At 36.7% G+C, this 55,921-nt stretch carries 68 protein-coding genes and 1 other annotated feature (2 of these 69 only partly in view); of the genes, 14 read left to right on the top strand and 54 right to left on the bottom strand.

Features of this window, described 5'->3' with window-relative positions; translation table 11 throughout:
- From IHV12_RS17525 to IHV12_RS17515, 3 genes are all read left to right on the top strand, one after another.
- Positions 1–559: the 3' portion of a helix-turn-helix transcriptional regulator gene (locus IHV12_RS17525; RefSeq protein ID WP_197191630.1), read on the top strand. Its footprint begins 398 nt before the window's first position; the window shows 559 of its 957 coding nt (coding positions 399–957); its start codon lies off the left edge, out of view; its stop codon occupies positions 557–559.
- Positions 560–887: 328 nt separating this feature from the next.
- Complete coding sequence (gene fabF, locus IHV12_RS17520) at positions 888–2,159, top strand: beta-ketoacyl-ACP synthase II (RefSeq protein WP_231620784.1); 1,272 nt, start codon at positions 888–890, stop codon at positions 2,157–2,159.
- Between the two features lie 119 nt (positions 2,160–2,278).
- Complete coding sequence (locus IHV12_RS17515; RefSeq protein ID WP_370568831.1) at positions 2,279–2,956, top strand: CPBP family intramembrane glutamic endopeptidase; 678 nt, start codon at positions 2,279–2,281, stop codon at positions 2,954–2,956.
- 829 nt (positions 2,957–3,785) lie between these two features.
- On the opposite strand, the gene IHV12_RS17510 is transcribed toward IHV12_RS17515, so the two are convergent.
- The 10 genes from IHV12_RS17510 to IHV12_RS17465 all read right to left on the bottom strand — a co-directional run bounded on the left by IHV12_RS17510 (position 3,786) and on the right by IHV12_RS17465 (position 11,349).
- Positions 3,786–4,427 carry a CPBP family intramembrane glutamic endopeptidase gene (locus tag IHV12_RS17510; protein ID WP_197191629.1) on the bottom strand — a complete coding sequence of 214 codons (642 nt, stop codon included), beginning with the start codon at positions 4,425–4,427 and terminating at the stop codon, positions 3,786–3,788.
- Positions 4,428–4,709: 282 nt separating this feature from the next.
- Positions 4,710–5,618 carry an alpha/beta fold hydrolase gene (locus IHV12_RS17505; protein ID WP_197191628.1) on the bottom strand — a complete coding sequence of 303 codons (909 nt, stop codon included), beginning with the start codon at positions 5,616–5,618 and terminating at the stop codon, positions 4,710–4,712.
- Positions 5,619–6,034: 416 nt separating this feature from the next.
- Positions 6,035–6,883 carry a tryptophan 2,3-dioxygenase gene (kynA, locus tag IHV12_RS17500; RefSeq protein WP_197130361.1) on the bottom strand — a complete coding sequence of 283 codons (849 nt, stop codon included), beginning with the start codon at positions 6,881–6,883 and terminating at the stop codon, positions 6,035–6,037.
- Between the two features lie 120 nt (positions 6,884–7,003).
- Complete coding sequence (locus IHV12_RS17495; RefSeq protein ID WP_197191627.1) at positions 7,004–7,444, bottom strand: SRPBCC family protein; 441 nt, start codon at positions 7,442–7,444, stop codon at positions 7,004–7,006.
- Between the two features lie 9 nt (positions 7,445–7,453).
- On the bottom strand, positions 7,454–8,236 hold the full coding sequence (locus IHV12_RS17490; protein WP_231620783.1) for a metalloregulator ArsR/SmtB family transcription factor: 783 nt from the start codon (positions 8,234–8,236) through the stop codon (positions 7,454–7,456).
- Between the two features lie 157 nt (positions 8,237–8,393).
- Positions 8,394–8,582, bottom strand: coding sequence for an alpha/beta-type small acid-soluble spore protein (locus IHV12_RS17485; RefSeq protein ID WP_066395381.1), 189 nt, complete (start codon positions 8,580–8,582; stop codon positions 8,394–8,396).
- A gap of 127 nt (positions 8,583–8,709) precedes the next feature.
- Entirely contained in the window at positions 8,710–8,898 is a 189-nt protein-coding gene (locus IHV12_RS17480; protein ID WP_197130365.1) for a hypothetical protein, read from the bottom strand.
- A 65-nt stretch (positions 8,899–8,963) separates the two neighbouring features.
- The gene (locus IHV12_RS17475) at positions 8,964–9,590 is read right to left on the bottom strand and encodes a phosphatase PAP2 family protein (RefSeq protein ID WP_197191626.1); all 627 of its coding nucleotides are present in this window, start codon (positions 9,588–9,590) and stop codon (positions 8,964–8,966) included.
- Between the two features lie 256 nt (positions 9,591–9,846).
- Positions 9,847–10,770, bottom strand: coding sequence for a rhodanese-related sulfurtransferase (locus tag IHV12_RS17470; protein WP_197191814.1), 924 nt, complete (start codon positions 10,768–10,770; stop codon positions 9,847–9,849).
- Between the two features lie 90 nt (positions 10,771–10,860).
- A complete protein-coding gene (locus IHV12_RS17465) occupies positions 10,861–11,349 on the bottom strand; it encodes an ankyrin repeat domain-containing protein (RefSeq protein WP_197191625.1) in 489 nt (162 codons plus the stop codon).
- 177 nt (positions 11,350–11,526) lie between these two features.
- On the opposite strand from IHV12_RS17465, the gene IHV12_RS17460 reads away from it, so the two are divergent.
- The gene (locus IHV12_RS17460; protein ID WP_231620782.1) at positions 11,527–12,306 is read left to right on the top strand and encodes a LysM peptidoglycan-binding domain-containing protein; all 780 of its coding nucleotides are present in this window, start codon (positions 11,527–11,529) and stop codon (positions 12,304–12,306) included.
- Between the two features lie 61 nt (positions 12,307–12,367).
- Here the strand turns inward: IHV12_RS17460 and IHV12_RS17455 are convergent, their stop codons facing one another.
- From IHV12_RS17455 to IHV12_RS17445, 3 genes are all read right to left on the bottom strand, one after another.
- Positions 12,368–12,904 carry an AAA family ATPase gene (locus tag IHV12_RS17455; protein ID WP_197191624.1) on the bottom strand — a complete coding sequence of 179 codons (537 nt, stop codon included), beginning with the start codon at positions 12,902–12,904 and terminating at the stop codon, positions 12,368–12,370.
- 16 nt (positions 12,905–12,920) lie between these two features.
- A complete protein-coding gene (locus IHV12_RS17450) occupies positions 12,921–13,193 on the bottom strand; it encodes an AbrB/MazE/SpoVT family DNA-binding domain-containing protein (RefSeq protein WP_197130379.1) in 273 nt (90 codons plus the stop codon).
- Positions 13,194–13,525: 332 nt separating this feature from the next.
- Positions 13,526–14,068: a TetR/AcrR family transcriptional regulator gene (locus IHV12_RS17445; protein WP_197191623.1), complete on the bottom strand. Its 543-nt coding sequence runs from the start codon at positions 14,066–14,068 to the stop codon at positions 13,526–13,528.
- 89 nt (positions 14,069–14,157) lie between these two features.
- Here IHV12_RS17445 and IHV12_RS17440 point away from each other — a divergent pair, with 89 nt between their 5' ends.
- On the top strand, positions 14,158–14,604 hold the full coding sequence (locus IHV12_RS17440) for a hypothetical protein (protein ID WP_197130385.1): 447 nt from the start codon (positions 14,158–14,160) through the stop codon (positions 14,602–14,604).
- Positions 14,605–14,652: 48 nt separating this feature from the next.
- Here IHV12_RS17440 and IHV12_RS17435 read toward each other — a convergent pair whose 3' ends face one another.
- The 5 genes from IHV12_RS17435 to IHV12_RS17415 form a co-directional block, all read right to left on the bottom strand.
- Positions 14,653–15,336, bottom strand: a complete 684-nt coding sequence (locus tag IHV12_RS17435) for an N-acetylmuramoyl-L-alanine amidase family protein (RefSeq protein WP_197191622.1) — start codon at positions 15,334–15,336, stop codon at positions 14,653–14,655.
- 449 nt (positions 15,337–15,785) lie between these two features.
- The gene (locus IHV12_RS17430) at positions 15,786–16,472 is read right to left on the bottom strand and encodes a DUF5694 domain-containing protein (RefSeq protein ID WP_197191621.1); all 687 of its coding nucleotides are present in this window, start codon (positions 16,470–16,472) and stop codon (positions 15,786–15,788) included.
- A gap of 11 nt (positions 16,473–16,483) precedes the next feature.
- The gene (locus IHV12_RS17425) at positions 16,484–17,212 is read right to left on the bottom strand and encodes an alpha/beta fold hydrolase (RefSeq protein ID WP_197191620.1); all 729 of its coding nucleotides are present in this window, start codon (positions 17,210–17,212) and stop codon (positions 16,484–16,486) included.
- Between the two features lie 160 nt (positions 17,213–17,372).
- On the bottom strand, positions 17,373–18,245 hold the full coding sequence (locus tag IHV12_RS17420; RefSeq protein WP_197191619.1) for a helix-turn-helix transcriptional regulator: 873 nt from the start codon (positions 18,243–18,245) through the stop codon (positions 17,373–17,375).
- A gap of 196 nt (positions 18,246–18,441) precedes the next feature.
- Complete coding sequence (locus IHV12_RS17415; RefSeq protein ID WP_197191618.1) at positions 18,442–18,915, bottom strand: YjdJ family protein; 474 nt, start codon at positions 18,913–18,915, stop codon at positions 18,442–18,444.
- A 187-nt stretch (positions 18,916–19,102) separates the two neighbouring features.
- Between IHV12_RS17415 and IHV12_RS17410 the strand changes: the two genes are divergently transcribed.
- Positions 19,103–19,360 (top strand): hypothetical protein, encoded by a 258-nt coding sequence (locus IHV12_RS17410; RefSeq protein WP_197191617.1) that lies wholly within the window; start codon positions 19,103–19,105, stop codon positions 19,358–19,360.
- Positions 19,361–19,404: 44 nt separating this feature from the next.
- Here IHV12_RS17410 and IHV12_RS17405 read toward each other — a convergent pair whose 3' ends face one another.
- Complete coding sequence (locus IHV12_RS17405) at positions 19,405–19,842, bottom strand: VOC family protein (RefSeq protein WP_197191616.1); 438 nt, start codon at positions 19,840–19,842, stop codon at positions 19,405–19,407.
- A gap of 292 nt (positions 19,843–20,134) precedes the next feature.
- On the opposite strand from IHV12_RS17405, the gene IHV12_RS17400 reads away from it, so the two are divergent.
- Entirely contained in the window at positions 20,135–20,788 is a 654-nt protein-coding gene (locus tag IHV12_RS17400; protein ID WP_197130411.1) for a M23 family metallopeptidase, read from the top strand.
- Positions 20,789–20,842: 54 nt separating this feature from the next.
- Here the strand turns inward: IHV12_RS17400 and IHV12_RS17395 are convergent, their stop codons facing one another.
- The 19 genes from IHV12_RS17395 to IHV12_RS17305 all read right to left on the bottom strand — a co-directional run bounded on the left by IHV12_RS17395 (position 20,843) and on the right by IHV12_RS17305 (position 37,658).
- Positions 20,843–21,592, bottom strand: coding sequence for an ABC transporter permease (locus IHV12_RS17395; protein WP_197191615.1), 750 nt, complete (start codon positions 21,590–21,592; stop codon positions 20,843–20,845).
- Positions 21,593–22,354 carry an ABC transporter ATP-binding protein gene (locus IHV12_RS17390; protein WP_197191614.1) on the bottom strand — a complete coding sequence of 254 codons (762 nt, stop codon included), beginning with the start codon at positions 22,352–22,354 and terminating at the stop codon, positions 21,593–21,595. It lies immediately after the preceding gene.
- Positions 22,355–22,473: 119 nt separating this feature from the next.
- On the bottom strand, positions 22,474–22,815 hold the full coding sequence (locus IHV12_RS17385; RefSeq protein WP_197191613.1) for a DUF1048 domain-containing protein: 342 nt from the start codon (positions 22,813–22,815) through the stop codon (positions 22,474–22,476).
- A gap of 58 nt (positions 22,816–22,873) precedes the next feature.
- The gene (locus IHV12_RS17380; RefSeq protein WP_197191812.1) at positions 22,874–23,194 is read right to left on the bottom strand and encodes a PadR family transcriptional regulator; all 321 of its coding nucleotides are present in this window, start codon (positions 23,192–23,194) and stop codon (positions 22,874–22,876) included.
- A gap of 376 nt (positions 23,195–23,570) precedes the next feature.
- Positions 23,571–24,278, bottom strand: coding sequence for an ABC transporter ATP-binding protein (locus IHV12_RS17375; RefSeq protein WP_370568830.1), 708 nt, complete (start codon positions 24,276–24,278; stop codon positions 23,571–23,573).
- The gene (locus IHV12_RS17370; RefSeq protein WP_197191612.1) at positions 24,259–24,801 is read right to left on the bottom strand and encodes a hypothetical protein; all 543 of its coding nucleotides are present in this window, start codon (positions 24,799–24,801) and stop codon (positions 24,259–24,261) included. Before IHV12_RS17370 ends, IHV12_RS17375 begins: the two co-directional genes overlap by 20 nt.
- Before the next feature lie 14 nt (positions 24,802–24,815).
- Positions 24,816–26,072: an ABC transporter permease gene (locus tag IHV12_RS17365; protein WP_197191611.1), complete on the bottom strand. Its 1,257-nt coding sequence runs from the start codon at positions 26,070–26,072 to the stop codon at positions 24,816–24,818.
- Complete coding sequence (locus IHV12_RS17360; RefSeq protein ID WP_197191610.1) at positions 26,069–27,217, bottom strand: efflux RND transporter periplasmic adaptor subunit; 1,149 nt, start codon at positions 27,215–27,217, stop codon at positions 26,069–26,071. Before IHV12_RS17360 ends, IHV12_RS17365 begins: the two co-directional genes overlap by 4 nt.
- Before the next feature lie 133 nt (positions 27,218–27,350).
- On the bottom strand, positions 27,351–28,820 hold the full coding sequence (locus IHV12_RS22740) for a sensor histidine kinase (protein ID WP_197191609.1): 1,470 nt from the start codon (positions 28,818–28,820) through the stop codon (positions 27,351–27,353).
- Entirely contained in the window at positions 28,817–29,497 is a 681-nt protein-coding gene (locus tag IHV12_RS17350; RefSeq protein WP_197191608.1) for a response regulator transcription factor, read from the bottom strand. The genes IHV12_RS22740 and IHV12_RS17350 overlap by 4 nt, the downstream gene beginning before the upstream one ends.
- Before the next feature lie 215 nt (positions 29,498–29,712).
- Positions 29,713–31,896: a type IA DNA topoisomerase gene (locus tag IHV12_RS17345; RefSeq protein ID WP_197191607.1), complete on the bottom strand. Its 2,184-nt coding sequence runs from the start codon at positions 31,894–31,896 to the stop codon at positions 29,713–29,715.
- Positions 31,897–31,964: 68 nt separating this feature from the next.
- Entirely contained in the window at positions 31,965–32,609 is a 645-nt protein-coding gene (locus IHV12_RS17340) for a nucleotidyltransferase domain-containing protein (protein ID WP_197191606.1), read from the bottom strand.
- A gap of 548 nt (positions 32,610–33,157) precedes the next feature.
- A complete protein-coding gene (locus tag IHV12_RS17335) occupies positions 33,158–33,448 on the bottom strand; it encodes a hypothetical protein (protein WP_197191605.1) in 291 nt (96 codons plus the stop codon).
- 124 nt (positions 33,449–33,572) lie between these two features.
- Positions 33,573–34,037: a GNAT family N-acetyltransferase gene (locus tag IHV12_RS17330; protein WP_370568843.1), complete on the bottom strand. Its 465-nt coding sequence runs from the start codon at positions 34,035–34,037 to the stop codon at positions 33,573–33,575.
- A 119-nt stretch (positions 34,038–34,156) separates the two neighbouring features.
- Positions 34,157–34,684: an AAA family ATPase gene (locus tag IHV12_RS17325; RefSeq protein WP_197191603.1), complete on the bottom strand. Its 528-nt coding sequence runs from the start codon at positions 34,682–34,684 to the stop codon at positions 34,157–34,159.
- A 524-nt stretch (positions 34,685–35,208) separates the two neighbouring features.
- Positions 35,209–35,595, bottom strand: coding sequence for a hypothetical protein (locus IHV12_RS17320; RefSeq protein WP_197191602.1), 387 nt, complete (start codon positions 35,593–35,595; stop codon positions 35,209–35,211).
- Positions 35,596–35,827: 232 nt separating this feature from the next.
- The gene (locus tag IHV12_RS17315; RefSeq protein WP_197191601.1) at positions 35,828–36,253 is read right to left on the bottom strand and encodes a hypothetical protein; all 426 of its coding nucleotides are present in this window, start codon (positions 36,251–36,253) and stop codon (positions 35,828–35,830) included.
- A 39-nt stretch (positions 36,254–36,292) separates the two neighbouring features.
- Positions 36,293–36,925 carry a hydrolase gene (locus IHV12_RS17310; protein ID WP_197191600.1) on the bottom strand — a complete coding sequence of 211 codons (633 nt, stop codon included), beginning with the start codon at positions 36,923–36,925 and terminating at the stop codon, positions 36,293–36,295.
- Between the two features lie 16 nt (positions 36,926–36,941).
- The gene (locus tag IHV12_RS17305; protein WP_197191599.1) at positions 36,942–37,658 is read right to left on the bottom strand and encodes an HAD family hydrolase; all 717 of its coding nucleotides are present in this window, start codon (positions 37,656–37,658) and stop codon (positions 36,942–36,944) included.
- Positions 37,659–38,035: 377 nt separating this feature from the next.
- Positions 38,036–38,292, top strand: a binding site (T-box leader).
- 66 nt (positions 38,293–38,358) lie between these two features.
- Between IHV12_RS17305 and IHV12_RS17300 the strand changes: the two genes are divergently transcribed.
- Positions 38,359–39,612, top strand: coding sequence for an MFS transporter (locus tag IHV12_RS17300; RefSeq protein WP_197191598.1), 1,254 nt, complete (start codon positions 38,359–38,361; stop codon positions 39,610–39,612).
- 261 nt (positions 39,613–39,873) lie between these two features.
- On the opposite strand, the gene IHV12_RS17295 is transcribed toward IHV12_RS17300, so the two are convergent.
- Together IHV12_RS17295 and IHV12_RS17290 are read right to left on the bottom strand one after the other, a co-directional pair.
- A complete protein-coding gene (locus tag IHV12_RS17295; RefSeq protein ID WP_197191597.1) occupies positions 39,874–40,323 on the bottom strand; it encodes a GNAT family N-acetyltransferase in 450 nt (149 codons plus the stop codon).
- A gap of 129 nt (positions 40,324–40,452) precedes the next feature.
- Entirely contained in the window at positions 40,453–40,917 is a 465-nt protein-coding gene (locus tag IHV12_RS17290) for a GNAT family N-acetyltransferase (RefSeq protein ID WP_231620780.1), read from the bottom strand.
- 139 nt (positions 40,918–41,056) lie between these two features.
- On the opposite strand from IHV12_RS17290, the gene IHV12_RS17285 reads away from it, so the two are divergent.
- The gene (locus tag IHV12_RS17285; RefSeq protein WP_197191596.1) at positions 41,057–41,686 is read left to right on the top strand and encodes a class I SAM-dependent methyltransferase; all 630 of its coding nucleotides are present in this window, start codon (positions 41,057–41,059) and stop codon (positions 41,684–41,686) included.
- Between the two features lie 76 nt (positions 41,687–41,762).
- Here the strand turns inward: IHV12_RS17285 and IHV12_RS17280 are convergent, their stop codons facing one another.
- Complete coding sequence (locus IHV12_RS17280; RefSeq protein WP_197191595.1) at positions 41,763–42,323, bottom strand: undecaprenyl-diphosphatase; 561 nt, start codon at positions 42,321–42,323, stop codon at positions 41,763–41,765.
- Between the two features lie 374 nt (positions 42,324–42,697).
- Positions 42,698–42,889: a DUF1272 domain-containing protein gene (locus tag IHV12_RS17275; protein WP_197191809.1), complete on the bottom strand. Its 192-nt coding sequence runs from the start codon at positions 42,887–42,889 to the stop codon at positions 42,698–42,700.
- A 167-nt stretch (positions 42,890–43,056) separates the two neighbouring features.
- Here IHV12_RS17275 and IHV12_RS17270 point away from each other — a divergent pair, with 167 nt between their 5' ends.
- Entirely contained in the window at positions 43,057–43,479 is a 423-nt protein-coding gene (locus tag IHV12_RS17270; protein WP_197191594.1) for an Lrp/AsnC family transcriptional regulator, read from the top strand.
- Between the two features lie 134 nt (positions 43,480–43,613).
- Here IHV12_RS17270 and IHV12_RS17265 read toward each other — a convergent pair whose 3' ends face one another.
- Together IHV12_RS17265 and IHV12_RS17260 are read right to left on the bottom strand one after the other, a co-directional pair.
- On the bottom strand, positions 43,614–44,234 hold the full coding sequence (locus IHV12_RS17265; protein ID WP_197191593.1) for a chloramphenicol phosphotransferase CPT family protein: 621 nt from the start codon (positions 44,232–44,234) through the stop codon (positions 43,614–43,616).
- 56 nt (positions 44,235–44,290) lie between these two features.
- Positions 44,291–44,965 (bottom strand): GntR family transcriptional regulator, encoded by a 675-nt coding sequence (locus tag IHV12_RS17260; protein ID WP_197191592.1) that lies wholly within the window; start codon positions 44,963–44,965, stop codon positions 44,291–44,293.
- A gap of 142 nt (positions 44,966–45,107) precedes the next feature.
- On the opposite strand from IHV12_RS17260, the gene IHV12_RS17255 reads away from it, so the two are divergent.
- Together IHV12_RS17255 and IHV12_RS17250 are read left to right on the top strand one after the other, a co-directional pair.
- Positions 45,108–45,941, top strand: coding sequence for a YitT family protein (locus IHV12_RS17255; protein WP_197191591.1), 834 nt, complete (start codon positions 45,108–45,110; stop codon positions 45,939–45,941).
- A 253-nt stretch (positions 45,942–46,194) separates the two neighbouring features.
- Entirely contained in the window at positions 46,195–46,848 is a 654-nt protein-coding gene (locus IHV12_RS17250; protein WP_197191590.1) for a YdcF family protein, read from the top strand.
- A gap of 101 nt (positions 46,849–46,949) precedes the next feature.
- Here IHV12_RS17250 and IHV12_RS17245 read toward each other — a convergent pair whose 3' ends face one another.
- The 5 genes from IHV12_RS17245 to IHV12_RS17225 form a co-directional block, all read right to left on the bottom strand.
- Positions 46,950–47,729, bottom strand: a complete 780-nt coding sequence (locus IHV12_RS17245; protein WP_197191589.1) for a TVP38/TMEM64 family protein — start codon at positions 47,727–47,729, stop codon at positions 46,950–46,952.
- A gap of 135 nt (positions 47,730–47,864) precedes the next feature.
- A complete protein-coding gene (locus IHV12_RS17240) occupies positions 47,865–48,947 on the bottom strand; it encodes a sensor histidine kinase (protein WP_197191588.1) in 1,083 nt (360 codons plus the stop codon).
- Positions 48,944–49,630, bottom strand: coding sequence for a response regulator transcription factor (locus tag IHV12_RS17235; RefSeq protein ID WP_197191587.1), 687 nt, complete (start codon positions 49,628–49,630; stop codon positions 48,944–48,946). Before IHV12_RS17235 ends, IHV12_RS17240 begins: the two co-directional genes overlap by 4 nt.
- Entirely contained in the window at positions 49,620–50,210 is a 591-nt protein-coding gene (locus tag IHV12_RS17230) for a class I SAM-dependent methyltransferase (RefSeq protein WP_197191586.1), read from the bottom strand. The genes IHV12_RS17235 and IHV12_RS17230 overlap by 11 nt, the downstream gene beginning before the upstream one ends.
- 150 nt (positions 50,211–50,360) lie before the next feature.
- The gene (locus IHV12_RS17225) at positions 50,361–50,855 is read right to left on the bottom strand and encodes a DinB family protein (RefSeq protein WP_197191585.1); all 495 of its coding nucleotides are present in this window, start codon (positions 50,853–50,855) and stop codon (positions 50,361–50,363) included.
- A 169-nt stretch (positions 50,856–51,024) separates the two neighbouring features.
- On the opposite strand from IHV12_RS17225, the gene IHV12_RS17220 reads away from it, so the two are divergent.
- A complete protein-coding gene (locus tag IHV12_RS17220) occupies positions 51,025–51,354 on the top strand; it encodes a hypothetical protein (RefSeq protein ID WP_231620779.1) in 330 nt (109 codons plus the stop codon).
- 55 nt (positions 51,355–51,409) lie between these two features.
- Here IHV12_RS17220 and IHV12_RS17215 read toward each other — a convergent pair whose 3' ends face one another.
- Positions 51,410–52,165, bottom strand: a complete 756-nt coding sequence (locus IHV12_RS17215; RefSeq protein ID WP_197191583.1) for an alpha/beta hydrolase — start codon at positions 52,163–52,165, stop codon at positions 51,410–51,412.
- Positions 52,166–52,559: 394 nt separating this feature from the next.
- Between IHV12_RS17215 and IHV12_RS17210 the strand changes: the two genes are divergently transcribed.
- On the top strand, positions 52,560–53,366 hold the full coding sequence (locus IHV12_RS17210) for a YwqG family protein (protein WP_197191582.1): 807 nt from the start codon (positions 52,560–52,562) through the stop codon (positions 53,364–53,366).
- A gap of 43 nt (positions 53,367–53,409) precedes the next feature.
- Here IHV12_RS17210 and IHV12_RS17205 read toward each other — a convergent pair whose 3' ends face one another.
- The 4 genes from IHV12_RS17205 to IHV12_RS17190 form a co-directional block, all read right to left on the bottom strand.
- Entirely contained in the window at positions 53,410–53,877 is a 468-nt protein-coding gene (locus IHV12_RS17205) for a hypothetical protein (RefSeq protein WP_197191581.1), read from the bottom strand.
- Between the two features lie 31 nt (positions 53,878–53,908).
- Entirely contained in the window at positions 53,909–54,532 is a 624-nt protein-coding gene (locus IHV12_RS17200; protein ID WP_197130484.1) for a permease prefix domain 1-containing protein, read from the bottom strand.
- A complete protein-coding gene (locus tag IHV12_RS17195; RefSeq protein ID WP_197191580.1) occupies positions 54,529–54,855 on the bottom strand; it encodes a PadR family transcriptional regulator in 327 nt (108 codons plus the stop codon). The genes IHV12_RS17200 and IHV12_RS17195 overlap by 4 nt, the downstream gene beginning before the upstream one ends.
- 125 nt (positions 54,856–54,980) lie before the next feature.
- Positions 54,981–55,921, bottom strand: the 3' portion of a protein-coding gene (locus tag IHV12_RS17190; RefSeq protein WP_197191579.1) for an MATE family efflux transporter. It continues 397 nt past the right edge of the window; the window shows 941 of its 1,338 coding nt (coding positions 398–1,338); its start codon lies off the right edge, out of view; its stop codon occupies positions 54,981–54,983.

The following is a 55,921-nucleotide window of genomic DNA, read 5'->3' as shown; positions in this document are numbered from 1 at the left end:
ATCCCAACACGAAACGATTGCCCTTAATCTGCTACAGCAAGCTCTATGGGAAGATCGAAAAATACGTATTGCCTATGAAAAAGCAAACAAGGAATCATCAGACAGAGTCGTAGAACCATTAGGGCTCGTCGCAAAAGGGCGCACATGGTACTTGGTTGCGGTATCTGATAAAGATATTAAGAATTTTAGAGTGTCCCGAATCAAGTCTGTAGAATTAACGTACGAATCCTTTGTCCGGCCAGGTAACTTTCAACTAGCTGATTATTGGAACGAATCAAAACAAAATTTTGTTAAGAATCTACCTATATTTGAAGTAGAGGTGGAAGCTTCTCCAGCGATTATTCAACGGATATCTTATAGCGGACGCTTTGCACAAGTAGTGAGCAAAGGCTCACCGAATGGCAACGGATGGATTCCTGTAAAACTTACGTTTGATACAGAGCAAGAAGCTGCGTCGTACATGATCGGGTTTGGTGATCAAATGAAAATCGTTTCTCCTCACTCAATGATTGAATCTGTTAAGAAAATTGGAGAATCTGCATTATCACTATATAATTAAGGACTAAACTCTGTAAGTTAACGAGTTTACTTAAAGCAAAAACGTTATTAAACAAGAGAATCTCAAATTAAATAGTAATCTAAAAAGCACTGCAAATGAACTCACCCCTAAATAGGGATTCAGTTTAAGCAGTGCTTTTTACAGCATTTTGAAAACCCCGTTAATGGGGATAGGTACGATGCACATATTCATTTCTTCTAAAAAATGAATATTAACTGTAATAACAATATTATTACCATTTTAGTTCAACTACTATTTATCAGTTTATCCTATTTATTGTTAAATATAGGAAGGTGAATTGTAAAAATATGTAGAAATATATAGATAAATGGAAAATTTAGTAGGTGATAATAATATGCGAAGAGTTGTAGTGACAGGTATAGGAGCTATCACTCCCCTTGGTAATTCGGTCGAGGAGACTTGGAATAAACTAATTCACGGAGAGTCCGGAATCGGAAAACTTACTCGTTTTGACTCAACCACTTTTTCCGCAAAAACGGCAGCAGAAGTTAAAGATTTTAGCCTTTCCAACTATATTCAGGTTAACGAAAGACATCGTATGGATCGGTTCACTGAATACGCCGTCGCTTCTTCTATAATGGCCATTCAAGATGCAAACGTGATACCTGGCAAGACTGTCCATGAAGAACGCATTGGCGTATCTTTCGGAACAGCAATTGGGGGTATTGAAAGTTTTGAAAATACATATAGAGACCTGCAGAACGGGGGTTATCAAAACCTATACCCCTTTTCTACAACAACGGTTATTTCAAATATGGCAGCAAGCCAAGTCGCCATTGCAATTGGAGCTAAAGGGATTAACACGTGTGTCGTACTATCTTGTGCTTCTGGTTCAAATGCGATAGGAGATGCCTTTCGAGCGATTCAGCGAGGCGATGCAGAAGTGATAGTGGCTGGAGGTTCTGAAGCCTCACTCACTCCCCTTGGAATCGGAGCGTTCTGTGCAATGGGAGCTATATCCACTAATCCTGACCCTGAACATGCTTGCAGACCTTTTGATAAGAACAGAGATGGCTTAGTGATGGGAGAAGGTGCAGGAGCAATCGTGTTGGAATCCCTTGATACAGCATTGAGTCGGCAAGCAAAGATTTATGGTGAGATCGTAGGTTACTCAACTGTTTCAGATGCTTATCATATTACGAGCCCCGCTCCAGGCGGTGAAGGTGCAGTTCGAGCTATGAATGGTGCATTATCAGAATCCTGCTTGGCGCTTGAAGAAATTGAGTACATTAACGCACATGGAACGAGTACAACTTATAATGATAGATTTGAAACAGAAGCCATTAAAAGCTTCTTAAGGAAAAGGGCTTACGATGTTCCGATTAGTTCCACTAAATCTATGACAGGTCACATGATGGGTGCTGCAGGTGCAGTTGAAGCCATCTTTACTCTTCTTGCTATTGAAACGGGAATAATTCCGCCGACTGTTAATCTACATACTCCTGATGAAGCATGCGATTTGGATTATGTACCAAACGAAGCCCGGGAAACCACAATAAAAGCAGCAATTAGTAACGCACTTGGCTTTGGTGGACACAACACCGCTCTACTTTTCAAAAAGTTTGAAGATCGACTATAAAGGAGAGATCAGTAATTCAACTCGTTAGAAATTATGGCATAGTATTCGTTTACTCAAGTTTGTTTTTTCTTAGTATTATCTTATTTTCAAACAGGTGGTACACCTGGGGAGCGTTTTCTGTGTTATCGTTGTTCCTACTTTATACAACAAACTCTAAATATCGTTCCACCCTATCCCTATTCATCTTCTTTTCGTTAGGGTTGACTTTGTATATTTTAGGAATGGATTTAATTGCCCAGCTGGGACTTTCCATAGAAACAAACATTATCTTAAATAGAAGTTTACTATTATTTATAGTCATAGGAGCAGGCATCTCTTTAAAACTTACTAAACAAAAAGTGAATCTTTTTACAGTGATGCCGAACTGGAATGGTCGGATCGTATTTCCTCATCATACGATTAAAACTCTAACCTTTTTAGTGTTTGGAATGCTTGGGTCAACGACAATCTTTTTACCTCTTTTATTTGTAGAGAACACAAGCTTAACGCGATCACTTCTTATATTTGCTCTGTTCTTTTCACTGATCAATGCTGTTCTAAAGGAAATACTTTGGAGAGGAATATTGTTGTCTTCTCTAAAAGAATACGTCTCTACCTTTTATGCTGTCCTCATTACTAGTATCGGATTCGGTCTGTTACATCTATCTATCGGAATTCCACTTGTCATGAGTCTGCTGTTTTCGTTTGGAGGACTTTTTTATGCTTTTATTGTCTTAAAGACAAATAGTATATATCCTGCTATCGTGTTTCATTTTGTCATAAACATAGGTATGGTTCTTAACGGTTGGATTTTATAAATTTTAAAAGGAATGTTTCCTGCCTCAAACTCTAAAACAGAAGTCTAAAAATAAACAAATAAAAAGAGTACCCGACTTGCGGTACTCTTCTATTCATTATCTACCAGTTTCCTTAAATGCGTACTTATAAAGGGTTCTGAAGTAAACAAAAAGAAAAATAAAAACGACCAATGAGGAAAATATGAATTCATCATTTGAATGAATCCGTAGATATTTCTCTCGTGAAACCAAAAACATAAAACCAATCGTGTAGAGAAGGTCAAATACAAAGAAAACTTTCCAAAAGCTCTTTCGAAAGATTACTTTTCTGTAAACATATCCATAGATACCTAAAAGACCTATCACTATTATGATAAGATCAATCAACTCACGGAAATTGCTCATATCAATCCACAGAACGTTGTATGTGGAAATCAACAAGAAAAACCAAAAGTATATCTTCAAATATGCACCTCTTTCTTCAAGTTCTAGAGAGATTATCCATCATATACCTTTGGTAGCGTTTTGGTTCATGTGTTTAAATAATTTGTTATTTATCTAAAGAAGAGTAAACGTTTATTGAAAGTAACGATTCGTATGTAATTGTATTAAGAGAGACCGATAAAGCAATCGGCGGTATCGGGCACGTTGACAGAACAACGAATGCTGAACCCAGATTTTTTGAAAAGATTTGTTCTCCAAACTGTAAAAAAGCATAATAAAGTTTAGCTTTATAAGTTTGTACTTTCCGATAATTCCAAACTTAAAGGGATTTCCGTGATTGGAAATCCCTTTAAATAAGCATCTATATATCACATAATATAACCAGGTCCATCAAGTAATGATTTCTTCAAAAAATAAAAACAGATATGAAAATAATACTAAACACATTAGCAATAAAATGTGAGATCGTACTTATCCAAGCATTGTTTGTCTTATAAAAAATAACACCATAAATCACACTGTTAATGAAAATAAAGACAATATCGTAACTGACGATAACAGCACTACCAACGGCGAAATGGCCGAGCGAGAATATGATTGAAGTCAAAATGATCGTGGGAATGATAGGTATATACTTACTTAATTGCCTTTGGAAGAAAGCACGCCATGCAATTTCTTCCCCTAATGCTAAAATAGCAAGCTGTAGGACGAGTACCACTAGTTTATCAAATGATATTACAAACTCTGTTCTACTATGAATATGGTCAATGAATTCTGGGAGAAAAAGAGCTGCTAAAGTAAAGCAAATAATGTTCATCACTAAAGGTAAAGCAATCCAAAGCCATATTGTTTTCTGTTTTACATATGTACGTATAACTTTTATGTCTAAACCATCAGAATCTCTCTTATCAAATTTTCTATGGATAAAGAAAAACGTAATTCCCACAATCACAGATAACCCTGCAATATTAACCCCAACAAGATTAGAAAATGAAACAATCGTCATAACGATCAATGCCACAAGACTTATACTCTTGTTTGAATTCAAATCTTTGATCTCCTATCCTTACACCCTTTATGTACAAACTATCTTTTGAAGCAGACTACATAAATGGAAAAATTTATAATAAGAGCGTAACATAGTTAATATTCATTGTGAACGATTAACCTTCAATATCACTTACATGGACGATTTTAAAGATAACTTCAATATCGGTATCTACGTTAACCTAACCAGTTATTATTGTAAGCAATGACTCCTAGAATGGCACCCTATACATCCTCCAAAAATACCCGCTACTATCTGCTTTTACAAGATGTTTCTCCCAATCTACTCATGTCTATCGATAAAGCCACTTTGGACTGATTCTTTAAAGTTAGTTAAAATGGATCTCCACACCTCTTCACTTTCAGTTAAAAAATGTCCAGTGTCTTCTAGATAATGAGTTTCTACATGAGGAATCTTGTTAGCAATGTTTCTAACCTCAATGATAGATGAAAATGTATCTTTCTCTCCATGCCAAACGATTACAGGTCTTGTTAACTTCTCTATTTTAAAACCCCAATATTCCGTTAATAATTTGCTCTCATCAAGTACTCCATCTACTCCTTGTCGGTACGCTTCTTTAGAGTGCAAAACTCCAATTTCAAGAACATCTTCCCTTTGAAGCATTTTGTTGTCCCAATCTGAGAGATAAGAACCACCTTTTTTTATGTTTTCTATGTACAACTCGGGCTTTTGATCAATTATTTTTATCTTCGATTTTTCTAATTGCTTAAGTAACCATGGAAAGTACTTCGTCATATAAAAACCGATACGATTCTCTTTTGACATCGTTGTTGGAGGTTTTCCATTTTCAAATGGTGTTGCCGTACCAATCAACATACATAAGTCAATTTGGTTGGGAAGAGCATACGTTACAGCTGCAGCAAATGCACCACCTCCCGATACGCCTAGCACCGAGAACTTTCCTAACTGTAAATGGTTCACAAGTTCTTCCATATCTTGAGCATAGTCAAGTAGTTTAAGATTAGGTTTCGTATCAGAAAGACCGTAACCGGGACGATCAGTAGCAATCAAACAAATTCCTAATTCTTTTGCGATCGGATCATCTTCTGTAAACCACACCCTTGACCCTGGTGTTCCGTGAAACAAAAATAATGGAATTCCTTCTAGGTCTCCATATAGGGAATAACCTAATTGCCTTCCGTCAGATAAAACCATGATGTTTTCATTCATAGAGAATCTCCCTTATCATGAGCTATTTTAGAAGTTTGAAAATAAGAGAAAGTAGCCCTTCTATGTCTTTATTTTATCATTGTAATTTGTAAGTTTAATCCATTTACGTGTCTTTTTATGTAATTTTATTTTGTTTAATTGCCCTCATCTATTTTTACAATTTATGTTAGAATTTTAACAAAAAGGATCAGGGAGGAATTGTTATTCATTTAGTGATGCATTCATTACTCACTTTTGTAATTGTATTCCTAATAAATTGGTTCTGGACTGAGCAAAGTTTCATCTTGAAACCTCTTGTTATAGGCGTGGTTTGTGGTGGGGTTTTTTATGTTATTGAAAAGATGTTTAAAAGGAAAAATACTAGTAAAGAAAAGAAGCGTACTGTTTAAACAGCACGCTTCTTTCAACAAAAATATTTAAATACTCGTACGCAGATCCCAAAGCTCTGGGAAGAAGCGTTGATCTAACACTTTCTTCAGATAGTTCACGCCTGATGAACCGCCTGTTCCGACTTTAAAACCGATGATGCGTTCTACGGTCTTCATATGGCGGAAACGCCACTGCTGCAGCCAGTCTTCAATATCTACAAGCTTTTCTGCTAATTCATACAGATCCCAATACTTTTCTACGTTTCGGTACACTTCTAACCAAGCTGCCTCTACTGATGCGTTGTATTCATAGCGCTTCGTCACATCACGGTTCAAAACTTCCTCGTCAATATGAAGTCCCGCTTTTGCGAGTGCCTGAATGGAAACGTCGTACAAACTCGGTGTATGAAGAGCAGTCGTTAATTGTTCGTGAAGGTCTGCGTCTTTTTTGTAGATTTCTAAAATATGCGGTGTCTTGTAGCCGAGCGCAAATTCGATCATGCGATATTGATACGATTGAAACCCTGATGCTTGTCCAAGCTTATCGCGAAACTCCATGTATTCTGCTGGCGTCAAGGTTGAGAGTACATCCCATGATTCAATGATCTGAGATTGAATCTTAGACACACGTGCTAACATCTTGAACGCCGAATGAAGGTTTCCGCTCTCAATAGAAGAAATCGCAGAACGCGTTTCGTGCAGAATGAGTTTCATCCACAGTTCTGACACTTGGTGGATAACGATAAACAACATTTCATCGTGATGACCGGAAAGCCTGTTCTGACCGGATAAAATTTTATCAAGGTTCAGATATTCTCCATATGTCATCTGGTTAATAAAATCCGTGTGAATTCCTTTTTCTGTTTCTTTGCTGTCCAATTTGTTCTGTTCTGTCATTCTAATCCACTCCCCCGGACAAGTAACTTGATTGTTATCGCTTTCATTATACATGATTTTACGTAGGACTTTTTATAATTCTGCAGAAAAAAAGACTGTGCACCTACACAGCCTTTCATCTTATTTGTTCTGTTCGAGTATCTGCTTTATCTTTAGTAAATCTTTTTTGTTTGCTTTTTTCATCATAAATGACATAAAAGGAGTGACCATTTTTGAAAATCCAGTTGGAACCCCTTTGTTCTGGAGCGTCATTTTGGTTACTCCAACATTTTCCGTGTTCCACGTATAAGTGGTCTCCATCGGGAAAGGACCATTTGCTGTTGTCATCACTAACTTTTTACCGGGAACATAATCTGTGACTTCATATACGTATTCAAGTTTTCGTCCTAAGAAATAAGCGATAAACGCCATTTTCGAACCTAATTGCAGAGGTTTCATCGTAACCCATTCAATTTCTTTAATGTTTTCGTACCAATGTGGTGCATAATCTGGATCGGCAGCATAGTGAGCGACTATGTCGATCGGACGATTAATGGATATCTCTGTTCTTACATCAACCATGAGAATCTCCTATTTTTGTTCAACGAACTTTTTCAAATTTTCTGCAAGCAGCTCGTTCCAACCGTGGCGATGTGCTTCTTCCCAATGTGGTTCAAGAATCCCAACAGCTTGGTGAGAAAGCTGTAAAACAGTTCGTTCACCGTCTTCAATCAGCTTGTAAGAATAAGAACTATTTACGGAGCCACTCATCCCTAGTAAACCATTCAATCGAATCTCTTCGTTTCTTTTGTAATACGTAACATTTCCCCATAAAGCTCCCTCACCATTTCCCCAATCTTCATAAAAACGGCCTGCGAGTTTAGGCTCCAAGATCAACTTCGAATCCTTATCTCCCACTCTAAAGTGCCACCAGCTACTAATGTCTTCTGTTAATGCTTTGAATACTGTTTCTTTTTTCGCTTGAATCACAACTTCTTGCTCGATATGAAAAGAGTCGACCTTGATTTCTTTTGTTTGTTCCATTTTATTATCTTCCCTTTCTTCTACTAAATTTTTGATCGCAAGCAATGAACTCGCATGCGGTGCTTCATATTTACTTACCCACCTGTTATACAGCTCTTGAAGTGGAATAACGTTCAAATAATTTACTCGTAGTCTACCTTTGCGACGGATCGTAACAAGCTTTGCGTCAACAAGTACGGCTAAATGCTTCATGATGGCATACCTAGAGACATCGTATTTCTCACTTAATTCACCTGTCGTGAGTGGCTGACTTTTTAAGTGATCTAGAATATCAATCCGGATGGGATTAGATAATGCTTTAAATACGTCAACTAACTCTTCATTTATCATGGGGTTGATGCCTCACCTGCTTTCCATCTCTTAATAAGTGACTTAAAGGTAACATATATAATATGTGACTTAAAGGTAACATTTAATAAAAATAATGTCTACAAAAAAAATAAAACCCGGAACGAATTCCGGGTTTTTCTTACAAGGAGGTTACTGATTAACGAAGTCCGCCTAGCGCTTGTGCTACAAGACGCTTAGTGATTTCGCCACCTACAGATCCGTTTGCACGAGAAGTTGTGTCTGGTCCAAGATGTACTCCGAACTCAGCAGCGATCTCTTGTTTCATTGCGTCAAGAGCTCCTTGTGCTCCAGGAACCACGATTTGGTTGCTGTTATTACGTGCCATGCGATTTCCCTCCTTTGGGATAATATGTACGAAAAACTTTTTTGTTTTCCGTTAAATGTAGTATGGGTTAATTCTGAAAACCTATTCATAGAAATATAAATTTTTTTCAAAAAAAAACAAGAACTCGTCACAAGTCCTTGTTTTTCAGCTCTTTGCTTAACAAATCTTCTTCTATTAATTGTGCTCTCTTTAACTCTTTCGCAGAATGTTTCTTAAAAAAGACTACCGTTCTCCACGCAAAAATCGTAAAGAGGGCAAGCGTAATTAAAGCCGGTATGTACTCAAGTTTGTTCTCTGGAAATACGATTGGCAACATATCTTTGCACCCTTTCGGTAAACAATTACGCTTTATTATACCAAAAACGAACAATAATTGATATGTTACACAGCTCTATTTGTGTTGTTTCTGTTAACGCTTTCTACTTGTTTGCGACGTTTATCTGTGAGTTTGGTAAGAATGATGACAAGAACGATGCCTAGTGCAAATCCTGCCAAAATATCAGATGGATAGTGAACACCAACATAGACACGGCTTAAACCGAGTAAGAACGGAAGGATGGCACCTGTCACTAAGATCCACCTTTTTTGATACCGTTGATACAAAAGAACAGCTGCAAACAAATAAAACGATGTGCCCACCATGGCGTTACCACTCGGAAAACTGTATCCGTCCTCTTCTAACAAGCGGTAGTCTTGTGGTCGTTCCCGCTGAAACATGGACTTCACTAGTAAGTTCAGACCATAAGAAACCAGAATACTTCCAATCAGCAATAAACTGTTTCTTATTTGTTTCATTATGATAAGTACGATTGCACCGATTAAGCAGAGTCCAGCTAGCACTTTTGCGTCCCCTAAATGCGTGATAGCTAGCACCATTTCATTTAACCATTCTGTTCTGAGAGCCAAAACCTGTTCTCTTAAACTCGAATCAAAAGTGGTTATGAAACTTGAGCTGTAAAACGAAAGACTGACAAAGATTAAAATAAACAAACTCAACATAAATTTCATTGTAATTCCCCCTACTTATTATATTACTTCAGGGCATCCAATATTAGGAATAGCATTTGGGGGGGTAACGGATAAAAATTGATTTACTACGTAATTAATTGAAATTACCTCGTATAAAAATCCGATTACTACGTAATTAATTGAGATTACTACGTATTTATTTACCGATGTCTCTTTCAAACAGACAACGCTCACATTTTCCACCATGAGTGGACGCTGTATTCATCAACTCTCTCACAAAAAAGAAAAAGCCCTCCTACAAAGGAGAACTTTCGCTTTCTGCTTCACATTCTTTTATATAACGGTTCCACGGATGTTCTCTGCATTCTGTGCTGCACGAGCGTTTATGCTCATGCTCACACTCTTCACACATCAACAGATGCGCGTTGCATTCTGGATTTCCGCATTTTACGTAACGTTCTTCAGGGTTTCCGCAGTGATAACATTTGCCGACGACAACTTCTTCCCCTGTTCGGTTAACAGGTACAGAGATCCGCTCATCGAACACATAACACTTTCCGTCCCAAAGCTTTCCTTTGGCTTCTTCATCATATCCGTAGGAGATGATTCCACCTTCGAGCTGTGAAACGTCATTGAAGCCCTCTTTTACTAAGAATCCTGAAAACTTCTCACAACGAATGCCGCCCGTGCAATACGTAAGAACTTTTTTATCCTTGAACTGACTGAAGTTCTCACGTACCCATTGTGGCAGTTCACGGAACGTTTCCACATCCGGTCTAATCGCATTCTTGAAATGTCCGAGGTCGTATTCATATGTGTTACGCGCATCTAAGATCACGACATCTTCTGATTCCATCGCTTCAAGCCATTCTTTTGGAGAAAGGTGCTTACCCGTCAGTTCATTTGGATTCACATCATCTTCCAAACTTAAGTGAACGAGCTCTGGACGCACACGAACTTTCATCTTTTTGAAGGCGTGTTCGTTCGATTCCTCTATTTTAAAAACGGTATCTGCAAAACGAGTATCATTCTTCATCATCTTCATGTATGCTTCAGTCTGCTCCACCGTTCCAGATACGGTTCCGTTGATCCCTTCGTTCGCAACAAGAATTCTGCCTTTGAGTCCGATCTCTTTACAAAGAGCGAGATGTTCTTCTTTAAACGCTTCAGGGTCTTCGATCGTTACGTATTTATAATACAATAATATTTGAAAGTCCATCATTACCACCTACTTATGCATCTTAAAAAACTACCTTTCCTATAATAACAAATTATGAGAAAAAGAAAAATACAGGACGCATCCTGTATTTTAGATTTTATTTAGTGTGCAGTTTCTTAAGATGTCCGCTGCCTCATGTGCTTCTTCATCTTCCGCCAGTTCAAGGGCTGTTTTTCCGTCCTCTTTGGCAAGATATGGATCGGCTCCTTTTTCAACAAAGTAAGCGATCATTTCAGGATCGTTATGCTGAGCGGCTTGATGTAGAATGGTCCAGCCTCCGCTTTGCTTTTCGTTAATGTCGGCTCCGTGTGATAATAGGAGACTGATCATCTCTTGGCGATTCTTCATATTCGCTGCAGCGGCATGAAGCGGCGTGTTCGCCATGTTGTTTCCTGACTTCACATGAACATTAGCTCCATGTTCAAGTAGTAACTTCACGATATCCATATGTCCAAAGTGTGCGGCTAGATGAAGAGGTGACCACCCTTCACTTAGTCCGTTTATATTTGTATCTTCGTTTTCTAAAAGTTCCTCAACCTCAGTTAATTTCCCATCCATTGCTGCTTGGTGCAGATTCATAGTATCCACCCTTTCTGATCGTTGTTGTAAGACTACTTCGACTTCCCGACACGAAAACCCTTTTACATACATTTATTTACAAAATTTTTCTCTCATTCCCAGTTGTTTCGCGGTCTAAATTATGTGAACATTTAAATTGTGAAAGTCGTTGGGGGAACTGGATATTCGGGGGATATTATGCGTTTAAAAATATTATCTTTATCATTGGCTGCTTTTCTTGCTATGACAACTGCAGCACATGCTTCAACACCATATACGGTTCAGCAAAATGACACACTGTGGAAGATCGCACAGCATCAAAATGTAAGCGTATCACATTTAATCGGAATGAATCGTTTGACGAGCCATAACATCTATCCTGGTCAAACGTTATACATTCCATCGTCTTCAAATCTACACAAAGTAGTAAATGGAGAGACGCTTAACAAAATCGCTTCGGCGTCAAATGTTAGTTTATGGGCAATTCAACAGGCAAACCCACAGATCAAAGAGATCAATTGGGTTTATCCTGGACAAGTGATCGAGCTGCCAGCGTCTGTTGCCAAACAACAGCCAGCACCAAAATCCGCAGCTCCTGCACAACCTTCTGTCGGCTCAACTGCTACACAAGTTTCACAGCTTGTGAATGCAGAGCGTCAAAAAGCCGGCCTTGCCCCATTAACACTTGATGCTGAACTCAGCAATGTTGCTTTGGCAAAAGCTAAAGACATGATTCAGAATAACTATTTTGATCATAACTCACCGACTTACGGCTCTCCGTTTGACATGATGCGCAGCTTTGGAATCGATTACACAGCTGCGGGTGAGAACATTGCAAAAGGACAAACTTCACCTCAAGCTGTTATGACAGATTGGATGAACAGTCCTGGGCACCGCCAAAATATTTTAAGCTCTAACTATGACTCCATTGGAGTTGGCTATTTTGAAGGAGCTTGGGTACAACTATTCAAAAAATAAGGATCTTCCGCACGACTTTCCACTAAAAAAGCATGCAGCGCTTAAAGCCGCATGTTTTTTATTATTGAATGAATCTGTTTTCAAGCATTATTTCTTGAACGACTTGTTGCAAGTCCTTTGGAGTAAGTAAACTTGTATGAAGCAGATGCTTAGAGTCTAATCTTGAGTTCAAGAACTCATGAAAAAGGATTAAACACCTTTCACCCATTTGCTCTTCTGCATCCCGTAAAGCATCTCTTTTTACTAACGTCTTTTCATCTGCCCAAAGGACAACATACTTGATGATTACGTTGGATTTATCTAATAGAAGTTTTAGCCACTCTGCATCCTTTGGAAAGGTTATGTAATCGATCACAACGTCACAGCCATGATCAATGAAGTTCCTAGTAAGTTGAAGAATGTTATTCCAGATCAAATCATGCTCCTGTTCACTTTGCCAAGGTTTCTTTCTGCCGTTAATATGCATATGACTTATATCATCACCAGATAGATAAGCGCTATTGGATAGACTTTTTACAAGCTCGTTCGCAGTTGTTGATTTCCCGACTCCTGCTGGTCCTGATAGGAGATAAACGGTTCTTGCATGTTCTGTTGTCACTGGTGTTCCTCCATACTTAGAACTTTAATTCTAATTCTTCTAAAAGCGCTTTTGCACCATTCGGACTGAGTACGAACTTCCCGCCTGCACACATGGCATTTTGATCTGTCACTTCTCCCGTAATCACGCACGAGTTATTCGGTATGTATTTCTTTAAAATAATGCGGTCATTCTCTACAAAAATCTCGATCCCATCTTTAATGTCTAGATTCATCATTCTTCGCAATTCAATCGGAATGACGATTCTTCCTAACTCATCTACTTTTCTTACAATCCCCGTGCTTTTCATATGCTTTACCTTCCTTTTCTTTCTTCCAAACGAAGTAGTAAATTCTGTAATACATGTCACCTTACTCCAACACTTGGTAAATAATGTTTTTTCATTGAATTAATCATCTCAAAAACTTCAATAAATAGGAAGAGGATATGAGTTGGGTTAATTTAATGGGCAGATAGGACTAATTTATGTGTGAAAGATGCGAGAAAATGATATTACTAATTTGTCATGAGTCAAAAAACCTATAACATTTTCCCAAAATAAAAAACCTACAGTCAGATAACTGTAAGCTTCAAGCAAGTTTTTTCTAATAACATGTTATGGCCACACTAACTTTTCTAAAACTATTTTTTAAAGTCAGATAAGGCATTCAACGCTTTTTCAATATTAGACTCAAAATCAATTGCATCTAGCATAGCTAATCCCTCTATAATGATGAATGTTAAAGGCGCTAATTTCTCTTTTTCTTTATCGTCAGCTTGAATGAGCTCAGAGCAGTAATGAATAAAACTGTCCCCAATCTGTTTTGCAATTGATAGATAAGGCTCTTCTTTTTTTGAAGCTCTTGCAATTAACTCGAGCCAAAGTTGAATGTAGGGTTTCACGACAGGGTTTTTAATCAATTTGTACAGGTGGGGTACTAATTGATTAAAAGGAATAGAAACTGTTCGCGCCTGTTCAAGAATAGTAATTAGGTTATCGGATATTTGAGTTAACACTTCTTTCATGAGCTCTTCTTTGTCCTGATAATAATGAAGCAACATTCTGTCACTCGTCCCTGCCGCTTGTGCTAAATTTCTCAAACTTCCCGCTTGTAAACCATTTTCAAGAATGTGTTTTGCCATTTTATCTTGTAGTTCTTGTTTACGTAATTCGCCTTTTTTCATCACATTTCCCTCGTTGCATTTTTTATGTAGTATATGCTACATTTTATTTATGTAGCAAGTGCTACATTTTAAAAATGGGAGGGAGTCATATGATGAAGAACACTGAAGTTGCAGAAGTTATTGAGTCAGAGAAACCACGTTTATTTAGTATGAAACAAACAGGAATTCTAATTGCATTTGGAATTGTCTTTTGGTTTAGTGGAGCAATGGCTGTTAAATTCGGATATTCCGTTGGTTTATTTGGCAGAGAAGGAAGTCTGATTTCCTTCGCACTCGCTATACCAGTATCTTGGCTTTCCGTTTTACTCATCATTAAAGGTGCAGATCTTAAGCCGCTCCAGATTGTTCCTGGCATTGGGCTAGGTCTTGCAACAGCTACTTTCTTTGATGGAATCGTTTTGACTTGGGGAACTTGGGTTTACGGTACAAATTCAGATCAGATCAGCTTTGGTGCAGCATGGATCTTATGGGGAGCTTTTACGTTTTTAGCTTTCGCATTTTTTGAAGCTTATCGAAAAGGAATAAAGTTGGCGTAGTTGTCAAAAAAAAATACCAAATACACTTTAACTGCAGTGTATTTGGTATTACTTCACTCTCAAAATCTGACCTGGATAGATGAAGTAGTTATTATCAAGATTGTTCCAACTTTTAATCTGCTGAATTGTGCTGCCATATTGCTGACTAAGAGCATAGACCGTATCTCCACTTACCACTGTGTGATAGATTGCTTTTTTAGGAAGGTTGAAGCTCTTCACAATTCCATTTACATGTCCACGCGCAATATTTTCAATAAAGGACGCCGTTTTTAGTTTATTGGCGTCATTTACGTTATCAATAAACCCATTCTCCGTTAATAGAGCAGGCATGTTCGATTCACGTAATACATGAAAGTTTGCTGTCTTCTGTCCACGATCACTGAAATTTACGATTTTCAAAATTTCGGCATGCACATTATCCTGATACGTCGTCGTTGGTGCTGTTGAACCCGGATAGATATAATCTTCGTACCCTGTTCCCCCACCCGCATTCGTATGAATCGATAGAAAAAAATCCGCTCCCCAAGCGTTTGCAGCATTGGTTCGGTCTGTTAAAGACTTCGTTACATCCGAAGTACGGCTCATTAAAATTGAAATATTGCTATATTCAGCAAGTAAAATATCTCTGATTCGAATGCCTATTTGAAGAGTAAGTGTTTTTTCTGTGAGGTTGTTCCCCACACCTCCAGGATCAGAACCACCATGACCCGGATCAATAAAAATTTTCACCATTTTCATCACCCCTATTATTCATCATATGTGGCATCTATGAAAAAGGTTTGTACTTTACTAGAGTCTTCTAAAATAATGCTTATAAAAAGGTAACGTACAAACGCCTTTTGTTTGATCGTGTCCAATCAAATAGATTTCTTCCCTCATAATCTATTACATAGAGAGTAATACTTCTCTATATCATGCATTACAAGGATATGGGGTGTCTTTTATGCGTAATTTCTTAAGTCTATTAGACGGATTATTTGCTGATAAAAAAATCCGTAAGACTCCACAAGACAAAAAAAGAATTGGCTAAAAATCTATAGTCTAGCTTCATTTGAAGTTAGGCTAGAAGTACATAATTTCTAAACTTAAAGTTGAAGGAATATAAGAGTTCAGTAAAGTCAATGCATCAATACTAATAGAAAAAGACTCGTCTAGTGCGAGTCTTTCAACGTATACGTTAATTAAACTAGATCAGCAAAAGGATTAATAACTTTCCAACCCCTACCTTCAAACAAATTCTTTAACAGCCAAATGTGATCACTTCCGATTAATAAGAATATACGTTCATAATCATGTACCGCAACAATATTAACTACATTCTTAAAAATCATGAGTTCTCTTTCAAACCATTTATTTATGAAGTTAAAACCAACCTTTTCTTCTTTTTCATCTTCAACTGATACAAAAGATAAATACATGTTTTCTATTTCTGCGATATAGTCTGCATGGTTTAATTCTTGATATGAACGAATTAAATTTGTATCAGATTTAACATCCGGTGTTTTTTCAGTTAAAATATTCATCGACCTGTAAATTTTCGGATATCGTTGCACGGAAAAATTGAGTTTGTCCAAATCCTCTTGAGTAAGATTACCTGTCCAATCTACAGCATATACATTTTCGTGTTGCAATTTTTGTGCTAATTTAAATCCTATTTGCTGAATTTCGTTTAAGGAGTAGTTCCCTTTTGAATCCTTATATTCCTTATTTAACTCATCATTAAATTCCATTTCCCACTCTAATGCTATTTTAGTAGGGTTAAAATCCAATAAGTATTCAACCAATCTTTCAATTTCGTATTCTTTATCTTTTATTACCTCTGCATGTTGTTCAAAATGATACGTTCCTACAAGTATGATTTCTTTCATTTGGGATGACCTCATACTAAGATTAGATTACTATGATGTTGTATGAATGTAGATAAAGTTCTTATATATAAATCTGGTTGATCTCTATGTACCAAGTGTCCAGCAAATGGGATGACAGCTATTTGCGTGTTAGTATGTAATTTCTTATACGTAATCGCGGCTTCCACTTCGAGTTCTTCTCTTTCTCCTACCATACACAAGATGGGAGCTGTCACATCTGAAAGGTCACCCGTTTCGTGAAAAGGATAAAATTCATCTGAGTTAAATGATTTGAGCAATTCTCTCCAATCATTGTTTCCATGCATTTGATTAAGGGCTTCTACAATCTCTGGATTTCCGAATAGATTCTTATGATGTTCTGCTTCTTGTCTACTAAGTTCTTCCCAGTTGTCAGGTTGTTTTGGAAATACACCAGAAAATGTTAGCGTCTTAACTTTAGACGGATATCTTTTGGCAAACATTAATGCGACAACTCCACCAATTGACACACCTGCAATATGAAATTCACCTATGTTTAACGAATCGAGTGTATCCTTTAAATCTATAACACATTGATTAAAGTAATCTTCCAGAGTTCCTTCAGATTTCCCATGGCCTCTCAAGTCAGGTCTAATCACTTTAAAATGATTTTCTGCAAAGTAATCCTTTTGCTCCTCATACTCTGTTAAACCCGTCATACCTCCTGAATGAATGAAAACAATAGGTTCTCCATCTCCTGCTGTGTGTGTATGTAAAATCATTTACTACAGCTCCAGTCGTTAAAGTATTTGTCACTCTACTAATTTACCATAATTTTCAATATCCAGTATGTACGTCAATAAAATTTAGAAATTAATAATAGACTCGCTAATAGAAGCCGAGTCTATAGATTTTTCTTGATAAGATAATAGTAAGCAATGGTTATTCATCAAAACCCAGATTTATCGGTCGATCAGGTAAATTCTCTGATCCCATCATATTGGTAGTAGGCTCTGTTTCGTCAACTTCCTCAAACTGAAAACCATCTGCCCAAACTTTCCCTTGACCTGCCAACAGCACTCCAAAATGTATCGAAGCACTTTCCGCAGGAACATCAAGCACCACTTTATAATAATTCCAATCGGAAGTTCCTGTAATCGAGCGGTTATCCATATTGTCGAATTGAACAACATCGCCTGATTGGTTGTCTACGCGGAACCATGCTCCACACTTTGTTACATCCTCTGTCTTCAAGTAGCACGACATCTTTATTCTCTTTCCTCTAAAACGATCCGCTGAAATACTTTGCATCATCGTTCCAAACTGTCCTTCACCCATATCCCCTGTTGCATACAAACACCCTGATTTGGTTCCAGTATGAAATACCTTATCATCTGTTTCCATGCGATAATCACTTGGATGCGAACCGCTTAACATCCACCCTTTTACTTCCGTTGTTTGATTCATTTCATCTTCCTCCATCCCACTAATGGTTCTCATCAGTTTTCGATACTTTCCCGGTGGCATGTTGTATAGTTCTTTAAATGAACGTGTGAACGCTTCTTGTGATTGAAACTGTAATGAAAATGCGATAGCTAATATGGACTCATCCGAATAGAGAAGATACATGGCTGCTACCGCTAAACGTCGCTTACGAATATACTCACTTATCGTTTGGCCCGTTTCTTTCTTAAAGATCCGCGATAGATGAAATTTTGAATAACCTATTTCATACGCATAATGTTCTAGGAACCAGTCATCTTGCAAATGTTCTTCAATGTAACGAATGGTCTCCTTTGTGACTTCACTATACATCCTGCTCACCTCACTATTATCATAATAGAAGGAGAAAATGAATTTTTGATATTATTTGCTATTCTTTCTATATTTTCCATACTTATTTTATGAACATCGCACGAAATAACACAGCCGAATTTAATTCGTTCTTTTTTTATAAAAAAATGCACTTCCTCTTCTCGAAGAAATGCAATCATTTAGTAATTATATATGCTTAATATACCTCTTGATTATTCGTTGTGAATTTTATCCTCAACATTACTGCAGCGATGCTACTCGACATTCCAGCTAACAGAAACAGCCAAGTAAACCATTCCAGACCCATAGTCGGAGATCTAAACGTTAATGAACTGGCTAGAAATAATGTAAGACCGAGCAAGCTAAAAAATACGCTCAGTTTGTTCGTGTGATTTCTTAAAAGCCATGTAGCAAGTAACACAAGAATATACAGCAAACTGATTATCATGAGTATTGGAAACAGTGGTTTAAATTTTGCGGCGTAAATGAAATGATCGAATCCAGATATCTCAGAGACATTTGTTACTGTTCCATGCTTCCAGTTTGAAAACATAGCCGAGTACTTCCATTCCCACCACGTATCTCTTAATTCACTTCCTTCATACCATGCTGAAAACGTTGAAAAAAGAAACACAATAACTGCTAAAACAAATTGAATCACATATGACATAAGTTGATTTCCTCTCGCTTGATTATGTACCTTATTTTACCATGCGATTCCTTTCGTTGCTTACTACTTTTTGACTAACTTTTACTTTAAGGCAAATTTAGCCTTGAAACACATTAGATTTCTCACCACTAACATACAAAATATGGTAAATTAATAACATATATCTTAAACTGAGGTGCAGCCCCTTATGAAAAAATACATGGGATTATTTGCAATAATCATTTTTATCGTGGGTTTGATTCCAACTTGGCTTGGAAAGTACATTGGATTCTTTGCAGCTTCTTATGCATGGTTTGCGCTATGGGGCTATATTGTAGCCTGGATCTTAACACTTTTCTCTCGTAAAGGGAAATGGAAAACGGCAAGTATCTTGACACTAACTCTATCTGGATTAATCGTGATCATTATTGTTTTTTTCTTGATCGTAACTTGGAATAAGCCCTAATCTATCCAACTGCAATAGACCAGATTATAGTCTGGTCTTTTTCATTAGCCGATTTTCTCCGCTAACTCTAAAATAATTCCCTCGGGACCACGAACGTAGCATAGTTTATAACTTTCTTCATATTGCTCGATCTCACTAAAGGTCTCCATACCCTTCTTTTTCAAAATAGCAACGATCGCTTCAAGATCCTCAACAGCAAAGCAGATATGTCGAATGCCTAGTGTATTTGGTGAGGGTTGTTGCGTATCTGAATCATCTGACGGCGTATAATATTTGACGAGTTCTATCCAGGTTTGACCTTCAGGCATTCCTAAAGCTACACAGCTCGTTCTAACATTTTTTAGTCCAACGATCCTGTCCAACTGATCTCCTTGCATTTCCCATTCCGCTTTCACTTCAAGCCCTATATCTTGGAAAAATGCTTTTGCTTTTGAAAGATTGTTTACGTTTATACTCACATGATCCATTCTATTAACCTTCATAATCAATTCCTCCGATGTTCATTATGGCTCATAAGATATATTCGATTGCACTACTCTTAAACCTTTTTGGAAGTGAGAGTTCCCTTTTTGAAGTTTACTACACTCAAAGTTTCCATCCTATTCTAAAATACTTATCTAGTTAAATAGATACGCACAAAAACTACTAGAAATAGGTCATGTAAATAGACTTCTGTAGTAAGACCTTATCATCTTTTCTCGATGTTCCCGAAACTCGTATACATATTTCCTTTTCTGCATTATATTGGAACACATTAAGAGGAGGAGAGTTATTATGAAAAAGTTTATCAGTCTATTTACTGTGCTTGTTTTTTCACTCGTGCTCGTTGTTCCATCATTTGCGTCGGCAGCCCAAAAGTTGATTCAACCGATCAACAACGCTTATATCACGGCCGGGTACTTGAATGCTAACTATCAGAAGAAGTTTGGTTTCAAACATTATGGATGGGACTTAACATCCTCTAACAGCAGCAGAGCGGTTTGGGCGAGTGGAACGGGTAAAGTCTTAGCAACAGGCTACGATAACGTTTTAGGAAACACCGTCATTGTGAAATATCCTGCAGCATACATCCATTCAACGAAAGCAACGAAAGATCTTGTGTTCCGTTATAATCACTTAGCTTCAATTGCTGTATCTAAAGGGCAGAGTGTTACAAAAGATACACGATTAGGGAACTATGGTAATACAGGATTGTATTCAACTGGGCCACACCTTCACTTTGAAATTGATACAGATACGACTTATTATCAATATTCTCCAACGTTAGGATCAAGTTCTAATATTATAAAAGCAGGTACAGCTAGCACGGTGTTATCTCCTAGAAATGTTCTATATACCAAAGTTTCTAGTCCAGATAACCAAAGCATTTACATCATTGGAGATGGCTATCAATCTTCCTCTGAAGATGACCTTCCTTTTAAAAACTAATAGCAAAAGAGACAAAGCAACTCTCGCTTTGTCTCTATTTATTGTTCACTTTATTTATCCCAACTGTCGTTTGAACTTTTTACTAGCAAAGAAGTAAGCAACCACCATAATTCCGATACACCAAGTAAGCGCAATCCAGATATCATTTCCCACTGGTCCCTCATATAATAGAGCACGAATCGCGTTCACAATGGATGTTACGGGTTGGTTTTCAGCAAAGATCCGCACGACCTTAGGCATCGTTTCTGTTGGTACGAATGCTGAACTGATAAAGGGTAAGAAAACGAGCGGGTACGAATAAGCTGTTGCTCCTTCCATTGAGCTTGCTGTTAAACCCGGAATAACGGCGAGCCAAGTTAGCGCTAATGTAAATAGTCCAAGTATTCCGGCTACAGAAAGCCAATCTAAAAGTCCTGCGTTAGAACGAAAACCCATCAGCAAGGCGACTAAGATTACAATCAAAATCGTAAGGGCATTAGAAACCAGTGAGGTTAAAACATGTGCCCACAATACGGACGATCTTTTGATTGGCATGGTAATGAAACGTGCCATTAACCCGCTCTTCACATCTGTAAACAGCCGAACAGAAGTATAAGCCACACCTGATGCGATCGCCATTAGCAATATGCCTGGTAATAAGTAATTCACATAGTTGTCTGTCCCTGCCTCAATCGCCCCTCCGAATACATAAACAAATAATAGCATCATCATAATCGGGGTAATAGCCACCGTGATAATCGTATCCGGACTTCGCATAATATTACGCATTAATCGTCCTAATAAAGTACCTGTTATGCTTTTCATTTACACACTCTCCTTTTTACCGATGATGTTGAGGAAAATATCCTCTAGTGATGGCTGCTTCTCAACGTACTCCACTTTCGCTTTCGGGAACATTTTTTTTAGTTCTTGCAGCGTGCCGGTCTTGATGATTTTCCCACCATGTAATATCGCAATACGATCTGCGAGCTGCTCGGCTTCTTCCAAGTATTGTGTGGTCAGTAATATTGTCGTTCCACCATTGGCAAGTTCTTTTACAGTATTCCAAACTTCAATACGCGCTTCAGGATCAAGTCCTGTTGTTGGTTCGTCGAGAAAAATAACGTCCGGTGTTCCAATCAGACTCATGGCAATATCCAGCCTTCGTTTCATACCCCCAGAATATTGATCACTGCGTTTGTTCGCAGCTTCTGTTAAGCTGAATCTTTCAAGTAAATGATCTGCGACTTCACCTGGATTGTTAACACCTCTTAATTTAGCAATCATCTTAAGGTTTTCACGACCAGTAAGCATTCCGTCTATGGCTGCAAACTGTCCTGTTAAACTAATGCTCTGACGAACTTCATCGGTTTGACGATCGATATCATATCCACAGATTATCGCTTCCCCTTCATCCGCTTTCATCAATGTGGAAAGAATGTTGACGATCGTCGTCTTCCCCGCTCCATTTGATCCTAACAAAGCGAAGATTTCTCCCCTGTTCACCTCTAAATTTACTCCTTTTAAAACTTCCTTATCTTTGAAAGACTTTTTTAAGCTTTTTATAGAAATCGCTTTTACACTCATGTTTTTCCTCCTAATGAATTATGATTTCACTATTTAGTATCACTGATAATAAGTGTTACTTAGTACCGAGTAAAAAAATAACTGAATAGTTCACAGTACATTCTATTCAGCCATAAATGTTACTCTTTTCCTAATTCCTTCTGAATACTTTGGTTCAGATCTTCACGATATTTAGCAAAATAGGTTTTGGCGTTAGCTACAAGTTCATCTGCGAAAGATGCCACGTCTTCCCCTGTAATGTCTAGCACTGGTCTCCCTTGTGCTGCTCCTGCTTCAAACAGATCAATCAACTCATACTGGATGTGTAGCATATCCATTCCGTTTCCGGATGAAAAGTTCCACATATACGTTTGAATCTTTTTAAACACAAACTGATAATCCTCTGGAAGAGCTTCAACTCGCGCCATCATCATTTTGTATTCTTTCTTATCACCGATCATCTTTTTAATCCATTCCAACATATTTCTTTCCTCCTTTTTATCCCTTTCATTCATCATGCTACCGAAACACTTTATGAGCTTATTGTGATTTCAATACATTAATCTTTGAAGATACGAAATCCCATTTTCGCCAAAAGGATTCAAGTTCTCGTCTGCCAGCTTCATTAAGTGTGTAAAACTTTCGAGGCGGACCCATATCTGAGGGCTTCTTGACGATGTCTACTAATTTCTTCTTTTCCAATCGGACGAGGATCGTGTATACCGTACCCTCCACCACTTCTGTAAATCCTAGATCGTTTAAGCGGCGTGTAATTTCATAGCCATAGGTTTCATGACGGCTGATGATTTCCAATACGCAACCTTCAAGTGAACCTTTTAGCATTTCTGTTAAATGTTCGATGTCAAAAGCCTCCTTTATTTCATCTGACCTATAATAAGTATGACTTAGTACCGTTGTAAAAAAATTTGAAATCACGACCACTATTTAGTATTACTTATTACCTCTACATTGTATGACTGAGTACCGGAAATGTCAACTGTTTTCCAAATATAAATTTTAGCTAAAAGACTCGCCTAAGATAACGAGTCTTCGAATTATTTACCGATTTCATATTGTTTAAAAGAATCTTGAGGGTAAATCCATTGCAATTACTTTTGCAAAAGGAGAGTGAGATCATATTGCAAGGTTAAATCTCTGTTTTCAAAATATTCATACTCAATAGTACAGGGGAATGACTTTCGCTCGTGATGAATGTTTTAATCTAATACCTTAAGTGTTACTTTAATAGTACATTACTCAATTGCCTGTTCTCCTCACAGATTAACCCATCCTCTACCAGGATAACTCTTTTAGCTTTTTCAGCAATTTTCACGTCGTGTGTAATCATGACGATGGTCTTGCCTTCTGCATTTAACTCCTGGAAGAACGCCAGGACTTCACTCCCCGTTTTTTGATCCAGAGCACCGGTTGGTTCATCTGCAAGAATAAGGGGACAATCTCCAACCAAGGCACGCGCGATGGCTACACGTTGCTGCTGACCTCCTGAAAGCTGATTTGGCCGATGGTGCATTCGTTCTTCCAAACCTACTCTTTCAAGTGTCTTTGCTGCTTTAAGTCGCGCATCCTTATAACTTTCTCCTCTAAGTAGGAGAGGAAGTGCAACATTATACAATGCGGTATATTTTGAAATTAGATTAAATTTTTGAAAGATAAAGCCTATTTTTTCATTCCTAATTGTAGCGTAGCTTTTCTCAGACTGGTCTTGAATATTTAACCCATCTATAAAATAGTATCCACTATCTATCGTATCAATTAATCCGATCAGATTCATTAGTGTGGTCTTTCCAGATCCGGATGGTCCCAAAATGGCAACAAATTCACCCTGTTCTACTGTAATGGAAACTCCTTTTAGTACATTAACTTGATGCTCTCCTATGCCGTATGACTTATGAACATCCTTCATATCAATTACTGCCTTTTCCACCTTGACCACCTCCTGTTCTCGGTTTTTGCACCTTAACTTTTTCGATTATCTTTCCATCATCACCATAATAGATTGATAAGATGCTGCTAGGAGTGATTTCATTCATGCTTACCTCATTTTCTTCCATACCATTCTCTCCACGTGTAACGGTCACAATTGAAACTCCTACAGGGATTACAACGGTTTCCACTTCACCTGTATATTCCCTTTCTCTCACACCACCACTACTGGCACCATCGCCACCGCGGCCACCACCTCCGCGACCTCCCCCATTTTCATTCTCCTCTTGATTCCCTGCTGGTTTTTCAGGTTTCTTTATTACTTTCAATGACACTTCATTTCCGATTATTTCAGAAACTTCACCAAATAAACCTATTTCATCCGTGTTACTTTCAGTTACTGAGTTGTTTTCGGTTTTCCCACTTGAAGCTGTGTTAGAATTACCTTCCCCAGGACTCGAACAAGCTATTAAAGAAATAAGAAGCAAATTTATAATAAAGGATCTTAAATATGTTTTCTTCATGCCAATTACTCCTATCAATCGTAGTTTAATGCTTCAATTGGTTTTAGTTTAGATGCCTTTGCCGCTGGATAATAACCAAAGAACATACCTGTTATTACAGAGAACCCAAGACCAATGAACAGACCTTCTATTGTGGCCAAGTACTTAATATCCGTAAAAGAGAGGATCCAAGGAGCGAATATACTGAGTAGAACTCCTAATATTCCACCACAAAGACTTATGAATGTAGCTTCAAGCAAAAATTCCATTAAAATGACTCTTCTTGCTGCACCAATACTCTTAAGGATACCTATTTCACGCGTGCGTTCCTTAACAGCTACCATTAATACGTTCATAATCCCAATTCCGCTTACGATCATAACAATAGCTGCAACAGCGATTAAAAGAGCAGACATCGTTTTTGATGTTTCCTGCGCAGATGAAAGTGTGCTCCCAGCATCTACAACTGTATAAGACTCTGAATCCCCAGTGACTTCTCCAATATATTGTTTGATTTCATCGATTGCGGGTTTAACGCTGTCTATATTGTTTGCCTGCGCGATAAAGGTTACAGACGCACCTCCTCCGCCTCCTCTTGTGCTACTGCCGGATGTATATTTCACAGCGACATCATAAGGAATGAACACCATATCATCAGCAGAGGTTGAATTGGCCAAGCCTCCTCCGGTACTCATTCCTCCAGAGCCCCCGATCCGATCCAATACACCTGTAACGGTATAGGATGTTCCTTTTAAAAGAACTTTTTGGCCGATTGCTACATTCACATCTCCTTCAAATAAAAGATCCGCCATGTTATACCCTAAAACGACCACCTTATTTCGCATCAAACCATCTTCGTCTGTAAACAGTTCTCCAGATACTGGTGTAAGATTCGTAATGCTGGCGTATGCTTCATTGATACCTTGTATGTTTACGGTCTCAGCAGTTGTGCCATAGGCAATATCAGAAGAAGTTCTTGTGCTTATTCCTACATTGCTCACATTTGTCAAGAGTTCAGACATTTGAAGAGCGTCTTCTTTTGTAAGAGTTTTGGAAGTTGATCCTCCTCCCCTTCCTCCTCCAGTCCCACCACGTGCTTTTGAAATCGTAATACTTTCAACCGAAAGTCTTTTGTATTGGTCTTCCACTGCTTTTTCACTTGCATTTCCAATCCCGACTACCATTATGATAGTGAACGTACCAATGATGATTCCAAGTGATGTTAAAAAAACACGTAACTTATTGTGAGCCACGCTGAGCATAATCGAACGTAACTGCTCAACTAACTTCATTTTTTCACACCACCTATAATGATGGTTTCTCCTTGCTTCAGACCATCAGCTACCTCTGTTTGGACTCCATTGGTCAAACCGGCTGTAACTGCTCTTTTTTTAGTTTCTCCTTCTTCAGTCTTTACATTGACATATTGCTTGCCATCTTCAACGAAGATTGCTTTATTTGGAATAAGCAGGACATCTTTCTTTTCTTTTTTTAGGAATGTGACAAAAGCTGTCATCCCTTCCTTGATCGCAGGGTTCAGTTCGGACAATTTCCCTGTAACCTCATAAGTAACAATTCCTGAACTATCAATATTTGGTGTGTTATTGACAGAAACCACTTCACCCTGAAGATTCTCTAGTGATAAAGAATCAACAGATAACCTCATTTGCTGATCTTTTTCAATTCCTGAGATATCACTCTCGGTCACACTTGCCTTTACATAAATGACAGAAGGGTCAACAATGGTCATAAATGCTGTTCCAGAAGTTGCTGAGTTCGTGTCCGTACCTGATTTAACACCAGAGACAACTTCTCCCACTTTATAATTAATACTTGTCAGTTCTCCATTAATCGGTGCCTTAAGATAAATTTTATTCAAGTTATTTTTAGCTTCTTGTAATTTATTTTTTGCATCCTCTATCTCAAGACCTGCACTTTGTATAGAACCATTGCTGTTGAGTAAAGTCTGATATTTTTTATTCTCTACTTCGTAGGCTGCCTTTAGAGTAGAATCATCCGGTCTTGCATCCAATTTGGCTTTTATATCGTCGACCTTATATTTAAATTCCAACTTATCAATCTCATATTTATTGACCGCTTCATTGTAAATGGCATTCGCTTTGTTTAATGCGTTTTCTGCTTGGGTAACTGCAAGTTTTGAGTCCGCATCATCAAGTACTGCTAAAACATCTCCCTTTTTTACTTGTTGTCCTACTTGTGCTTTTATTTCTTTGACCGTTCCATTTATTTCAAAATCCAAATTGACTAGAGGTAAACTGATTCGACCATCCGAACCCAATCCGACCTCCAAATTACCTTTCTTCACCTTTTGTTCTGTGGTTTTTATCGGCGCGGTTGCTGTTTCCTCCGTACACCCCGCTAATACACCTGCCCCTAATGAACAGGTAAGAATGAACGCTAATGTTTTTCTCTTCATGAGTACCAGTCCTTTCATTTTAAAGTACAAGGTTCATAGTATCGGGTCATTGTGATGTTCTTGTGAGAAACATTAACTTATTTATAGACATAAAAAGACAGTCCTCAAGTTGAGAAACTGTCTTTTGAAAAGATCATATTCTATTGAGCAAAAACCAAAATTCTACACCATCATCAATATTTCTTAACCCACAATCCCCTTCATGATAGGATATTATGGATTTTACGATAGAGAGTCCTAGTCCTGAACCTCCAAACTCTCTTGTACGAGCTTTGTCGACCTTATAAAAGCTGTCCCATAACCGATCTTGCTGATGGGATTGAATTTCTTTACCAGTATTATAGATTCCTACCCTTACTTTATTCTTTGTCTCCTGGACAGAAACGGCGATTATCCGATTATCATCAACGTGATCCAGTGCATTATTAAGATAATTGGTAACTACTTGCTCTATTCGTTCTGGGTCACCTAACACTAAAGTCCTGCCTTGTGATTTGTGATGCAACTTAATCCGTTTTTCGGCAAAAACTAATTTATATTTATCAATGATATCCGACACTAGTCTAGTGATGTCAACCTTGACCATATTCATTTTTTTAGAACCTGATTCGAGATTAGCGAGGTCTAACAAACTATAGACAAGTTTATCCATTTTCTTTGTTTCATCAATAATGACGTCACAATAAAAATCTTTCTCATCCTTATTGATATTCAACTTTAATCCCTCGGCATATCCTCCAATAAGCGAAATAGGTGTTTTCAGTTCATGAGAAACATTCGAAAGCAATTCCTTGCGCGATTGTTCCACTTTCTCCTTCAACAAGATATCTTTTTTCAACTGTTTATTCGCAATATCCAGTTCGTTGATCTTCAGATCTAATTGCTTAGAGAGAAAATTGATGTTCTTACCCAATTCCCCGATCTCATCGGATGAACTCACTAAAATTCTTTCAGAAAAATCCAATTTTGCCATTTTCGATGTTACTCTATTTATTCTCACAATGGGTGCTGAAATGCTGTTTGATACATAAAACACAGCAACTATACCAATTAAACCAACGAATATCGAGGTGTATAGAATAAATTCACTCGCAGCCTTAGCACTGTCTTTCATAGCATCAATGGACGTACTGATTAAAGCATATCCCTTGTTACCATCTGGTAGTGTGATGCTAGAATAGAGGCTCAAAAATTCTGTTTTTGTCCTTCTGTCCTTTCTTGTTACAATAAACGGTTTGTCGTTAAAATTATCCAGGTTGCCTTTAATCAGTTCTTCATCAGGCATGGCTGATCGTGAGGATTGATTTTGATATTTGGATGGACGCTTCAATAACGCTAAGCGATAAACTGGCTCGAACTCTTTGTCAAAAATTAAAATCGTAACATTCTTGTTATCTTGTAAAGCGGATAACTTTTCTTCATAGTTCTTTTCTGTGGTTATGATTTGTTCGATTTGGTTATAGCTTTCTTCCAACATGTTTTTCTTGTTGAACAGATAAAAATCTTCTAAAAACAATGCGTTTAATAGTTGGATAACCGCTATAAAAAGCAGAATGATGGTTAGTAGGATTCCATATAGCTTTCTTCTTATTGAAAATCTCACTTTTGTTCCCTCAATCTGTAGCCTACACCCCTTATCGTCTCAATAAAATGACCATAATCTCCTAGCTTGCCCCTCAACTGTTTGATGTGGGTATCCACTGTTCTTAAATCGCCATGATAGTCATAGCTCCAGACCCCGTTAAGAATCTTGTCTCGTGAAAGTGCCAAATTTTTGTTTTTAAATAAATACAAAAGAAGATCGAACTCCTTTGGGGTGAGACCGATACTGTTTTCATCAACATAAACGGCATGCTGATGAATATCTACTTCAATGCCTCCAATATTTAGCTTGTCTTGCTTCATTTTTTTCATTTGCTTTAAAAGGTTTTCCACCCTTGCGACCAAAACGCTTGGAGAGAATGGCTTACAGACGTAATCATTTGCGCCAAGCCGAAATCCAGTAAGTTGGTCGCTTTCCTCCCCTTTAGCTGTCAACATAATGACGGGTACTGTTGATATATTTTTTATTTCACTCAATACTTCCCAACCATCCATCAGTGGCATCATCACATCGAGAATGATGAGATCAATAGATTCACTCTTTTTCAAAAAAAAATCAAAGGCTTCCTTACCATTTTCAGCACATATTACTTCAAAACCTGCGCTTACTAGAAAATCAGATACAAGCTTTCTAAGCCTTACTTCATCATCTGCAAGCAAGACAAGTGGTTTATTCATATTTTTCACTTCCAATAAAGACTTTTAATTAGTTTTATCATGTTGTTGTGATGATTGTGTGATGGTAGCCCTGCTCATTTAGTGTGTTTAATCACGATCTTATTTACATTGAGTAAACCACAAACAATACTTATGTATTAATTTATATGATGAAAGTCAAAAAAATCACTAATGTGCCTACCATCCACTTCCTTCCTATCCATAACCAAATTCAATTACTTCTTCACAAACTGATTATTAGCAAACTCAAACCCAATCGTTAAATCATCCTTTAAAACGAGCATCGCACTGAATTTTTTCTTTTCTTTTGCTTTTGGCTTAAAGCCCTTTATAAGACTTGTTTTCCCTTTCGTACACAGATCCTTCACTTGTTTTTCTGTAATCGTCTTACCGAGTAATTTCCCTGGAAAAGTTTGTTTGCAACCATTAGCTTGTTCCGAGCATCTATAATAGGAACGACTTACGCTGATCTTTCCTTTTTTACATCTAGGACAAGTAGCAATCGGTTTCTGACTTACATTCTTTACTCCATCAATACTCTGCTGAATGGGTGCAGCATTCAATTGGCCAGGTACTTCTTCGATCAATTTATTAAGAAACTTCGCGATACTACCTAAAAAAGCTTGAGGTGTCCCATTTCCGTTTCCTATTTTCTTTAAATAGGTTTCCCATTTAGCGGTCATGGAAGGGCTGGAAAGCAGATTGCCTTCTATGGACTGACATAGAATTTTTCCTTTTTCAGTAATATGGACAATGTTCTTTTTCACTTCAATGTATTGGTGTTTTTTAATGGTTTCAATGATTCCGCTTCGTGTTGCTTCTGTACCTAAGCCTTCTACTTCTTTCAAGATTTCCATTTCTTCTTCATTCTCGACCGACTTACCACACGTTTTCATCATCGAGATGAGTTGACCTTCTGTATAAGGTTTTGGAGGGGTAGTCATCCCTTCCTTCATTTTGACAATACTTTTCACTTCTTCCCCTTTTTCAAGTTTCGGAAGAGCTTGTGGTGCGTTTTCATCTTTCTTAGCATTTGTGTTTTCTTTGTCTTTTGATCCGTAGTTAAATAGTTCTTTCCACCCTTTGCTGATCTCTGTTTTTCCTACAGAATCGAAGTCTAAACCATTCACGCTCGTTGTTACTTTTGTCTCTTCGTATACATAGTCTTGATGAAACATGGCAAGCGTCGTGTTTAACACTTCAAAGTAAATGTTCTTTTCTTCGATGGATAACCCTTGAATCTTGGCACGTGTTGGAATCTGTTTTGTTGGAATAATCGCATAGTGCTCCTGTACCTTGGATCCGTCTACATATCTTTTGCTAGGTCGTTTAGAAGCTGCAGCAAAACGATTCTCTATGAGACCTTGATAGGACTCAAGGTTTGCCGATAGATACGCAAACTCATTTTCGGTAATGTATTGAGTGTCTGTCCTTGGATACGATAAGATTTTCTTATCGTACAATTTTTGAACCGTATCCAATACCTTCTTTGGACTGTATTTCCATCTTCTGTTCGCTGTTGCCTGTAACGTCGAGAGCGAGTGCAACTTAGGTGATTTGATTCTCATTTCCTTTTTCGAAACGGCTTTAATGATACCCGTATCTTTTCCTGTAATTTTGTGCTTATCTAGCAGCTGTTGAACTTCTTCTTGTTTCTCACTTTTAATTTTGGCTTTGCCCCGATACTTTCCGTTTGCGGCCGTAAAGTTCCCTTCAATCTCATAGAAAGGTTTAGCTACGAAATTCTCGATCTCAAGGTGTCTTTGGTAGATCAAGTACGTTGTTGGCGACTGCACCCTACCAATGCTCAAGCTATCCGTAAGTCCCTTTTGCTGCAACAGTAACGTATAAAGGCGACTTCCGTTCATGCCAACGAGCCAATCAGAGATCTGCCGTGTTTTAGCTTCAGCATAAAGCAACAGATCTTTCTCGTTATCATGAAGATTCGAAAATCCTTTACGAACCTCATCGACTTCTAGAGAATTGATCCATAAGCGTTTAATCGTTTTGCCTCTCACACCTGTCATATGGTAGATGGAATAAAAGATGTTCGAACCTTCACGATCCACATCACATCCGTTAATGATGATGTCCGCTTCTTTAAATAACCGTTTTACCGCGTTAAACTGTTCATACTTTCCCGTTGCTACCTTGAATTCATAGCGTTCAGGCAAGATTGGTAGAGAAGACAAACGCCACGTTCCCCATTCAGACTTATATTCTTTAGGTTGCTTCAGCTCAACCAAATGACCAATTCCCCATGTAATTGTCGCGCCACTTGGAAAGATACTGCATGGATTTAATTCAATAAACGTTTTATCTTTTTTCTTTACCGTAAAGGCGTCTGCATAGGCCTTCGCTTGTGATGGTTTTTCTGCTAAAATAACGATTTTACTCATAGAACTTCACCTTTTTACTGAAATTTTTACTTGCAGAAAAAGAAAATAAGGGAAGCGATACACCACCCTTACTCTCGTTTCATATTTTGCGAGCTTTCTATGTACACATTTATTCGTTCAATCCATGGATGACCGTTCGGATACTGAATAGTCAAGGAATCTCTTAGCCATTCTCTACTTACATCATCCAACGTTGCCAAGACATTCTCTAAATCTAGTTGATCTTTTTCCCTAATCAACGAACTTCCACCCTTATATAGAAGCTGAATTTCTGGTTTTAAATAAGGAACTTCAGCAGAAGTTGTCAAACCAATATCAGATCGTTTCCTTCTTATTGTACCATTTCGTTTGTAAATCCAATAATCATCCTCACAATCTATGATCATCACTTGAAAAGCCCATGTGGATTCTTCCTTTTTCTTAAACCATAAATTATCAAATTGGTTATCTAGCTTTTCGTTCATGTTCCATGGTATTAACTTTCCTTTAAATGCTTTGTATCCTTCCCAGTCAGCGGACAGATACTTCTGTAGAAGTAGGTGTTCGGATCTCAGAATTAGGACATCAATATCATCATGTTCTCGTGTAATTCTATTTAGATGCAAATCCAACGCCCATCCACCAGCAATCCACCAGTGTAGTGACATCTGATCAAAAATACATTGTATCTCTTTCACAGAAAGTGGTTTCCAGATTTCTTTGATCTCGCTCATTTTCACCTCAAGATTTTTAAGGATTTTTATAAACCGATTTAATTCTAGTATATAACCATAGTAACAAAACTGTAATTAGCGCACTTTCGCAAGCTTTTACGATTAATACAAAAATGATGCGACCAAAGTCTTCAAGTTCATCAAAGCCAAATTATTGGAGTTCGAATCCAAAAATAACTTCATTTAATATCATTAAAATCATCACAATTGGAAATAAACGTCCAAAATTTCCTTTAACATACTTTGACATTCTTAACTCTATGATATTCCCCCCCATTCTGTATATCAATGGAACTTCTTCTTATTAGAAGATATATGGCATCCCAAAATAAACCCACGTAATACAAATTGAAAAAAGTAATGAAAAAACGAAACTATTTTTTAATGAGTTCTTAGTAAAAAAACTAAGAAAAACACTTATTACTAGAGACACTATAAAAAAGAAAAGGAAATACATTAATGGTATGCCCCACATAGATTTATCATCCTTATTTTCTAAATAATCTGCAACATTCAAGTTATTTGTTTATACGTGCTATTGGGGACCCCTACACTTTCTCAACAGAACTACTTGTGTCAAAGATTCCAGCTAGCAATGTAATTAAACCGATGATAAAAAATGCTGGTAATAACAACATCATCATACCTACGGCAGCAAACCCGTCTCCCACCGCTAAACCAACTGGGATAGAAATAAGGAATGTTAAAAACGGATTAAACCCTACCATAATAAATATCCCCCACACTATGCATTTCCTTTTTGTTGTTTTTCCTTTTGTGAGCTTGATCGCCAAGAATGCTAATAGCAACAATGCACCTATAGCTATAACAAATGCCATTGTCATTACCCCACTTTTTATTTATGGTCAAAATGAATTTACTCTTACTATATGCTCGCATGTAACTCTGTTGCTTATGTTAAATTCTTTACTCTCTTAAAGGATGTAGACAATATAAAATGTTTTAAATAAACAAAGCCACCATAATCAAATCTTGATATCGACCTTCCATTTTAACAGCTTTCGCTTTTCTACCTTCTTCTACAAAGTTCAAAGATTTATATAATTGTATTGCTCCATGGTTGTCTTCCATGACTTCCAGACAAATCTTTTCGACCGTTTCGTTGTTCCTAGCCCAGGTGATCAGTGATTCTACCAGTGCTCTTCCAACGCCATGATTTCGATATTGAGGTAAGACGGTCATTGCAAAAGAACCTTGATGCGCTATTTTTTCCTTGTTTCCATTTCTAAAATCAATGGCACCCACAAGCTCGTTTTCATATTCAGCCACTAGTTTTATACAATTCTGGTTTGTGGAGTAATGTTCTAGTTCCCTTTGCATATCTTCAAGACTTAACTTCTTGAGATCTTCAGCAGTACTTAACATGTAAGGAGCATCGACCAATGCTTTTGATGCAGCCATTAACATCACTTCCGCATCGTGTACATTAGCCTCCCTTACTGTTACGTTTTTTCCACTTTTGGTTTTATAAACGTTACCATGAGTTGATAACATACGAACGCTCCCTTTCAAATGCAATGTTTGATTTAATTTACGACTACAATTTCCCCTTCATCACTAGGGACTTCAAAACCATTAACGTAAGAGTTCAAAAGCTCATCTGAAATCGGGAAAGAATTCGCATCAAAGCGCTGGTTACGTAATTTTAACCGCTTCCGTAACTCATCCGGATGAACTTTTAAATAAACAAGCTTCCATTTACCGCCAGACTCCTTAATAAGCTTCTTATATTCGTTCCTTCTTAATCGATCCCAGAAACTGAAGTCAATAACTACTTGTTGTTTATCGTGAATTAACTGAATTAATCGTTTGCGTAATTTACTTTCTGCGTCTTTTCTGTATTCCTCGAACTTGTCCATTGGGAAGTCAATTCCCCATCGACCATTGGTAGACCAAATTTCCTCGTCAATCGAAAGACGTACAAATCCTTTTTTCTCTAACCGTTGTGAGAAGGTAGTTTTTCCTGATCCAGCCACACCACACATCATCACCACTAAAGGAGTTTCAGTACTTTGTTCATGATAGATTAGATCAAAGTTAAATTCATTAAACATCTGCTAAGCCCCCATTCCACATAATATAGCTGATGTTTCATGCTAGATATACAAGAGTTAGTCTTTAACGATTGCGGCATTTAGTTAATATTGCTATAATTTTTTCTTATATTTATATATCTAATTAACTCATCCGTTAAAAAGAATAAAACTGAAATTGTTAAAGAAAAAAAGGTAAAAAACCACAACATTAAGAAAGGCAATAGACCAAAAAAATGTGTAAAGATAAAGCAAAAAAGACCCTCGCATCTTTAAAGTTCTTTGTAATAATATCTATAAGTAAAGATATTGGCATCCCATATATTAGAACACCAGCTAGAACATAAGTACTTATTATTAGAATGTCTGCGAAAGTAGTATTCGGATGATCACTACCTAGCGATAAGAACGTATTAAGCGGAAAAAATGTATATATTAATATTATTGATATTAAGGATGTTATAACTGCCGCGATGAATTTTCTTTTTACCCAAGTATTCTTTAAAATGTCCCTTCCCCCTCCTAAACCTTAAAAGTAAGCGCGTTCAATTTGGACGATTAGCTAGAGTTAATTGATTTATCTTTACGTTGAAAAGAGTAGATACTAATGCAGTGAAAAAGCCAATGAACCTTATAAAATCAAGCATTTGCTCCCGTTCATATTTTAATGAATCTACTAAACAAACAATCCAAAACACAGTAAATAAAAAAGAGTAAAAACCAATAAAATTCATTGTTTTAGTTTTACCAAAAAATCTCGTTGCTAGAGATAAGAAAACCATTAATATAGATAGCCCTAAAAACACATAAACTTCATTAGTTGTTGGGGTTTCCTCTCCGAATAAAATTTGCAAAAAGAAAGCGATAGGACACAACAAAATAATCACTAGCGTTACAAATGAATTTAAAAGGTTTTTAAATAGTTGCACCATAACCCTCCATCTTTTCTGAAGTGTCGCACATTAGAATGAGAACTTCTCTTCTCTTTGTTGAAGAAAGGTAGCCGATTGTAAGGATCCCTTCTCTTTTTTTGTGATACTTTTTCTCTTATAATTTCCATTCACAATGTTTAATTTCCTCTTAATCTATAAGTTAGATAATAAGTGCATTCCCCCCTAATTGAAGAAATGCACCCCCATGTGGAATATCGTTTCCAAGTTAATATTAGCTTTGTTCAGTTAGAATATTATATAACATTTTTGATTCTTGTTCCCTTAACTCAACGTATTTCCCACTGTCTGTAACTATCTCGATTCTCTTTCCATTAGAATTTACCCAAAGTGAATATGAAGCTATTTTTTCTTCACTACCTCTACTATCTTTAAAAGGAAACTGAAACATATAATCTGGGGAACGAGACATCTTTACTTTAACATTCGCCCAGTTTGCATTTTTCACTATTTTAATTGCCTTTTGAACCTGGCTATCATTAGTGATTTCGTTAAAGTCATCATAATTTTCACTATTACCGATTTGCTTTTGAACAGTTATCTTTTGGTCTGTTGATTTAATCAAGTTATTAAAATTACTATTGGAGCAGCTTATCATTAATAAACAGAAACATACTAATATCATTTTATTTACATTCAATGTATCTCCCCTTTTTTATTGAGGCGTAACATGGAGTTCCTATTCTTCTTTAATCATTGGGAGAACTTCCTTTAAATTCAATAACGCCTTATCAACTGATGTTTCTATATAACCAACGATCTGATCAAACGTAAACACATTAAGGTTTTCATTTATAACTTCATTATCGTACTCCATATCGCTTATTACATAAGGAATAAATTCTTCAACATTATGGGATTTAACTTCTTGCAGATCAATGATCTCTGGAATATTACTAAGTGCCCTTCTTAATTCATCTGTAAAACCATAGTGTTCTAATAACTTCCCATTTAGTAATCGGAAGTCATTATGATATAGCTTATATAGTCCTTCATCAGCATCCATTCTGTTCTTTAACCAAGATAGATAAAAACCTTTCAACCAGATATCATCAGCGATTAAATGTGAAAAATATCCCCGTATATAATGACTTTCTACAACCGAACTATATTTTCTCAAAAACCCTTTATAATCAATGCTTCTTGAATAATCTTGTACATTACCTACAAAGAAATGTGATAAGTTTTTATCTTCATGTGAAAAAACAACATCTGGAGCAATGCTTCCAAGCAAAAATGATGTTTTATCTTCTATTGATATAGCGTCTGCAATTTTAAAACCAATAATCGAGTGCATAATTCTTGATCCCATATTCCCCTCACCCCGGCTATATTTTTTTACTTAGTAGAACCTCTCTTATCTCTGAGATATCTGAGACAACTGCGAATGGCTTATGTAAAGTTGGCGGTAATACATTGTTTAAATTTACCCATATGGCTTCCATACCGATTTCCAACGGAGCAATTACGTCATGTGTCCAAGAATCACCTATAAATAACGTCTCACTAGTTTTTTTATCAAAGTGATCTAGCGCTTTGTAATAGATTCTAGAATCAGGCTTTCTATAACCTAGTTGTTCTGCATGAAAAACTTTTTCTTTACTAAATATTTCTCCTAATCCCATGTTGATTAATTTTTGTTGTGGATCGTAAAGCCCATTTGTAACAATTCCAAGTTCAAAATGTTCACCAAGATCTTTTACTAAACTTTTTATTTGCTCATTAACTGTTATGCATTTCATACTTGTTTTGTAAAAAAGATTGTCCAACTCATCTAATCTTTCTATATCAATTAATAAGTCAAACTTTCTCAGTGCAAATTCCCATCTTGCTCTCTTAAATTCTGATGCACTGTATTCACCTGATATTAATTTTTCAATCAAGTATCTTGGTGGTTGTTTTAATATGTCTAAAAACTTAGCAGCATTCAACTTATTTGTAAGTGGATGTACCGCTAAGCAACGTGTTAATCCATCAAGAAACCACGAAGAGTTTTTTAACAAAGTATCATCTAAATCAAATAACAACAAATTGAATTTTTTCATCTCTTTTACCTCCTTTTCAATGCAATTACTAAGAAACAATTGTGAGAGCTCTCCTAGTATTAAAAACAGCTTATTAAACTGAACATATATGGTTTTAGTTGTAGCTAAGAACACAAATAATAAATGTTGCTACAATCAATTTTTTAACTTTCTTCCAATTATTGTACTGTTAATACCATTTTAATTTAATTCCATTAATTTACAATGATAAACTAATAGTTTTCTCATGATATAACTGTTTTAAAGCTTGCCTTCATTTCAATACTTTGTTCAGTAAAAATGATAAATATATGAAAAGGGAAGGAATCTGTTTAAATCCTAACTTAAAAAGACCTTTACTTTCCACCGGGATATTTGGTAAGATTATCCACAATTAAATAAATGCTATGAAGAGAAGAGTATAATCGGCAATTCTTCAAAGAGAGCTCCAGTTGGTGAAAAGGAGTAAGAATTAATGGTTGGAAGCAAGCCTCTGAGCAGCACATTGGATCCATATAGGTGATAGTGTGACAGGTGCTCCTGTTATAGAGCTAGGGTATATGTATGGTTCTTCATACCGTACCTAATAAGGGTAATATGGAGACATATTACCAAACTGGGGTGGCACCGCGACGCGCAATAACTCGTCCTCAAGACAACTGTCTTGGGGGTGAGTTTTTTTATTGTCCAAGTTTAATATCGCAAAGGAGCGGAAATAAAAATGCGTATAAAAATGGTTATGAAGTCGTGGAAATACCCTTCTATTTTATTTACTATTATTGGTATTTCAAGTGTAGGGGAATGGATTTACTTTTTAGCATTAAATTTAATCGTACTTGATATGATGGGTGTACTTGCTGTCTCCGGTCTATATATACTTAGAGCTTTATCTACTTTATTTACTAATATATGGTGTGGTAGCTTAATTGATCGATCGAATAAAAAGCATCTTATGGTGTGGCTCGCACTATTCCGAGCAGTATTTATTGCACTATTGCCATTATTATCATCTATTTGGACAATATACGGCATCGTTTTTTTAATATGTATAGCTAGTTCCATGGCCAATCCTACAACAATGACTTACATTACGAAGTTAATTCCTCAAGTCCGAAGAAAAAGATTTAATTCTCTCGTGAGTTTAATTGATTCTGGGGCATTTGTTACCGGTCCTGCAATTGCGGGAATTATATTTATGAGTGGAACTCCTAATTATGCAATATATATAAATGCAATAGCCTTATTCTTAGCAGCATTCTTCACGTTGTTTATGCCCAATATTGAAAAAAATGATCTAATTAAAACAGAAGACGAAAAAATAACCTTAAAGGTACTGAAAAATGACTGGAAATTAGTTGTTGATTTTAGTCGTAAACATATTTATGTGATGGTCATTTATTTCCTTTTTAGTGCAGTGATGGTTTTGGCAACTGCTGTAGATTCACTGGAAGCAGCATTTGCTACAGAAGTTCTTTCTTTATCAGAGGGGGATTATGGACTCCTGGTAAGTATTGCTGGTGTTGGAATAGTTGTAGGCGCTTTGTTAAACATGATAGTTGTTAAAAAAGTGGCTACCTCTTGGCTAATCGGTCTTGGATCCTTGATGGTATCAAGCGGTTATCTATTCTATGCTTTTTCGGGTACTTTTTTGATAGCAGCAGTTGGTTTTTTCGTTCTATCATTTTCTATGGCTTTTATTAATACAGGATTTTACACATTCTATCAAAATAATGTTCCTGTCGAGGTAATGGGACGAGTTGGTAGTGTTTATGGTTTCATCGAAGCTTTTTTCATCATTATTGGGACTATGATTTTTGGAATCATAGCTGAATCGATATCTATTCAGTTTGTCGTCATTTTAGGAACTTTAATGATGTTTGCCGTAACGATTTTATTATTTATCGTTAACACCCTGCCCTCTAAAGCAGAGTATTATTCTGAGAATCATCAGTTAAGTACTACTGGCACTGATTAGAAATGTACAACGAGTTAATTTAAGGGTCGCAATAGAAACCCAATTTCTCAGTGCGCGAATGGAGAATTGGGGTTCTATTTGTTTAATAGTCGTGCACACTAACATATCTTTAACCTCATGTTATTTTGGCAAGCAGGTGTTCTTTAATAATCTATGTTCATTCCTAATCTACAATCCTGTTACGTTTGTTTAATAAATTTATAAAAAGTCTTTTAATCCTGCTTGGATCAACACACTCTTTTATGGAGTAGAGTTTTCAACTTAGAAGATTAGTTTCATCCCTTCATGACTCGCCAAAAATCCTAAACGTTGATAAAAACGATGTGCTTCATTACGTTGCTTGTCAGTTGTCAATTGAACAAGACCGCATTTCTCAGATTTCGCGATAGCTATCGCTTCTTTAAACAAGTCTTCTCCTACCCCTTTTCCACGGTAGCGCTGATCGACACGTACCCCTTCGATTTGTGCTCGTTTCATCCCCTGTCTTGCTAAACCAGGAATAATCGTTAACTGAAGGCAGGCAATCACCGTTTGACCGTCAATAGCTAAAATAATCTGATTTCCAACTTGTGCTTCAATTGCCGCAAATGCTTTATAATAATCAGCTGGCAATGGCTCTGCATAACGTTCTCGTTGGGTTCCTAATTCATCATCAGCAAGTAAGCGAACAATTGCTGGTAAATCTTCCTCATTTGCTTTTCGAAAATTCATAGAAATTCACTCCTTCTGCCTAAGAAAATCACTATAATATTCTTTTTCAGTCGAAATCACAAATCCTTCTTTATGCCCTTTAGTCATTACTGCATCTTCAAAGAATATAAGAAAATGAATTTATAAATCTTACAAAGACTGTTCCATATTTGCTCTCCACTCATACTGAATATCTGGCAGATTTTCTTCATTCTTATGGCCTCTTCCAATAATTTTGAAACCATTCTTTTCATAAAAACGTTGTGCATTCTTGTTTACTTCAAATGTGTACAGAGTTAACTTTCCGCTGGAGTGATCCTTTGCTCGTTGAAGCAATGCATAACCTATACCCGATTTTTGATAATCATGGTGAACATACAGTTGGCTTATTTCAGCCTGGTTATATGCAATCACACCAACAACATTCTCATCAACCATCGCTAGTTCGACGACAAACTCTTTCGTTAGGATACTATTCAGAAAGTACACATGACTTTCAAAACTATGAGACTCTTTTACACCTATTGCCTCGAGTTTACTATCACGCCACATTTTAACGGTTTGTTCAGCAAAATCAGATGAATAGGTTATGATATTAACATTGAGACTCTTCAAGCTAATCTGTCCCTTCAAAATGATTATCACTCTTCCCAATTATAAAGTTAAAAATGGATTTTAAACAGAGTTAAGAGGGTTTACCTAGAGCTTAAGGGAATAAGAAGAAAGATGGTTTAAATTAGTGTTAAAGGAGAAAATGATGAAATTACTTCATGCGGTAAAAGAGTATATAGATCGTCATTATGAAACGCCAAAGGGATTGATTGGTACATATATCGTAGAAAAGATGGTCAGACAGCATAAACCTGAGACAGAGTGGACAATAGGACAATTGGAACTTGAAGAACAAGACAAAGTGTTGGAACTTGGTTGTGGTGCCGGCTATGCGATACAAATGATCACAGGAAAATATGGTGTTCGGGAAATTGTAGGATTAGATCTGTCTTCAACTGCGATTCGATCGGCTGCGGCACGAAATCAAAAGGAAATCAATAATAAAAGAGCTAGACTAGTCCAAGCAAATTTCAACAACCTTCCTTTTAGTGACGATACGTTCACTAAGTTGTATAGTATTCAAACCATTTATTTTTGGAGTGAAGTCGATACCATCATTTCAGAAATTTATAGAGTACTTAGGCCTGGTGGATTGGTAGTTATTACTTTTTCTAATGGTAAAGATAATGAAACTTGGGAAAGTGTGAAGGAAGTCTCAGAAAATCAAGTGATGCCGTTAATGATGAATACTGGATTTAAGAATGTTTCCTTAGTGAGAGGACCTGATTCTAGGGGTTTTCATACAGTCTCTATCAAAGGTACAAAGCTGTAAAACATTTTTTCTTAAGATTGTTTGAATTGAAACTTATACCAGACGTCAAAATGACAGATTGGCATCTGGTATTTTTTTATATCTTACAGTTAAAGATAGGTCTTCTAAGCAGTATAGCTATTGGTTTCATTTTCATAATGAATAAATGGGTAACAAGTGCGATTAGTATCCCGTTCAATGCTCCAGCCACTACATCAAATGGATAATGAACACCTACCCAAACTCTTGAAAACGTGATCAAGATAGCAAACATAAACCATACGTACCTATACCTTAACGTTACCAACATTAAAGTGACGGCAATTGAGATTGCAGATGATGCATGATCACTAGGAAAAGAAGAGTTAGCCGTATGCTCTACCAATTGGACGATGTCATGTGAGATAAACGGCCTCTCTCTATACATGAACAATTCAATCAGTCGATTTACTGAGTAAGATAATGAAAATGCAACCAACACTTGAAATACGATTATCCTGTCACTCTTTTTATTTCTCCACCACAGCATGATCAATAATAAAACAAATGCATACTGAACGTATTCCGCAAAGACAATCATGAAATTGTCGATTAGCGGATAACTTGAAACGATTTCGTTAATAAACATAAACCACTTATAATCTGTTTCTAGAATCATATTCCCTCCTATAATTAAAACCTTTCTTTTAAGAATAATGAAAGTTGTAAGGTTTTCATATGATTCCTCTCTAACAGATTTATGGAATTTGCAGAATTTTTCTAAGCTATGATTTTAAAACAAAAAAAACAGCCATATAGGCTGCCATCCGTTTATTTCGATTGTGAAGGTGTAGATATTAGTTGAGATATGTATCCGTTCAAATCAAAATCTTTGTTCCCTGCATACTCGCTTAGTTTCACAGTCGTCATTAGCATTTTAGTTCCTCCTAAAATGAGTTTATTGTTATTAGTATTATTACCAAACTCGTAACCTATTAAACGCATTTTAGTAAATATTTTTTAGATTTGCTTGATTGTGATATAAAAGTAGCCTCATTTACTTAATACACAACTTATTATTTGTGACCCCGCTTTTGGACGTCTAACGAGTTCCCCACTACAGTTCATGCAAATATGATTCATCTCTGTTGTGCATGTTGGGCAATACGTACATTCATGGACACAAATGTAAGCATCCGACTTTTCATGAAGCTCTACAGAACATTTTTCACATTGCTTTCTCATCTCTAACATATTATTAACCCCTTTTTGTTGTAATTATCTCTTACATATATTATATTTTTCCCAGAACTGTTTTAACATGGAATATTAAAGCTATTTCTTATGGATTTCTTTGAAAACATCGGAAAAAGAATAAATGCTCCTAAATTTTTAAAGTCGAGGAGAAAGATATGGACGAAATTGATAAAGAGATCCTTTTACATTTGCAGCAAGATGCTCGAGTATCGATTACGGCATTAGGTAAGAAAGTTGGTCTTTCAAACCCTGCCGTTCATGAACGAGTTAAGAAGCTGGAGGATAAGCAGATTATTGAGGGTTATAAGGCAATTATTAATCCTGAAAAAATGAATAAACCGATCATGGCTTTTATCTTATACGACAATACGAAATGCAAGCAGTTTGTTGATTTCTGTAAAGATCACCGTGATGTGATCGAATGTCACCGCCTAGCTGGACAGTATAACTATCTGATTAAAATCGTTACCCATTCCGTACAATCCTTGGAAAGTTTCATAGATGAATCCATGTCATTTGGACAACCTTCTACGTTAATCAGACTTTCATCACCCGTATCGGATAAATCTTTAAGTTAAATAAACAGAATAGGAAAACCAAAAAAAGACCGAAACATAAGGTTACAAAACATCCCTTTGATCAGTCTTTTCTATGTATTCGTATGATGAATTTCAGTAACTTTTATTGAAAATGGCTTGTTAGGTAATTGTTCTTAATTATCACTCCGTATTTTTTGAAGAGCTATAGGAGGAGAACCTTCATAAACCCTTTGATGAACTTTTGCTGCACATTCTTCTGGAGTATATAAGGAAGTATCCACCTCTAAATCATAAATACCAGGAATATGAACAAGTTTCTGCCAGAGTTCTATTGGTTTTGGTATATTTCCTTCCGGTGTATAGCCTTTTTTCCAGGTTTCTATCCGTCGTTTCATCACAGTTTCAATTGGACAGCGCACACCAATCAACCATGCTGGTGTCCCGTTAAGAATCTGTGCAGCTTGCTGAAGAATATTACGCTCTACAGAATAACCATCATGATGACCAACATCCACTATGACATTCATGCCCTCACGACTGAAAGCTACAATTGATTTGTACATAGCAAGATACATTCTCTGTATGATTGGCTCCAAATCGGGCCTTTCCCCACCTGGTCTTAAACCTATGCTTGGCTGAAATTTCTCTGGTGTCATATCCATGACACGGTCCACGCCAATATTCATCCATACACCTTCAAATTCATTTTGAATCACTGAGGCAATGCTCGATTTCCCTGATCGAGGCGTACCATTTAGGATAATAATCCTTCCCTGTATTTCTGTTTGCTCCATACTAAATCTCCTTTTGTCTTTGATCAAGTCATTCAAAGCCAAGGTGTGCTCCCTATTTAAAACAACGTTGTAAGAGACTGATAATTTAATTTATCCTGCTGAAGCTTAGTTAAACTGTTATCAAGATGCTGAAGAAGTAAATCTCTTAAGTTTTCTTCTTCTCCCTTTTCAATGTATTGGATCATTCGCTCGTGTTCAAGGATGTCTAGTTCTTCATAGTTAGAGTCTTCATTAAAGACATCATAAAGCACCATATAAATGGTAATCTGACTCAAAATTTTGTTCATAAATTCAATTAAATACCTGTTTCCACTTGCTGTGGCTAAGACAAGATGAAAAGCATTGTTTTTCTCTTGATACGGTACGATCTTTCGTTCTATAGAAGCGGACTTCATTTCAATAAGAAGTTGTTTAAGTTGTTTAACGTCATCCAAGTTAAGATTGGAAAACCCTTTCTGAATCGACATCTCCTCAAGCGTTTTTCTCATCTCAAACGCTTGAATCATTTCCTCGATCGTTGGTTGAACGATGAATGCACCTTTGTTTGGAATAACATTCACTAATCCTTCTGATTTAAGCTTCATGATCGCACTTCGAATTGGCGTCCTGCTCGCATTGACCTTTTCAGCAATAGCACTTTCAAATAACTGGTTACCTGGTGCAATTTGTCTATTCAAGATTGCGTTCTTTATTAAGTGATAAACTCTTTGTTCTACTGTTTCTTTACGCATTTTAAAATTACCTGCCTAACCGTTCTTTTACCTTATTCTAACACAGAAAATAATTAATTGAACAAAATTGTAGAACAATCTTGTTCGAAGTAATTCATTATGATATATTATCCTAGGTATTCAGGTTGAACGGAGTGATAATATGAACCACACAGGAAAAGAAATTACTTTAATTATTATTGGATCCCTGTTCTTTGCACTAGGGGTAAATTGGTTCGCCATCCCAAACGAATTAGGTGAGGGCGGCGTTACCGGTATTTCGATGACTCTGTATTATGTATTAGGCTGGTCACCAGGTCTTACAAACTTTATTATGAACGGTTTCCTTTTAGCCATTGGTTATAAAGTCTTAAATAAACGAGTGACATGGTATACGATGGTTGCTATCTTCTTTACCTCTCTATTTATTCATTTAACAGAAGGTATGGGTAACCCTGTTGACATTATGCTTGGCACTGTTTTTGCAGGTGTATTCATCGGAATCGGGTTGGGGCTCGTGTTGCGTTCAGGCGGAACAACAGGTGGCTCGACCATCATTGCGCGAATGCTGAACCAGCATTTCGGCTGGGGTGTTAGTACGACTATGTTTGTTTTTGATATTCTTGTCGTTATCGGTTCTGCATTTGTCATCGGGATTGAAAATACGATGTACACGGGAATATCCATTTATATTAGTACAAAGATTTTGGATTACTTAATTGATGGTTTTGATACAAGAAAAGCTGTCACGATCATTTCTGAAAACACAGATGAGATTGCTAAGAAAGTAAGCGATGAGATGGATCGTGGCGTTACCATTATTAATGCAAGAGGCCATTACTCGAACGAAGCTAAAGATATTTTGTACGTCGTGATCAATAAACAAGAGCTATTTCTGTTAAAGAAGATGATCCAACGTGTTGACGAAAAAGCATTTGTTGTAGTCCATGATGTAAGAGATGTATTTGGAGAAGGATTTACTTTTCCTAAAACTTAAGATTCACTCTCTATAAACGTATACAAAAAGGTCGATTCATTTTATTGAATCGGCCCTTTATGATTTTAAAGCTCTTTTTATAGCCCTTTATTCTCCACTCTATTTGACCTTCAACATTTAATATTTCAGTACTAAACTCATTCGGTCATAAAGTAGCAAAAACACGCACAAACAAGAATTAATACTTGCAAAAACCCTTATATGTAATATATTGTTAAATATAGAATTATAATCTAATTAAAGGAGTTCAAGTATGAATCCTATTATTCCTAAAGAACCCGTTATTCCAGATTTAAGGGAAATTGACGTTGAGTTATTGACTGCTATTACTTTTGAAAAAGAGGTAAGACCTCAAAAATGTGATGCTCTTTTTGTATTTAGTGGCACTCATAGTGGGCATTGGGAAAAAGCTATTGAAGCTTATCATCGTAACTACATAGAAACAATTATTGTTACTGGCGGAAGAAGTTTAACAGGTATTCCCCATCCCCATTGGGAAGGCAATACAGATCGTGAAGTCTCTGAGGCACAAGTTATTGTCTCTTTTTTAATACGTGCAGGAATACCTTCACACATTATTTTTAGTGAAGAAAAATCTACTAACTCTCTTGAAAATGTTAAATGCGCTCTAGAAGTTTTTGACTTTACGAAGATTCAATCGTTAATGGTGGTTTGTAAAAGTCATGCTACTGGCAGACAAATAAGGACCTTAAAAAAGCATTTACCAAATCAAATTGAGTACATTCCTTTTACATTCAATACTGTTTACAAAGGAACCGAAGTGAACAGAAACAATTGGATGGAAACAGAAATAGGAAGAAAGCGTGTATGGGGAGAATATTTACGGATTAACCATTATGGAATTAAAGGAGATATTCTTCCTTTGGATGTATGTCAGATAGATTAAATCTAGTTTGATACGAATAGTAATAAAGCTCGGTCTATGCGAGCTTTATTACTTTAATTGATCCAGCTCGCTTTCATCGGAGCGGGCAATAACCACATAAGTTAAAATAGATCCGTCACTCGTAAAGAATAAGCCAACGAGAATGTAGTAACTAGCTTTGCTAATACAGCAATCATTATAAAGCGTCTTGTTTTAACACCGCTCACTCCAGCACCGACACAAATAATTTCATCTGGCAACACAGGAACGATGAACAACAAAACGATGATCCACATTTCATTCTTCTTAACAAAACGATGATATTGATCTAATTGTTTTTCATTTACTAAACGTTGTACCATTTTCATTCCAAAAGTTCGAGATAAATAAAACATCGTAAGAATCCCTAACACAGCGCCCATGAATCCTAAGATAAAAGCGGTGAACGGGCCTAGAGCAGCACTTCCCGCTACGACAGTTACGATTTCTGGAACTGGCAACATAATGGGTTGAGCATAACACACAGAAAAATAGATAAGTTTGGCAAGTTCCAGGTTCTCGTTTAGGATCGTCTCTAACCCTTTGTTATCAAGAGTAACAATCATGCGACTCAAACCATATGTGAGAAAAATGGCTGCCATTAATAAGCTATACACAATCGAGACCGTCTTCATTTTTTCGAAAAATGTGTCCCACTTCAAACTATAAGATGCTATTAACAGGAAGATAACACTACACCCAATGATTAGAAAAATTGTCTTAAATGATGGTTCAACTGTAGCTAGTGATTGAGAAAGAAGGTATATGGAAACGAACAGTATTCCTAAATGCATGATAAAGCTATACCTATACGGATTGACGATTTTATATGATAACGTACCCCGTTGTGTTTTTAAATTCATTTAACATCCAACCTCTTTTCTTACTGTTACATTTATTATGTAAAACAAATCTTAAGAAAAGCTTAGGAAAATTCTTAACGATTCTTAACTTTTTCCAACTAAAAAAGCTTATGAAGCATGCTTCATAAGCTTTGATCAAATTGGAAGTTTGATAATAATCGTGAGCCAGCCATGCATATACTCCGCTTGTATATGACCTCCATGTAGTTCTACAATCCTTTTTGAAATAGCAAGTCCAAGTCCCGTTCCTTCATGCTCGCTTCGGGCTTTGTCTCCTACTAAAAAACGCTCAAATAATTGATTAATATCTCGTACTTCTGGTCTTTCTGTTTGATTGGACAGCCTAAATTCAGCATGATTGGATTGTATGTCTAAAGTAGCTTTAACAACAGAAGGTTTCGCGCTGTACTTTATGGCATTCATAAAAAGATTGTCATAAACACGGACCATTTTTTCAATATCCATAGAAGTTAGAACTTCTTCTTTTGGTATATCCTTTATAACAGTTAGGTCTTCCTTTTCAAAGATAGGAACGTATTCCCCGATCAATTGTTCTAATAAACCCGTCATTTCTACATCATTCATGTCTAATTTCACATCTGGACTTGTTAAACGAGTATATTCAAAAAGCTCATTGATTAGAGCTTCAAGCCGCTTTGATTTTGAGTAAGTCGTATCATGATATTCTTTTAGTTGATCTTGGCTCGAATAATGCCCCTTTCTCAGCAAGTCTAGATACCCAATGATGGATGTTAAAGGGGAGCGCAAATCATGGGATATATTTGTAATCAATTCATTTTTCGCTATTTCAAGTTGTCTTTCATATTCAAACTTACTTGATAATTCCTTAGACATACTATTAACATCTTCGGCAAGCTTGCTTAATTCATCGTTTCCCTGCAATTCAATCGTCATTCCCAATTTTCCGTTGGCGATTTCATTAATACTTTCTGTAATACGCTTTATATAAATGATTTTGTTTCGTATCAATGCTAAGAAGGTAACAATAAAAGAAAAAATAACAAAAGTAAAAATCAGAAAAACGATAAAATTATAGGTAGTTGCACCAATATCTTCAATAGTAAGATATTGAAGATTATAGAGATGCAAAATAATTTGAGAGATGATAATCATAACCACAGTTGACACAATAAAGCTAACAGCAACTGCTACCAGGAGTTTTACAAGTAACGATATTTTAATCCGCTTTATTCTCATATTTTATAGCCGACTCCCCAAACCGTTTTGATATAGATGGGTCTCTTCGGATCTTCTTCAATTTTTTCTCTTATCTTTGTTATATGAACCATGACAGTACTGTCTGACTTATAGAAATCTTCTTGCCATACCGCTTCATATATCTTCTCAATACTCATAACGATACCTTTATTACTGGCAAGTAGCTCTAGAATAGAGAACTCTTTCGGTGTGAGTCTGACATCATTCCCTCTCACCCATACTTGACGGGTTTCTGTATTGATCTTAAGATCTCCAATCTCAATGAATTCCCTACTTGGATCAGTATCTTGGTTGTATTTTCGATATCTTCTGAGCTGGGATTTAACACGTGCCATTAATTCTAAAGGATTAAACGGTTTGGATAAGTAATCATCAGCACCAGCTGCTAGTCCTTGAATCTTGTCCATATCTTCGGACTTAGCAGAGAGCATAATAATCGGCAAATTTCTCTCTTGCCTTATTCTTATACACGCTTGGATCCCATCCATCTCAGGCATCATAATATCTAATATGATAAGATCAAAATCCTTTTTCTCCAATTGTTCTAACGCATCTATTGCATTTTCCGACTGTACTGTATACATTCCTTCATTTTCTAAATAAACGGAAATCAAATTCCGAATATCACTATCATCATCAACGATTAAGACTCTAGATTGCATAAGTCCCCTCCATCTTTTCTTCTTCTAATGAACAACATAATACCATAGCAGGTGGGACATTTCGTATCTCAATACTTACATCCACTTTTGAAAAGAACTGTTCAATATATGCTTTCATTACGTTTGAATATTGAAACGTAACAAACTTTCCATTCTTTCTTAACACTTTTGAAGTTTTAAACAGGATACGATTTGAAACGGTCTTTGGTAAGCTCGCAAAGGGAAGTCCTGATATGACGTAATCTACAAATGGAATACCGCATTTTTCAAGGTACCAATCAACCTTTTCAGCTGACCCATTGTATATGTAGAGATTATCCACCTCTTTGTATTTCTGTACAAGTATTTTGTAGAATTCCTCATTGCTTTCAAATAAGATGATAATCGTATTAGGCTTACGATTTTGTAGCAGCTTGTCGGTAAAAACACCCGTACCCGGTCCGTATTCTAAAATGTATCTTGCCTGCTCAAAATTGATACTCTTTACCATCTTATCAGCTAGATAACTTGAACTTGGAAGAATGGCTCCTACTGATCGGGGATTACTTATATACTGTGCTAAAAAGGACAAAAATTTCACAATTATTCACTCCGATTGTTTGAATGTATAGCCATTCTATAATTCAAACCTAAAGAATTAAGAGGAATAATCCTTAAGAATTCTTAAGTTTAAGGCATAAAAAAACTGCATCCCCATTCTTATGGTTGAGATGCAGCCATATTTCTTTTATTATTTTGCTTCTACCGTGTCCACTTTCCAACTTTTCTGCAGCTTTCGAATCATGATAATCTGTCCGATGTGGTACGCATTGTGTGTAGCTGCATTCCCGATGAGTTCCCACCATTTTGCAGGGACAGGAAAACCATTTACTTCCCGCTCTACTTTCTCTTCTGACAAAAGACCTTGCCATCTCAAAAGAACATCCAGCAGTTCTTCTTTTAAATGAGAGAAACTTTCATGTTCTGAAATCACAAAACTTTTGTCGTTATCTCCAATAGAAGGCACTGCTTGAACATGAGACTCATCGTAACGGGTTTGCCACGTCTTATTCCAATAAAGGAGATGCTGAACAATTTGCGCGATACTATGACAGTCTTTGTTCGGTTTCCAAAAAGCATCACTTTCCGAAAGGTTTTCTACTGATTCATTAAATGGCAGATACCAGCTAGCGTCGTTGGCATTGGCTAACAGTTGATCGGCTAAAAGATGTTTTACATGAACCATACGTTTCACTCTCCTACCTATTTGACTAACTGTTTTCATTTAAGTCTATACGATCCATTCTCGTTACTCCGTGTCTTTCCTTTATAATATTTAGAGATTATTATAAATTAGGAAACATTATCAAAAGACGTTAGACGGAGTGTTGCATATGGAATGTTGTTGCGAAAATATGAATATCTATGAATTAAAATTAGAAGCTGATGTTGATACTGATCCTGTTTGGTGTAATCGGTGCGGCTGTAACTTAGAACTTGATGAACTACCTATTTCTTTAGAACTAAAAGAGAAGTTGCGAGATTGGGCTATTCAATACGGAGAATGGATCGATTGGGATAACGATAAATTACGTGAAAATGGTCTAGAGCTCGAAAAAGAGCATAATCAAATGGGTCAATCTCTTTCATCAAAAATACAGAAAGAGCTCAAAGGCACCTACACCGTTCTTTTCTCTCCATCTCATTCTGCAATCCATTATATGAATAAAGAATCTCGGTTATAAACACAAAGAAAACCCGAATTGTTGCTGGCGGTTCGGGTTTGTTTTTTTGATTGACTTACGCATTAACTTTTTTACATATTTTGTCTATGAATTTAAGTGATTCATCAATAATAAGTTGTTGGTCGTTGTCGAGTGTAGCAACATGGTAGCTGTTCTTTAAATAAATAATCTGTTTGTCTCGGGATGAAATAGAATCATAGATGGTTTGAGAGTTATTGGGTGGTACAACATGATCTTCTGTTGATACAAAAATGAGTGCGGGACAAGTGACAGTATGAAGACTTTCTTTTACTTTTTTCATTAACAATACAATTTCTTTTAGAGATTGAACTGGAGTTTTTTCATAGGCAAGTTCTTTCACATCCGGATTCTTTAAGTCTGAACCGATGGCGTCTAGAAATCGATGGTTGGAATGTTGCATGTTTTCCATGTCTTGGATGTCGATCGCTGCATTGATTGGAATGACTGCTTTAATATCAGGATATGTTTCTGCAACATATAACGTAAGTGTTCCTCCCATAGAGAGACCCGTTACAAAAATGCTGTCACAACGTTCTTTCAACCATAGGTAACCTTCTTCAATGGAAGCAATCCAATCATGATATGTAGTCTTTTCCATATCCTCATAATGGGTACCATGCCCCTTCAGCCTCGGACCACATACGGTATATCCTGCCTTTGCGTATGCCTCTCCCAAAGGACGCATACTTTGCGTAGAACCAGTAAAACCATGAGAAATCAATATTCCCACCTTGTTGCCTTCAAAATAAAAAGGTTGAGCTTCAGCCATTACAGAATGCTTCTCTGTCATACGAATCCCTCCATTTCACTACAACTTACCCTATTCATTCAGGAAAGTAACACCATTACCTGCAAAAATCTCCCTAAGTTATTTAGCTTTTGTTTTCATGATTCTTTGGTTTTGACCAATCTAAAATGAAGACAACGATTACATAAAGCAAGGGTATAATGAGATTTTCAAATAATTGCAGTTCTTTATATCTGTAAAAGTCGAAAGCAATCAATGTTAAATAAATCGGTACAAAATAAAATAAATATTTTTGGACTCTCCCCATCTTCACACCTCTAATATATATTTATGCTTCATTTCGAATTACTTAAATGACTATATATAACCATATATTTTTATTGTAATACGATTGCTGGAAACTTACACTTAAAAGAAAAGGAGAATATTACACACTATGACTTTATCACTTCCAAAAGCATTAGAACCTTATAGGAGCGACATCGAGAAAACGGTTGTTCCTTTTGTTACAATACAAGCTACACGTCAGTCCACCTCTTTAAAAGGCAGCAAAATCGGAGGATTTCCTTACTTGCCTGATGGAGTCTCTTATCCTTTAGATTCATCCGGTTTACCAATGGCTCTTCTCTGCCAACTTAATTTTGAGGAAATCCCTCACCTCGAACACTTCCCAACGACTGGGATACTGCAATTCTATCTTTCTAAAAATGATGATGTGATGGGTATGGATTTTGATAACCCGACTAATCAAAGTAATTTCCGCGTCATCTATCATGAGAACATTGAGCCGCCTCACGCAATAGACTTTTTCACATCGGAAAATTCGATAGAGGAGCACCTTCCTTACAATGGTGAATACCGTTTATCTTTTTTCTTGTCAAAAGAAGCACTTGGTGTAAGTGATTTTCAGTTTGAAGAAAGTTATGAATCTATTGATATGGATCAGGTAACAGGTGAAGAGAATATGTGGGGAGAAGAAACGCTATATGACCTTTTTTGTGAAAGTGTTGAGAACATGGGCCACAAAATAGGGGGATACGCATTCTTTACGCAAACGGACCCACGTGATTATGGAACCCAATTTGATGATTACCGCATTACGTTGCTTCAGATTGATACAGATGACGAAGGTGAGAATGACATCATGTGGGGAGATGCAGGTGTAGGCAACTTTTTTATTACGAAAGAAGATTTAAGAAATAAGGACTTTTCTCGCGTTCTATTCAACTGGGATTGTCATTAATAGAAAAAAGGGCAACTTGGTGGTTGCCCTTTTCTTTTAGAAGCTACTTCAGTACGATATTCCCCACATACTCTGAACTCCCATTTTTTGTACTGAATTCAACAACTAATACATAATGACCAGGATCATTCGTAAAGGAAAATGAATGATCGTTTGGAGTTAAGGACGTTAACTCTATTTTCTTATCACCTTGCCATAATGATACTTCGATCGTCTCATTCGTGTATTCTCCGCCATCTTCTTTGTTTTCTAGTAAGATTAATTCAGCTGATTGGTTAGGCGAAACCTTGATTTCTTTTTGTTCACTAGCTAGCGTTAAAGGGTTCTCTACTTTATTCTTAAACTCCTTGTCTTCTGTCTTCCAATTAACATTTGCTTTCTTCAAAGAATATACGTCTTCGTTAACGCTAAGTCTTATCTCTGGTGGTCCGGCATCATAGTCTTCTCCAATACAAGCAGTTAATAAAACAATAAAAAAGAATCCTGCTATCACATTTAAGTATCGTCTCATAACACGCCTCCTCCTTCTCCTAGACTGCCGTTTAGATTGATCGTTTAAAGAGTTGATTGAAAATTTGTCTAGCTATCACATAGCAAAAGGCACCAATTGGAACAACCAACAGATCAACCCATATTCCATTCTGATATTGTTCTGGGTTCTGAAAGTAAGCTAAAAACATGATCCCACCGATAAAAATTGAGGGAGTAAAAAAGAATACCCATGGATTCATTATATATTTCATCTTCACTGAACTTAATTGTATGGCTTCATAAATTAGTTCAGCCATCCCTGCTACGAAGAAAATAATGAAGAAACCCCCTAAAACACTGGATAAAGGTGCTATGTTATCGGCTCCTGGATTGTAATGCTCCATGATCATATAAGAAAGCACACAAAAAACGAGGGTAACGAATACGGTGTTCCAGAGAAAACGTGAAATCTTATAAAAGGGATATACTGCTTTTTTCATTTCCCAATTCATTTTTTTCTCGTTTCCGAATGCCTTTATGGCAATCTGTAACGATTCTTGCTCAGAGTATCCCTTTATCATCAACTCATTCATGTGATCATTTAGGTGCTGTATCATCTCTTCTCGAATGTCCTCTTTCTCTTCTAACGGTAGACCTTCTACGATTACATCGATATATTGATCTAAATTCTTCATAACAAGCCCTCCAACGTTTTATCCATAAGCTCATTAATTTGTTTCCAATCTTTTCGCTTTTCCGTTAGGATTTTTCGTCCAGTTGATGTTAAAGAATAATATTTACGCCGATTACCATCAGGTCCGTGTTTCCAATAAGAAGTCACACACTCTTTTTTCTCTAACCTTTTTAAAGCAGGATAAAGGGTTCCCTCGTTCATGGAGAATTCTTCGTTACTTAATATTCGTAAATTCCTTGTCATTTCGTAGCCATAACTATCTCGATCAACTAATAGTGAAAGAAGCAAGATTTCTATGCTCCCCTTCAATAGTTCTTTATCCATGTTCAACCTCCAATATTTTCTAATTATATTGTAATACGATGTACATCGTATTACAAGGGTGTTACCCCAAAAAAACAGGGCATTTTATTAGTACCCCGTGTTTTGTTTAATTGTCCTTTAGTTTGTTAAAATTCTTTACTCTCTCCCTCATAACGAACTGCATGAAATCCTAGTGTTCGTGATAATTTAGGCACATGTAAAATTAAGAACAACGATCGAGCGGAACTGAAAAGAATAAAAGCTAACCATAATCCATGATTATCTAAACGTGCTGCTAAGAAAAGAGAAATTAAGAAAACGAGTAATGCTAGAATCATAGTATTACGTAATGAAGAGGCTTCTGTTGCTCCTACAAAAATTCCATGAAGTACAACTCCAAAGCTTGAGACGAGCGGAAAACATACGATCCAAGCTTCGTACGTACCTACTTCATGAAGTACTTCAGGTATCGAGGTGAACATTTGGTGTATCTGATCATTGAATAAGTAATATACACTTGAAATGATGAGTGATGAGATAACTGCCCATTGAAAAGTGAGTCTTATCGTTGTTTGATAAAGTGTCTTATCGTTAGAACCTATTGCTCTTCCTGCTAATATACTTGAAGCATTGGCGAATCCATCATATATATACGCCATGATGTAGTGGATCTGAATCAAGATGGCGTTTGCCGCAAGAATCTCTGTACCGAAAGTGCCTCCTTTTGCCGTAAAAACATTAAACACAATTAATAAGCATAATGTTCGAATGAATAGATCTCTGTTCATCCTCATCATTTTTTTATAAGAAGATAGATCGATTGATTTTATTTGGAGAATCTTTTTACGTTGCTTAGCGGGAATCGCTTTCCAAACAATGACTAGACCGATTACGAAAGTAGAGACCTCCGAAATCAATGTAGCCGCTGCAACCCCTCCCACACCCCATGAGAAGACTTTAACAAATAGAATATCAAGTACAATGTTCGTTACGTTCATGTACATTTGAAGGAACAAAGTTTTCTTAATCATTGCCAGTCCCATCATCCATCCTATGATTACATAATTGAGCAGTCCGAATGGTACAC

Source organism: Fictibacillus sp. 7GRE50, from assembly GCF_015903875.1.
GTDB classification, from domain to species: domain Bacteria; phylum Bacillota; class Bacilli; order Bacillales; family Fictibacillaceae; genus Fictibacillus; species Fictibacillus phosphorivorans.
This window is presented reverse-complemented; position numbering and strand designations above follow the sequence as displayed.

What these genes read in the sequence shown, in the direction of transcription:
- IHV12_RS17245 (WP_197191589.1), bottom strand. Translation starts at nt 47,729, where the DNA reads ATGAATTTAAAAACACAACGGGGTACGTTATCATATAAAATCGTCAAT.
- IHV12_RS17325 (WP_197191603.1), bottom strand. Translation starts at nt 34,684, where the DNA reads ATGTTTAATGAATTTAACTTTGATCTAATCTATCATGAACAAAGTACT.
- IHV12_RS17400 (WP_197130411.1), top strand. Translation starts at nt 20,135, where the DNA reads ATGAAAAAGTTTATCAGTCTATTTACTGTGCTTGTTTTTTCACTCGTG.
- IHV12_RS17215 (WP_197191583.1), bottom strand. Translation starts at nt 52,165, where the DNA reads ATGACAGAGAAGCATTCTGTAATGGCTGAAGCTCAACCTTTTTATTTT.
- IHV12_RS17260 (WP_197191592.1), bottom strand. Translation starts at nt 44,965, where the DNA reads ATGCGTAAAGAAACAGTAGAACAAAGAGTTTATCACTTAATAAAGAAC.
- kynA (WP_197130361.1), bottom strand. Translation starts at nt 6,883, where the DNA reads ATGACAGAACAGAACAAATTGGACAGCAAAGAAACAGAAAAAGGAATT.
- IHV12_RS17225 (WP_197191585.1), bottom strand. Translation starts at nt 50,855, where the DNA reads ATGGTTCATGTAAAACATCTTTTAGCCGATCAACTGTTAGCCAATGCC.
- IHV12_RS17450 (WP_197130379.1), bottom strand. Translation starts at nt 13,193, where the DNA reads ATGAAAAGCACGGGGATTGTAAGAAAAGTAGATGAGTTAGGAAGAATC.
- IHV12_RS17300 (WP_197191598.1), top strand. Translation starts at nt 38,359, where the DNA reads ATGCGTATAAAAATGGTTATGAAGTCGTGGAAATACCCTTCTATTTTA.
- IHV12_RS17220 (WP_231620779.1), top strand. Translation starts at nt 51,025, where the DNA reads ATGAATATCTATGAATTAAAATTAGAAGCTGATGTTGATACTGATCCT.
- IHV12_RS17490 (WP_231620783.1), bottom strand. Translation starts at nt 8,236, where the DNA reads ATGATAAATGAAGAGTTAGTTGACGTATTTAAAGCATTATCTAATCCC.
- IHV12_RS17210 (WP_197191582.1), top strand. Translation starts at nt 52,560, where the DNA reads ATGACTTTATCACTTCCAAAAGCATTAGAACCTTATAGGAGCGACATC.
- IHV12_RS17445 (WP_197191623.1), bottom strand. Translation starts at nt 14,068, where the DNA reads ATGAAAAAAGGCGAATTACGTAAACAAGAACTACAAGATAAAATGGCA.
- IHV12_RS17335 (WP_197191605.1), bottom strand. Translation starts at nt 33,448, where the DNA reads ATGGCATTTGTTATAGCTATAGGTGCATTGTTGCTATTAGCATTCTTG.
- IHV12_RS17505 (WP_197191628.1), bottom strand. Translation starts at nt 5,618, where the DNA reads ATGAATGAAAACATCATGGTTTTATCTGACGGAAGGCAATTAGGTTAT.
- IHV12_RS17410 (WP_197191617.1), top strand. Translation starts at nt 19,103, where the DNA reads ATGAAAAAATACATGGGATTATTTGCAATAATCATTTTTATCGTGGGT.
- IHV12_RS17310 (WP_197191600.1), bottom strand. Translation starts at nt 36,925, where the DNA reads ATGGGATCAAGAATTATGCACTCGATTATTGGTTTTAAAATTGCAGAC.
- IHV12_RS17420 (WP_197191619.1), bottom strand. Translation starts at nt 18,245, where the DNA reads ATGTATAGTGAAGTCACAAAGGAGACCATTCGTTACATTGAAGAACAT.
- IHV12_RS17360 (WP_197191610.1), bottom strand. Translation starts at nt 27,217, where the DNA reads ATGAAGAGAAAAACATTAGCGTTCATTCTTACCTGTTCATTAGGGGCA.
- IHV12_RS17365 (WP_197191611.1), bottom strand. Translation starts at nt 26,072, where the DNA reads ATGAAGTTAGTTGAGCAGTTACGTTCGATTATGCTCAGCGTGGCTCAC.
- IHV12_RS17250 (WP_197191590.1), top strand. Translation starts at nt 46,195, where the DNA reads ATGAATCCTATTATTCCTAAAGAACCCGTTATTCCAGATTTAAGGGAA.
- fabF (WP_231620784.1), top strand. Translation starts at nt 888, where the DNA reads ATGGAAAATTTAGTAGGTGATAATAATATGCGAAGAGTTGTAGTGACA.
- IHV12_RS17240 (WP_197191588.1), bottom strand. Translation starts at nt 48,947, where the DNA reads ATGAGAATAAAGCGGATTAAAATATCGTTACTTGTAAAACTCCTGGTA.
- IHV12_RS17370 (WP_197191612.1), bottom strand. Translation starts at nt 24,801, where the DNA reads ATGAAGAAAACATATTTAAGATCCTTTATTATAAATTTGCTTCTTATT.
- IHV12_RS17495 (WP_197191627.1), bottom strand. Translation starts at nt 7,444, where the DNA reads ATGGTTGATGTAAGAACAGAGATATCCATTAATCGTCCGATCGACATA.
- IHV12_RS17415 (WP_197191618.1), bottom strand. Translation starts at nt 18,915, where the DNA reads ATGTCATATGTGATTCAATTTGTTTTAGCAGTTATTGTGTTTCTTTTT.
- IHV12_RS17345 (WP_197191607.1), bottom strand. Translation starts at nt 31,896, where the DNA reads ATGAGTAAAATCGTTATTTTAGCAGAAAAACCATCACAAGCGAAGGCC.
- IHV12_RS17285 (WP_197191596.1), top strand. Translation starts at nt 41,057, where the DNA reads ATGATGAAATTACTTCATGCGGTAAAAGAGTATATAGATCGTCATTAT.
- IHV12_RS17340 (WP_197191606.1), bottom strand. Translation starts at nt 32,609, where the DNA reads ATGAGCGAGATCAAAGAAATCTGGAAACCACTTTCTGTGAAAGAGATA.
- IHV12_RS17235 (WP_197191587.1), bottom strand. Translation starts at nt 49,630, where the DNA reads ATGCAATCTAGAGTCTTAATCGTTGATGATGATAGTGATATTCGGAAT.
- IHV12_RS17200 (WP_197130484.1), bottom strand. Translation starts at nt 54,532, where the DNA reads ATGAAGAATTTAGATCAATATATCGATGTAATCGTAGAAGGTCTACCG.
- IHV12_RS17265 (WP_197191593.1), bottom strand. Translation starts at nt 44,234, where the DNA reads ATGGAGCAAACAGAAATACAGGGAAGGATTATTATCCTAAATGGTACG.
- IHV12_RS17435 (WP_197191622.1), bottom strand. Translation starts at nt 15,336, where the DNA reads ATGGTGAAAATTTTTATTGATCCGGGTCATGGTGGTTCTGATCCTGGA.
- IHV12_RS17475 (WP_197191626.1), bottom strand. Translation starts at nt 9,590, where the DNA reads ATGAAATTTATGTTGAGTTTGTTTATTTTAATCTTTGTCAGTCTTTCG.
- IHV12_RS17320 (WP_197191602.1), bottom strand. Translation starts at nt 35,595, where the DNA reads ATGGTGCAACTATTTAAAAACCTTTTAAATTCATTTGTAACGCTAGTG.
- IHV12_RS17205 (WP_197191581.1), bottom strand. Translation starts at nt 53,877, where the DNA reads ATGAGACGATACTTAAATGTGATAGCAGGATTCTTTTTTATTGTTTTA.
- IHV12_RS17405 (WP_197191616.1), bottom strand. Translation starts at nt 19,842, where the DNA reads ATGAAGGTTAATAGAATGGATCATGTGAGTATAAACGTAAACAATCTT.
- IHV12_RS17385 (WP_197191613.1), bottom strand. Translation starts at nt 22,815, where the DNA reads ATGTTGGAATGGATTAAAAAGATGATCGGTGATAAGAAAGAATACAAA.
- IHV12_RS17425 (WP_197191620.1), bottom strand. Translation starts at nt 17,212, where the DNA reads ATGATTTTACATACACACACAGCAGGAGATGGAGAACCTATTGTTTTC.
- IHV12_RS17460 (WP_231620782.1), top strand. Translation starts at nt 11,527, where the DNA reads ATGCGTTTAAAAATATTATCTTTATCATTGGCTGCTTTTCTTGCTATG.
- IHV12_RS17390 (WP_197191614.1), bottom strand. Translation starts at nt 22,354, where the DNA reads ATGAGTGTAAAAGCGATTTCTATAAAAAGCTTAAAAAAGTCTTTCAAA.
- IHV12_RS17395 (WP_197191615.1), bottom strand. Translation starts at nt 21,592, where the DNA reads ATGAAAAGCATAACAGGTACTTTATTAGGACGATTAATGCGTAATATT.
- IHV12_RS17440 (WP_197130385.1), top strand. Translation starts at nt 14,158, where the DNA reads ATGATGAAGAACACTGAAGTTGCAGAAGTTATTGAGTCAGAGAAACCA.
- IHV12_RS17465 (WP_197191625.1), bottom strand. Translation starts at nt 11,349, where the DNA reads ATGAATCTGCACCAAGCAGCAATGGATGGGAAATTAACTGAGGTTGAG.
- IHV12_RS17275 (WP_197191809.1), bottom strand. Translation starts at nt 42,889, where the DNA reads ATGAGAAAGCAATGTGAAAAATGTTCTGTAGAGCTTCATGAAAAGTCG.
- IHV12_RS17350 (WP_197191608.1), bottom strand. Translation starts at nt 29,497, where the DNA reads ATGAATAAACCACTTGTCTTGCTTGCAGATGATGAAGTAAGGCTTAGA.
- IHV12_RS17330 (WP_370568843.1), bottom strand. Translation starts at nt 34,037, where the DNA reads ATGTTAATGGCTGCATCAAAAGCATTGGTCGATGCTCCTTACATGTTA.
- IHV12_RS17305 (WP_197191599.1), bottom strand. Translation starts at nt 37,658, where the DNA reads ATGAAAAAATTCAATTTGTTGTTATTTGATTTAGATGATACTTTGTTA.
- IHV12_RS17295 (WP_197191597.1), bottom strand. Translation starts at nt 40,323, where the DNA reads ATGAATTTTCGAAAAGCAAATGAGGAAGATTTACCAGCAATTGTTCGC.
- IHV12_RS17280 (WP_197191595.1), bottom strand. Translation starts at nt 42,323, where the DNA reads ATGATTCTAGAAACAGATTATAAGTGGTTTATGTTTATTAACGAAATC.
- IHV12_RS17270 (WP_197191594.1), top strand. Translation starts at nt 43,057, where the DNA reads ATGGACGAAATTGATAAAGAGATCCTTTTACATTTGCAGCAAGATGCT.
- IHV12_RS17430 (WP_197191621.1), bottom strand. Translation starts at nt 16,472, where the DNA reads ATGAAAGAAATCATACTTGTAGGAACGTATCATTTTGAACAACATGCA.
- IHV12_RS17485 (WP_066395381.1), bottom strand. Translation starts at nt 8,582, where the DNA reads ATGGCACGTAATAACAGCAACCAAATCGTGGTTCCTGGAGCACAAGGA.
- IHV12_RS17480 (WP_197130365.1), bottom strand. Translation starts at nt 8,898, where the DNA reads ATGTTGCCAATCGTATTTCCAGAGAACAAACTTGAGTACATACCGGCT.
- IHV12_RS17255 (WP_197191591.1), top strand. Translation starts at nt 45,108, where the DNA reads ATGAACCACACAGGAAAAGAAATTACTTTAATTATTATTGGATCCCTG.
- IHV12_RS17195 (WP_197191580.1), bottom strand. Translation starts at nt 54,855, where the DNA reads ATGGATAAAGAACTATTGAAGGGGAGCATAGAAATCTTGCTTCTTTCA.
- IHV12_RS17470 (WP_197191814.1), bottom strand. Translation starts at nt 10,770, where the DNA reads ATGGACTTTCAAATATTATTGTATTATAAATACGTAACGATCGAAGAC.